General features: G+C 68.9%; 58 protein-coding genes and 1 tRNA gene (1 of these 59 running past the window's edge). 34 read left to right on the top strand and 25 right to left on the bottom strand.

The window, feature by feature from the left end:
* Both VB738_RS08995 and VB738_RS08990 read left to right on the top strand, forming a co-directional pair.
* Positions 1-199, top strand: partial view of a UvrD-helicase domain-containing protein gene (locus tag VB738_RS08995; protein WP_323305420.1) — the final stretch only. The gene continues 2,195 nt to the left of window position 1, outside the view; 199 of the gene's 2,394 nt are visible here — the last part of the coding sequence; its start codon lies off the left edge, out of view; the stop codon is at positions 197-199.
* Positions 196-1,059 carry a glycosyltransferase family 2 protein gene (locus VB738_RS08990; protein WP_323305419.1) on the top strand — a complete coding sequence of 288 codons (864 nt, stop codon included), beginning with the start codon at positions 196-198 and terminating at the stop codon, positions 1,057-1,059. Before VB738_RS08995 ends, VB738_RS08990 begins: the two co-directional genes overlap by 4 nt.
* Here VB738_RS08990 and VB738_RS08985 read toward each other — a convergent pair.
* Positions 1,043-2,002, bottom strand: coding sequence for a glycosyltransferase family 2 protein (locus tag VB738_RS08985; RefSeq protein WP_323305418.1), 960 nt, complete (start codon positions 2,000-2,002; stop codon positions 1,043-1,045). The genes VB738_RS08990 and VB738_RS08985 overlap by 17 nt on opposite strands.
* Before the next feature lie 36 nt (positions 2,003-2,038).
* Positions 2,039-3,229 carry a hypothetical protein gene (locus VB738_RS08980; RefSeq protein ID WP_323305417.1) on the bottom strand — a complete coding sequence of 397 codons (1,191 nt, stop codon included), beginning with the start codon at positions 3,227-3,229 and terminating at the stop codon, positions 2,039-2,041.
* A gap of 303 nt (positions 3,230-3,532) precedes the next feature.
* Between VB738_RS08980 and VB738_RS08975 the strand changes: the two genes are divergently transcribed.
* Both VB738_RS08975 and VB738_RS08970 read left to right on the top strand, forming a co-directional pair.
* Positions 3,533-4,810 carry a CCA tRNA nucleotidyltransferase gene (locus VB738_RS08975; RefSeq protein ID WP_323305416.1) on the top strand — a complete coding sequence of 426 codons (1,278 nt, stop codon included), beginning with the start codon at positions 3,533-3,535 and terminating at the stop codon, positions 4,808-4,810.
* A 69-nt stretch (positions 4,811-4,879) separates the two neighbouring features.
* Positions 4,880-6,844: a hypothetical protein gene (locus VB738_RS08970; RefSeq protein WP_323305415.1), complete on the top strand. Its 1,965-nt coding sequence runs from the start codon at positions 4,880-4,882 to the stop codon at positions 6,842-6,844.
* On the opposite strand, the gene galE is transcribed toward VB738_RS08970, so the two are convergent.
* Positions 6,819-7,961, bottom strand: coding sequence for a UDP-glucose 4-epimerase GalE (galE, locus tag VB738_RS08965; protein ID WP_323305414.1), 1,143 nt, complete (start codon positions 7,959-7,961; stop codon positions 6,819-6,821). The two genes, VB738_RS08970 and galE, sit on opposite strands and share 26 nt — an antisense overlap.
* 145 nt (positions 7,962-8,106) lie before the next feature.
* Here galE and VB738_RS08960 point away from each other — a divergent pair, with 145 nt between their 5' ends.
* The 5 genes from VB738_RS08960 (at position 8,107) to VB738_RS08940 (ending at position 13,848) form a co-directional block, all read left to right on the top strand.
* Complete coding sequence (locus tag VB738_RS08960; RefSeq protein ID WP_323305413.1) at positions 8,107-9,519, top strand: nucleotide sugar dehydrogenase; 1,413 nt, start codon at positions 8,107-8,109, stop codon at positions 9,517-9,519.
* Entirely contained in the window at positions 9,520-10,461 is a 942-nt protein-coding gene (locus VB738_RS08955) for a UDP-glucuronic acid decarboxylase family protein (RefSeq protein WP_323305412.1), read from the top strand.
* Complete coding sequence (locus VB738_RS08950; protein WP_323305411.1) at positions 10,458-11,486, top strand: NAD-dependent epimerase; 1,029 nt, start codon at positions 10,458-10,460, stop codon at positions 11,484-11,486. The genes VB738_RS08955 and VB738_RS08950 overlap by 4 nt, the downstream gene beginning before the upstream one ends.
* 45 nt (positions 11,487-11,531) lie before the next feature.
* Positions 11,532-12,833: a histidine--tRNA ligase gene (hisS, locus tag VB738_RS08945; protein WP_323305410.1), complete on the top strand. Its 1,302-nt coding sequence runs from the start codon at positions 11,532-11,534 to the stop codon at positions 12,831-12,833.
* A gap of 94 nt (positions 12,834-12,927) precedes the next feature.
* On the top strand, positions 12,928-13,848 hold the full coding sequence (locus VB738_RS08940) for a hypothetical protein (RefSeq protein ID WP_323305409.1): 921 nt from the start codon (positions 12,928-12,930) through the stop codon (positions 13,846-13,848).
* A gap of 14 nt (positions 13,849-13,862) precedes the next feature.
* On the opposite strand, the gene VB738_RS08935 is transcribed toward VB738_RS08940, so the two are convergent.
* The 7 genes from VB738_RS08935 to VB738_RS08905 form a co-directional block, all read right to left on the bottom strand.
* Positions 13,863-14,789, bottom strand: a complete 927-nt coding sequence (locus VB738_RS08935) for a DUF6473 family protein (RefSeq protein WP_323305408.1) — start codon at positions 14,787-14,789, stop codon at positions 13,863-13,865.
* Between the two features lie 171 nt (positions 14,790-14,960).
* Positions 14,961-15,161, bottom strand: coding sequence for a photosystem II reaction center protein J (locus tag VB738_RS08930; protein WP_015109703.1), 201 nt, complete (start codon positions 15,159-15,161; stop codon positions 14,961-14,963).
* Between the two features lie 17 nt (positions 15,162-15,178).
* Positions 15,179-15,298 (bottom strand): photosystem II reaction center protein L, encoded by a 120-nt coding sequence (locus VB738_RS08925; protein ID WP_015109702.1) that lies wholly within the window; start codon positions 15,296-15,298, stop codon positions 15,179-15,181.
* Positions 15,299-15,305: 7 nt separating this feature from the next.
* A complete protein-coding gene (gene psbF / locus VB738_RS08920) occupies positions 15,306-15,443 on the bottom strand; it encodes a cytochrome b559 subunit beta (RefSeq protein ID WP_015109701.1) in 138 nt (45 codons plus the stop codon).
* Positions 15,440-15,694: a cytochrome b559 subunit alpha gene (gene psbE, locus VB738_RS08915; RefSeq protein WP_015109700.1), complete on the bottom strand. Its 255-nt coding sequence runs from the start codon at positions 15,692-15,694 to the stop codon at positions 15,440-15,442. The genes psbF and psbE overlap by 4 nt, the downstream gene beginning before the upstream one ends.
* 87 nt (positions 15,695-15,781) lie before the next feature.
* Positions 15,782-16,822 carry a photosynthesis system II assembly factor Ycf48 gene (locus tag VB738_RS08910; RefSeq protein ID WP_323305407.1) on the bottom strand — a complete coding sequence of 347 codons (1,041 nt, stop codon included), beginning with the start codon at positions 16,820-16,822 and terminating at the stop codon, positions 15,782-15,784.
* A complete protein-coding gene (locus VB738_RS08905) occupies positions 16,822-17,232 on the bottom strand; it encodes a rubredoxin (RefSeq protein WP_323305406.1) in 411 nt (136 codons plus the stop codon). The genes VB738_RS08910 and VB738_RS08905 overlap by 1 nt, the downstream gene beginning before the upstream one ends.
* A 143-nt stretch (positions 17,233-17,375) precedes the next feature.
* On the opposite strand from VB738_RS08905, the gene ndhC reads away from it, so the two are divergent.
* Genes ndhC through VB738_RS08890 form a run of 3 tightly spaced genes read left to right on the top strand, consistent with a single transcriptional unit; the run spans position 17,376 to position 19,099 of the window.
* Complete coding sequence (gene ndhC, locus VB738_RS08900; RefSeq protein WP_015109697.1) at positions 17,376-17,738, top strand: photosynthetic/respiratory NAD(P)H-quinone oxidoreductase subunit C; 363 nt, start codon at positions 17,376-17,378, stop codon at positions 17,736-17,738.
* Positions 17,739-17,751: 13 nt separating this feature from the next.
* Positions 17,752-18,504 (top strand): NADH-quinone oxidoreductase subunit NuoB, encoded by a 753-nt coding sequence (gene nuoB, locus VB738_RS08895; protein WP_323305405.1) that lies wholly within the window; start codon positions 17,752-17,754, stop codon positions 18,502-18,504.
* Positions 18,497-19,099 carry an NAD(P)H-quinone oxidoreductase subunit J gene (locus VB738_RS08890; protein ID WP_323305404.1) on the top strand — a complete coding sequence of 201 codons (603 nt, stop codon included), beginning with the start codon at positions 18,497-18,499 and terminating at the stop codon, positions 19,097-19,099. The genes nuoB and VB738_RS08890 overlap by 8 nt, the downstream gene beginning before the upstream one ends.
* A 6-nt stretch (positions 19,100-19,105) precedes the next feature.
* Here the strand turns inward: VB738_RS08890 and VB738_RS08885 are convergent, their stop codons facing one another.
* The 3 genes from VB738_RS08885 to VB738_RS08875 form a co-directional block, all read right to left on the bottom strand.
* A complete protein-coding gene (locus VB738_RS08885; protein ID WP_323305403.1) occupies positions 19,106-20,206 on the bottom strand; it encodes a glycoside hydrolase family 99-like domain-containing protein in 1,101 nt (366 codons plus the stop codon).
* Positions 20,207-20,277: 71 nt separating this feature from the next.
* A complete protein-coding gene (locus tag VB738_RS08880; protein ID WP_323305402.1) occupies positions 20,278-21,774 on the bottom strand; it encodes a polysaccharide pyruvyl transferase family protein in 1,497 nt (498 codons plus the stop codon).
* A 183-nt stretch (positions 21,775-21,957) separates the two neighbouring features.
* Complete coding sequence (locus VB738_RS08875; protein WP_323305441.1) at positions 21,958-23,274, bottom strand: gluconeogenesis factor YvcK family protein; 1,317 nt, start codon at positions 23,272-23,274, stop codon at positions 21,958-21,960.
* Between the two features lie 271 nt (positions 23,275-23,545).
* On the opposite strand from VB738_RS08875, the gene VB738_RS08870 reads away from it, so the two are divergent.
* On the top strand, positions 23,546-24,304 hold the full coding sequence (locus VB738_RS08870; protein ID WP_323305401.1) for an ABC transporter ATP-binding protein: 759 nt from the start codon (positions 23,546-23,548) through the stop codon (positions 24,302-24,304).
* A 4-nt stretch (positions 24,305-24,308) separates the two neighbouring features.
* The gene (locus VB738_RS08865; RefSeq protein ID WP_323305400.1) at positions 24,309-25,331 is read left to right on the top strand and encodes an MlaD family protein; all 1,023 of its coding nucleotides are present in this window, start codon (positions 24,309-24,311) and stop codon (positions 25,329-25,331) included.
* On the opposite strand, the gene bchD is transcribed toward VB738_RS08865, so the two are convergent.
* Complete coding sequence (gene bchD / locus VB738_RS08860; RefSeq protein WP_323305399.1) at positions 25,318-27,429, bottom strand: magnesium chelatase ATPase subunit D; 2,112 nt, start codon at positions 27,427-27,429, stop codon at positions 25,318-25,320. The genes VB738_RS08865 and bchD overlap by 14 nt on opposite strands.
* A 106-nt stretch (positions 27,430-27,535) precedes the next feature.
* On the opposite strand from bchD, the gene VB738_RS08855 reads away from it, so the two are divergent.
* Genes VB738_RS08855 through VB738_RS08840 form a run of 4 tightly spaced genes read left to right on the top strand, consistent with a single transcriptional unit; the run spans position 27,536 to position 30,608 of the window.
* The gene (locus VB738_RS08855) at positions 27,536-27,883 is read left to right on the top strand and encodes a DOPA 4,5-dioxygenase family protein (RefSeq protein ID WP_323305398.1); all 348 of its coding nucleotides are present in this window, start codon (positions 27,536-27,538) and stop codon (positions 27,881-27,883) included.
* A gap of 4 nt (positions 27,884-27,887) precedes the next feature.
* Positions 27,888-28,493, top strand: a complete 606-nt coding sequence (gene folK, locus VB738_RS08850; RefSeq protein WP_323305397.1) for a 2-amino-4-hydroxy-6-hydroxymethyldihydropteridine diphosphokinase — start codon at positions 27,888-27,890, stop codon at positions 28,491-28,493.
* 52 nt (positions 28,494-28,545) lie between these two features.
* The gene (locus tag VB738_RS08845) at positions 28,546-29,106 is read left to right on the top strand and encodes an NUDIX hydrolase (protein ID WP_323305396.1); all 561 of its coding nucleotides are present in this window, start codon (positions 28,546-28,548) and stop codon (positions 29,104-29,106) included.
* On the top strand, positions 29,106-30,608 hold the full coding sequence (locus VB738_RS08840) for an FAD-binding domain-containing protein (RefSeq protein ID WP_323305395.1): 1,503 nt from the start codon (positions 29,106-29,108) through the stop codon (positions 30,606-30,608). The genes VB738_RS08845 and VB738_RS08840 overlap by 1 nt, the downstream gene beginning before the upstream one ends.
* A 23-nt stretch (positions 30,609-30,631) precedes the next feature.
* Here VB738_RS08840 and VB738_RS08835 read toward each other — a convergent pair whose 3' ends face one another.
* On the bottom strand, positions 30,632-31,834 hold the full coding sequence (locus tag VB738_RS08835; RefSeq protein ID WP_323305394.1) for a DegT/DnrJ/EryC1/StrS family aminotransferase: 1,203 nt from the start codon (positions 31,832-31,834) through the stop codon (positions 30,632-30,634).
* Positions 31,835-31,888: 54 nt separating this feature from the next.
* Positions 31,889-32,473 carry a thioredoxin family protein gene (locus tag VB738_RS08830; RefSeq protein WP_323305393.1) on the bottom strand — a complete coding sequence of 195 codons (585 nt, stop codon included), beginning with the start codon at positions 32,471-32,473 and terminating at the stop codon, positions 31,889-31,891.
* Here VB738_RS08830 and VB738_RS08825 point away from each other — a divergent pair.
* Complete coding sequence (locus tag VB738_RS08825) at positions 32,472-33,119, top strand: hypothetical protein (RefSeq protein WP_323305392.1); 648 nt, start codon at positions 32,472-32,474, stop codon at positions 33,117-33,119. The two genes, VB738_RS08830 and VB738_RS08825, sit on opposite strands and share 2 nt — an antisense overlap.
* Before the next feature lie 19 nt (positions 33,120-33,138).
* Here VB738_RS08825 and VB738_RS08820 read toward each other — a convergent pair whose 3' ends face one another.
* Positions 33,139-33,837 carry a 4'-phosphopantetheinyl transferase family protein gene (locus tag VB738_RS08820; RefSeq protein WP_323305391.1) on the bottom strand — a complete coding sequence of 233 codons (699 nt, stop codon included), beginning with the start codon at positions 33,835-33,837 and terminating at the stop codon, positions 33,139-33,141.
* 105 nt (positions 33,838-33,942) lie between these two features.
* Here VB738_RS08820 and fabI point away from each other — a divergent pair, with 105 nt between their 5' ends.
* The 3 genes from fabI (at position 33,943) to VB738_RS08805 (ending at position 36,953) form a co-directional block, all read left to right on the top strand.
* Positions 33,943-34,725 carry an enoyl-ACP reductase FabI gene (gene fabI, locus VB738_RS08815; protein ID WP_323305390.1) on the top strand — a complete coding sequence of 261 codons (783 nt, stop codon included), beginning with the start codon at positions 33,943-33,945 and terminating at the stop codon, positions 34,723-34,725.
* Positions 34,726-35,188: 463 nt separating this feature from the next.
* Entirely contained in the window at positions 35,189-35,740 is a 552-nt protein-coding gene (locus tag VB738_RS08810; RefSeq protein WP_323305389.1) for a hypothetical protein, read from the top strand.
* 52 nt (positions 35,741-35,792) lie between these two features.
* Entirely contained in the window at positions 35,793-36,953 is a 1,161-nt protein-coding gene (locus tag VB738_RS08805) for a glycosyltransferase (RefSeq protein ID WP_323305388.1), read from the top strand.
* On the opposite strand, the gene VB738_RS08800 is transcribed toward VB738_RS08805, so the two are convergent.
* On the bottom strand, positions 36,944-37,546 hold the full coding sequence (locus tag VB738_RS08800; RefSeq protein WP_323305387.1) for a carbonic anhydrase: 603 nt from the start codon (positions 37,544-37,546) through the stop codon (positions 36,944-36,946). The two genes, VB738_RS08805 and VB738_RS08800, sit on opposite strands and share 10 nt — an antisense overlap.
* Positions 37,547-37,659: 113 nt before the next feature.
* Here VB738_RS08800 and hisB point away from each other — a divergent pair, with 113 nt between their 5' ends.
* The 3 genes from hisB to VB738_RS08785 all read left to right on the top strand — a co-directional run bounded on the left by hisB (position 37,660) and on the right by VB738_RS08785 (position 40,101).
* Positions 37,660-38,334 (top strand): imidazoleglycerol-phosphate dehydratase HisB, encoded by a 675-nt coding sequence (hisB, locus tag VB738_RS08795; protein WP_323305386.1) that lies wholly within the window; start codon positions 37,660-37,662, stop codon positions 38,332-38,334.
* 42 nt (positions 38,335-38,376) lie between these two features.
* A complete protein-coding gene (locus VB738_RS08790; protein WP_323305385.1) occupies positions 38,377-38,535 on the top strand; it encodes a hypothetical protein in 159 nt (52 codons plus the stop codon).
* Between the two features lie 84 nt (positions 38,536-38,619).
* Positions 38,620-40,101 (top strand): carotenoid oxygenase family protein, encoded by a 1,482-nt coding sequence (locus VB738_RS08785; protein ID WP_323305384.1) that lies wholly within the window; start codon positions 38,620-38,622, stop codon positions 40,099-40,101.
* Between the two features lie 39 nt (positions 40,102-40,140).
* Here VB738_RS08785 and VB738_RS08780 read toward each other — a convergent pair whose 3' ends face one another.
* Together VB738_RS08780 and VB738_RS08775 are read right to left on the bottom strand one after the other, a co-directional pair.
* Complete coding sequence (locus VB738_RS08780) at positions 40,141-40,905, bottom strand: glycosyltransferase family 32 protein (RefSeq protein ID WP_323305383.1); 765 nt, start codon at positions 40,903-40,905, stop codon at positions 40,141-40,143.
* Between the two features lie 173 nt (positions 40,906-41,078).
* Positions 41,079-41,243: a Nif11-like leader peptide family natural product precursor gene (locus VB738_RS08775; protein ID WP_323305382.1), complete on the bottom strand. Its 165-nt coding sequence runs from the start codon at positions 41,241-41,243 to the stop codon at positions 41,079-41,081.
* Positions 41,244-41,323: 80 nt separating this feature from the next.
* On the opposite strand from VB738_RS08775, the gene VB738_RS08770 reads away from it, so the two are divergent.
* Positions 41,324-41,620 carry a YciI family protein gene (locus VB738_RS08770; protein WP_323305381.1) on the top strand — a complete coding sequence of 99 codons (297 nt, stop codon included), beginning with the start codon at positions 41,324-41,326 and terminating at the stop codon, positions 41,618-41,620.
* Positions 41,620-42,873 carry a glycosyltransferase family 4 protein gene (locus VB738_RS08765; RefSeq protein WP_323305380.1) on the top strand — a complete coding sequence of 418 codons (1,254 nt, stop codon included), beginning with the start codon at positions 41,620-41,622 and terminating at the stop codon, positions 42,871-42,873. Before VB738_RS08770 ends, VB738_RS08765 begins: the two co-directional genes overlap by 1 nt.
* Here the strand turns inward: VB738_RS08765 and VB738_RS08760 are convergent.
* Positions 42,846-43,460 carry a glycosyltransferase gene (locus VB738_RS08760; protein WP_323305379.1) on the bottom strand — a complete coding sequence of 205 codons (615 nt, stop codon included), beginning with the start codon at positions 43,458-43,460 and terminating at the stop codon, positions 42,846-42,848. The two genes, VB738_RS08765 and VB738_RS08760, sit on opposite strands and share 28 nt — an antisense overlap.
* Before the next feature lie 138 nt (positions 43,461-43,598).
* Between VB738_RS08760 and VB738_RS08755 the strand changes: the two genes are divergently transcribed.
* Both VB738_RS08755 and VB738_RS08750 read left to right on the top strand, forming a co-directional pair.
* Positions 43,599-43,919, top strand: a complete 321-nt coding sequence (locus VB738_RS08755) for a hypothetical protein (RefSeq protein ID WP_323305378.1) — start codon at positions 43,599-43,601, stop codon at positions 43,917-43,919.
* A gap of 217 nt (positions 43,920-44,136) precedes the next feature.
* Positions 44,137-45,300 (top strand): hypothetical protein, encoded by a 1,164-nt coding sequence (locus VB738_RS08750; RefSeq protein WP_323305377.1) that lies wholly within the window; start codon positions 44,137-44,139, stop codon positions 45,298-45,300.
* Here the strand turns inward: VB738_RS08750 and rdgB are convergent.
* Together rdgB and VB738_RS08740 are read right to left on the bottom strand one after the other, a co-directional pair.
* Positions 45,297-45,959, bottom strand: coding sequence for an RdgB/HAM1 family non-canonical purine NTP pyrophosphatase (gene rdgB, locus VB738_RS08745; protein WP_323305376.1), 663 nt, complete (start codon positions 45,957-45,959; stop codon positions 45,297-45,299). The genes VB738_RS08750 and rdgB overlap by 4 nt on opposite strands.
* Positions 45,959-47,428, bottom strand: coding sequence for a phosphoglucomutase/phosphomannomutase family protein (locus tag VB738_RS08740; RefSeq protein ID WP_323305375.1), 1,470 nt, complete (start codon positions 47,426-47,428; stop codon positions 45,959-45,961). Before VB738_RS08740 ends, rdgB begins: the two co-directional genes overlap by 1 nt.
* A gap of 114 nt (positions 47,429-47,542) precedes the next feature.
* Here VB738_RS08740 and VB738_RS08735 point away from each other — a divergent pair, with 114 nt between their 5' ends.
* The gene (locus VB738_RS08735) at positions 47,543-49,087 is read left to right on the top strand and encodes a TM0106 family RecB-like putative nuclease (protein ID WP_323305374.1); all 1,545 of its coding nucleotides are present in this window, start codon (positions 47,543-47,545) and stop codon (positions 49,085-49,087) included.
* Here VB738_RS08735 and VB738_RS08730 read toward each other — a convergent pair.
* Both VB738_RS08730 and pyrE read right to left on the bottom strand, forming a co-directional pair.
* Complete coding sequence (locus VB738_RS08730) at positions 49,045-50,025, bottom strand: folate-binding protein (RefSeq protein ID WP_323305373.1); 981 nt, start codon at positions 50,023-50,025, stop codon at positions 49,045-49,047. The genes VB738_RS08735 and VB738_RS08730 overlap by 43 nt on opposite strands.
* A 37-nt stretch (positions 50,026-50,062) precedes the next feature.
* Entirely contained in the window at positions 50,063-50,656 is a 594-nt protein-coding gene (pyrE, locus tag VB738_RS08725) for an orotate phosphoribosyltransferase (protein ID WP_323305372.1), read from the bottom strand.
* A gap of 130 nt (positions 50,657-50,786) precedes the next feature.
* On the opposite strand from pyrE, the gene VB738_RS08720 reads away from it, so the two are divergent.
* The 4 genes from VB738_RS08720 to VB738_RS08705 all read left to right on the top strand — a co-directional run bounded on the left by VB738_RS08720 (position 50,787) and on the right by VB738_RS08705 (position 53,905).
* A complete protein-coding gene (locus VB738_RS08720) occupies positions 50,787-51,350 on the top strand; it encodes an Occludin/ELL family protein (protein WP_323305371.1) in 564 nt (187 codons plus the stop codon).
* Positions 51,351-51,380: 30 nt separating this feature from the next.
* Positions 51,381-51,453, top strand: a tRNA-Ile gene (locus VB738_RS08715).
* A gap of 149 nt (positions 51,454-51,602) precedes the next feature.
* Positions 51,603-52,877: a hemolysin family protein gene (locus VB738_RS08710; RefSeq protein WP_323305370.1), complete on the top strand. Its 1,275-nt coding sequence runs from the start codon at positions 51,603-51,605 to the stop codon at positions 52,875-52,877.
* A 35-nt stretch (positions 52,878-52,912) separates the two neighbouring features.
* Positions 52,913-53,905 carry a Gfo/Idh/MocA family oxidoreductase gene (locus VB738_RS08705; protein WP_323305369.1) on the top strand — a complete coding sequence of 331 codons (993 nt, stop codon included), beginning with the start codon at positions 52,913-52,915 and terminating at the stop codon, positions 53,903-53,905.
* Positions 53,906-54,010: the final 105 nt, after the last annotated feature.

The raw sequence follows: 54,010 nt of genomic DNA, 5'->3' as shown, positions 1-54,010 counted from the left end.
CGTTCCCGCCAATGCGGTGCGCCGCCGCAGCGCCCCTCGCACCTGGGCGGTGGGGGATCGGGTGCGCCACAGCAGCTTCGGTGAGGGTCAGGTCACCCATCTGTTCGGCAGCGGCGAGAAGACCTCCATTGCCGTGAAGTTCGAAGGCATGGGGCCGAAGATCCTCGATCCGCGCCTGGCCCCGATCGAACCGGCATGACCCCGCCGCTGGTCACCGCCGTGGTGCCCACCCGCAACCGCCGCGAGACCACCCTGCGCTTCCTGGACGCCATGGCCGGCCAGACCCACGGCGCCCTGCGGGTCGTGGTGGTCGATGCCAACTCCAGCGACGGCACCGTGGCGGCGATCCGCCGGCAGCACCCCAAGGTGACGGTGGTGGCCGCCGACGACCGGGATTTCTGGGCCGGTGCCACCAACCGGGGCGTCCGCCGGGCCCTGGCGGCCGGCACCGACTACGTGCTCACCATCAACGATGACGCCGTCGTCTCCGCCGATTACGTGGCGCGGATGGTGGCCCTGGCCCAGCGCCACGGCTGCGGGATCCTCGGTAGCCGCATCGACCTGCTGGCCGAGCCCGGGCGCATCTGGGCCCTGGGCACCCGCACCGACTGGGGCACGGACCGCTTCCTGCGCCTCTCCCACCACGACGAGCTGGCCAGCCAGCTGGATCCGGCGCTGGCGGCTGCCGAGGTGCTCCCTGCTGAGGCGATGCCCGGCAACGGGGTGCTGATCCGTCAGGAGGTCTTCCGCCGCGTCGGCCTCTACGACGCCCGCTGGCTGCCCCACTACCACGCCGATTCCGAGTGGGTGATGCGGGCGGTCCGCCGGGGCGTCGAGGCCTGCGTGACCCCGGGGGTCGTGGTCCTCAACGACTTCGGCGACGAGCAGAAACGGCTGCCCCTTGGCAGCCTGAGGGGGCTGTTGTTCACCTTCTTCCACCCCAAGTCCCACCTCTACCTGCCGGCTGTGGCCGCCATCCTGTGGCGCTACTGCCCCCCGACCCAGCGCTGGCCCACCCTGCGGGGCCTGGTGGGCCGTTTCCTCAGGATGAAACGGTGAAGGAGGTGCGCGGGTGGGGCGGATCCGGCCGGCGCAGGAGCCGCCACCAGCACCAGCGCAGGTAATCCCCCAGCCCCCACCAGCGGCCCCGGGCCCGCTCCGGGTCGGAGAGGCAGAAGCTCAGGGGGCGGACGGCGTAATAGAGCAGGTTGAGCAGCAGGGCCAGGGGTGTGGCGTGGCGATGCAGGAAGTAGAGCTTGCTGAAGGTGGCGTGCTGGTATTTGGCCCGGGGGGCCCGCTGGGTGATGGCCGATACCTGGTGCTCCACCAGCACGGCCTGGGTGACCCGCAGCCGGTAGCCCAACCGATGATGGCGCTCGGAGATATCGGCGTCCTCGTAGTCGAGGAAGTAGCGGGGGTCGAACTGGGGGCAGTCCCGCAGCACCCCCAGCCGGAAGATCATGCTGCAGCCGGAGATCCAGCGGGTCGGCCAGGTGCGGACCGGGAGGGGGCGGCAGTCGTCGCCGGGGAAGCGATGGCCCAGCTGGCCGGTCCAGCGGTTGAAACTGCCGTGGCTGAACCAGACAGTCCCCCGTGGGTCCCGGATCCGGGTGCCGAGCAGGGCGATTAGATCGTCGTCGCGCAGGCACTGCCTGACGTAGGTGATCGCCCCTTCATCGAGGCGCGCATCAGGGTTGATCAGCCAGGCCACCGCCTGTCTGTCGGTCTGCCACACATGGCGGAGCCCCAGATTGCAACCGCTGCCGAAGCCGAGGTTGGCCCCCGCCTCGATCAGACGCACCGGCAGGGGCAGGCTGCTGGTGTCGATCCACTCCCGCAGGCTCCGGTCGGCAGGGGAATTGTTGACGACGACGAACCGCAGGGATTCCGGGTCGTCGGCGCTGCTGCCGATCGCCTCGATCAGGCCACGGATGAAATCCCCACAGTGATAGTTCACCGTGATGAAGTGAATGGGCAGGCGGGCTGCGGATGTCCTGCCCATCAACAGAACAGCGCGGCGCCGTGCTCGGAGTGGTGGTCACTCATAGGTGGAGGGGTAGATGAAGGTTCCCGTGATCCCTTTGATCGCTGCTTCCCGCAGGCGGTTGTTGTAGCTGAGCGGCACACCACGGCGGTACATGAGATCCCTGAACTCTTCGACATACGGTTCAACATCTCCGCTCGGGAGCGATTGCTTCACCACCTCCCTGAACAGGCTGATCGCCTGGGCCATGGTGTAGCTGCCTGCGGTGCAGAGATCGTGCTTCACGAAGGGGCAGTGCAGGTAGAAGGGGTAGAGAAAGGCGGCAATGTGGCTGGGATTGCCATTCTCGATCAGATCAGCGATGCTGTAGAGCTGTGCGCCAGATAGTCTTTCATGCTGATCACTCTGCAGCATCAGCTGCTGCAGGGAGTAGCCGATCTTGCGCCGCTGGGATGTGCGTGCGGGAGAAGGCATCAGCCGGAAGACCTCTTCGGCAGGCACGCCACCCTCGTCGCGGAAATGGCTTTCGAGGGCCTCCTGGAGCTTGTCACTTGTATAGAGGGTGTCGACAGCGCCAAATCGTCGGTAAACGTCCTGGGAAAGGGCGATCTCTCCGTTGTAGATGCAATGCCCCCGGTGGGAGAGTGGTGTGTAGTTCGTCCAGAACTGGAGAAAGGCCCTGGAGCGGAAGATCTCGGGCTTGAGAACCTGGAAATAGGATTGGTAGTGGGTCTGGATCTGATGGCTGATGTGGCTGAACAGGGCCTGCTTCTCCGAGGCCACAAAGGCCTTCAGAGCGGCAATGAGTGCCTGGGCGTTGCGGCCCGGAATGAACTGCATCGAGTCATTGGCGATGCACAGAACCCGGCAGCGATCGAGATGCCCTTCTTGATGCAGCAGCAACACCCCATCCCTGAAGCCGCCGAAGTCCCTGCCGATGTTTTGGTGGTCATAGGCACGCCAGCAGAGGAACTGAAGGGCAGCCGCAGCGTCCGGATCGGTGCGCTCGTTGTTGATGTAGACCACCGCGAAGCCCGCCTCTTTGAGGGCTTCGATGTAGGCCCGGTTGGAGAGGGTCAGGCGGCTGGAATAGGCAATGAAGAGCGCGATGCGATCGGGGGTGTCCTCGGTAGAACCGGAAGGTCTGGAGGCCATGCTGCTTGCTGAACCCCAATCCCGGGAGAGCGGCAGGAACCGCCGTTCCGGTGGACAGCGAAGGCCGTGGGGACCCAGCCAGTAATCCACCAGGGCCAGGACATAGTCCGTGAGGATGAAGACCTTGATCTTGATCTTTTTCCACAGCCCCAGGGGGGCCTTGAGGACCTTCTTGAAGCTGTCAGTCATTCCGTGCGACCCTGGCGACCTGGGTCTGATTCCACGGGCTCCGGCTCAGGCAGGGGGTGTCAGTCATGGGCGTCAGTCATCGACGTCAATCATGGAAAGTCAGAGTGCCTACGTCACCATGATTCCCCTATCGACACCAGGCACGATCTCGTTCGCCCGAGTGTACCGTGCGCCTTCTGGACAGCGCTCCATGGGCCTGAAGCGATGACGGCCTCCGCGATCGACCCGGGGGATCTCTCCCTGCCGCCCCGTCTGCTGGGCGCCTTCCGCCGGTCGGCGGACTGTGCCGTGCTGGCCGTCGTGGGCGGGGCCGTGCGGGATCTGCTGCTGCACCGGGTGCACCGCGATCCCCTCCGGGGCCTGCCGGATCTCGACCTGGTGGTGGAGCTGGCCCCGGGGGGCGATCCGGCCGATCCGCGCCCGGCGGCCCATCGCCTGGCCGAGAGGCTGCTGCAGGACACTCCGGCCGCGGCGGTGGGCTACTGCCAGTTTCACCGGGCCTTCGGCACCGTTGAGCTGGAACTGGACGGGACCCTGCTCGACCTGGCCAGCGCCCGCCGCGAGACCTACCCGGCCCCTGGGGAGAACCCCGTGGTGACCGACGGCTCCCTCGAGGAGGATCTCGCCCGCCGCGACTTCAGCATCAATGCGATGGCCCTGGTGTTCGCCAGCTCCGGCACCGGCCTGCGCCTGCTCGATCCCCATGGCGGCTGGGCCGACCTGGGCCACCGACAGCTGCGCCTGCTACACCCCAGAAGTCTGGAGGACGACCCCACCCGGATCGTGCGGGCCGCCCGCTATGCCGCCCGGCTGGGGTTCAGCCTGGCCCCCGCCAGCCTGGAGCAGTTGCACACCACCCTGGCCCGCTGGCCTTGGGGAGAGCAGAGCCGCGGCGCCGGCACCGGTGGCGGACGGGTGCCGCCGGCCCTGGGCACGCGGCTGCGGATGGAACTGGAGCTGTTGCTGGAGCGGGAACCCTGGGAGGCGGCCCTGGGCTGTCTGCAGGCGTGGGGCGCCCTGGTGCTGGTGGATCCGGCGCTGCAGGACGACAGCGGCTGGCCCCGCCGCCTCCACTGGGCCCGCCGCTGCGGCTTGCCGCCCCTGGCCGCCCTGCTGGCCGGCAGCGACTCAGCGCCGGCTGTGGCGATGCGGCTGCAGCTCCCCCACGGCCAGCAGCGTCTCCTGGCCCAGCTGGCCCTGCTGCGGCAGAGCTGGCAGGCCCTGGAGACGGCGCCGTCCACAGCCCTGGCCTGGACCAGCTTCCTGGAGCACCCGGGCTGGTCCGCCGAGGCCGTGGCCCTGGCGCTGGTGAGCGGAGCCCTGCCGCGGCGGCCCCTGCTGCGTTGGTGGTGCCGCTGGCGCCACCTCCCCTCCCCGGTGTCGGCGGCCGAGCTGATCGCCGCCGGCCTGCGGCCGGGACCGGCCCTGGGGGAGCGCCTGCGTGAACTCCGGGGGGAGCGGCTGCGGGACGAGCGGCTCTGAGCCGTTGTCGGAAAAGGCAGTCCAGACAGGTCCCCTAGGGTCTCGGTGCAGCGGCTTCCCCTGCGCCGAATGACAGCGCTGACCGAACCCTTCCTCCCGCTGCTGCTGGCCGTCGCGGCACCACTGCTGTGGGGGTGGCGCTGGCGCCGGCCCAGCTGGCAGATGCTGCTGCTGGGGGTGGGCTCCTGGGCCGCCATCGGCTGGCTGTCTCTGCTGCCGGCGGGGCCCACGTTGCGGCAGTCCTATGGCCTGCTGGTCGTGCTCGACCTGCTGGTGGTGGCGGCGGCCCTGGCCGTCCGGCCGTTGCTCTGGCGTCAGCGGCTGGCCGACCCGGCCCTGGTCCGGCCGTTGCTGGCGGTGCTGGCTCCCGCCCTGACCTGTGCGCTGGCGCTCGGTCTGCGGGGGGTCGTCATGGAGTTCCCCTCCGATGGCTTCGTCTACTACACGACCTACTTCGGCAGCGATCTGATCGACACGGTGCGCCTCGACCCGTTGCGTTACCGCTCGCCTGCCAACTGGTTCTTCACCGCGGCCAGCTTCCTGTTCGGCTTCCCCGACGCCCTTGTCCCTTGGCGGGCCAGCCTGCTGGCCGGGCTGAACACCTTCCTGGTGCTGGCCGCCAGCTGCCAGCTCAGCCTGCGCCTTACAGGTCGGGTGGCCCTCGGCTGGCTCACGGCCCTGCTCTTCCTGCTGGGGATGGGGCACCAGAACTTCTCGTTCTTCCATCAGATCGCCCTCAACGGCACCCTGCCCGGGCTGGCCCTGGTGCTGGCTGCCGCCACGCCGCTGCTGGGGCTGCTGCAGCGGCCGTGCTGGCCCGGCGCACGCTCCCTGGCTGCGGCGCTGGGGTTGCTCCTGGGGGCCGCCTACCTTGCCTATCACGCCCATGGGGTGACGGGCTTTTTGACGGTCAACCTCCTGGTGACCACCACGGTCGCCTGCCTGGTGGTCTGGCCCTCACGGCGGCGCCTGCTGGCTGCCGCCGCCGCAGCCGGACTCCTGCTCGCGGCCCTCCAGCGCCTGCCCTGGCACCCGAGGCTCGAATCCTTCTACGCCTGGCCGGAGACGATGCGCTTCGTCCACGACTACCGGGTTCTGGGCCACCGTTTCTTCTACTTCTGGCCCAGCCTGCCGGTGGCGACCTGGGAGCCGGTGTTCCTGGCGGCGCTGGGGCTGTCGCTGGTCTGTGCCGTGGTCTGGCGGGTCCGGCGCCAGGCCCCCGGTGCCGTGCTGGCCCTGGCGCTGCTGGCGCCGCTGGTGCTGCTGGAGTGGTGGGCCCCTTTCATCAGCGATCTGGTCTTCAAGCTCATCGAGCCGGACAGCGCCTATCGGCTGGTGTGGACCAGCCTGTTCTGGCTCAGCATCCCGGCGATGGCCCAGGCCCTTGACCCCGGCGGGCGCCGGGACCGCTCCAGGGGGTGGTCCCGGGAGCGAGGGATCCTGATGGCGATGCTGGCCGGACTGATCACCGTGCTGACGGTCCCGATCGGGATGCGGGGCCGCTCCAATGTCTTCGTCTCCAAGGTGCCTCACCTGCTCACCCCACTGGAGGAGGTGCGGCCGGCGGATGGCACCACCATCGAACCGATCCTCGGGCCCCTGCGCGAGCTGTGTGGGCGGGAACCGCGGCTGCAGGGCCGCTCCCTGCTGAGTGATCCCTACGTCGGCGCGGTGCTGGGCACGCGCCAGTGCCTGGCTCCGGTGGCGGCCAGGGACATCACCAAACTGGCGGCATCCACGGTGGAGACGGGGCAGTATCCGGGGCTGCTCAGCGCCCTGGTCTCCACCGCTGCGCTGCGGGCCTGGCTCGACGAGCGCCGGGTGGACGTGGTGGTGCTCCGCGATGCCTACACGCCCTACGAGAGCCGGATCGCCCGGGCCAGCAACCATTGGCAGCCGGATCTGCTCAGCCGTTACGGCGATCTCTCCCTCAACCGTCTCTCCACGGCCCAGCTCGCCCGGGTCGGATTCCAGCTGGTGAGACACCAGCACGGAATGAGGGTGTACCTCAGGACACCGGCTGCGCCTGGATGAGGGCCCTGCCGGGCTGCTCTTCGGTGCTGCGGTAGCCCTCGGGATTGGCGCTCTGCCAGGCCCAGCCATCGCGGCAGATGTCCGCCAGGGAGCGTCGGGTCCGCCAGCCCATGCGCCGCTCCGCCTCGCGGGGATCCGCAACGCTGATGGCGGAATCCCCCGGCCGCCGATCCACCACCACGTAGGGCAGGGTGAGGCCGTTGGTGGTCTCGAAGCTGCGCACCAGGTCGAGCACCGAGTGGCCGCAGCCGCTGCCGAGATTGAGGGTGAGCAGCTGGGGCGGCTCCGTCTCGAGCACTTCAAGGGCCCGGCCGTGGCCCTCGACCAGATCCATCACGTGCAGGTAGTCGCGGACGCCGGTGCCGTCCGGGGTGGGCCAGTCGCCGCCGAACACCTCCAACCGCTGGCGGCGCCCCGCCGCCACCTGGCACAGGTAGGGAAAGAGATTGTTGGGGGGGCCGGAGGGGTCTTCGCCGATGCGCCCGCTCGGGTGGGCACCCACCGGATTGAAGTAACGCAGCAGGGCGATGCGCCAGCCGCAGGCGCTGGCGGCCACATCGGCGAGCATCCTTTCCACGGCGGCCTTGGTGTAGCCGTAGGGATTGATCGGCTGCAGCGGGGCCGTCTCGGGGATCGGCACCCGGTCGGTGATGCCGTAGAGGGTGGCGCTGCTGCTGAAGACGAGCGTCCGGCAGCCGTGGCGGTCCATGGCCTCCAGCAGCCGGACGGCACCGACGACATTCACGTCCCAGTAGCTCAGGGGCTGGCCCATCGACTCCCCCACCGCCTTGAGGCCGGCGAAGTGGAGCACGGCGCCGATGCCCCCGCCTCCGGTCTCCTCCCCGACCCCGAAGGCCCGATCGAGATCCCGGGGGGAGCGCACATCCCCCTTCAACAGGGTGAACCGGGCCGAGGGCCCGTCTCCTGCGGCCCACCGCTCCGGCGACAGCTGCCGCCAGCCCCCCAGCCCGGCCAGCGCGCTGACGCGGCGCAGGGCTTCGGGACTGCCGTTGCTGAAGTCATCGATCACCACCAGCCGGTGGCCGGCCTCCAGCAGGGCCAGACAGGTGTGACTGCCGATGAATCCGGCTCCTCCCGTGAGCAGCACCTTGGTCAAGGACCGGCCCCCGTCAGGCTCTCAATCACAACTTACCTGTTCTTAACCTCCGACACCCTCCGGAACCGCCACCGCCATCACCCGGCCATCGCCACGGCCAAAGCCAGGCAATGGCGGTAATGTCCCCGCAGCACTGCCATCCCCCATGGACCCGGCCCATCCGCCGATTCGCACCATCTGTTGCATCGGAGCGGGTTATGTGGGGGGGCCGACGATGGCGGTGATCGCCGATCGTTGCCCCGGCATTCAGGTCACGGTGGTCGATCTCAATGCCGAGCGGATCGCGGCCTGGAATGACCCGGATCTGGGCCGGCTGCCGGTGTACGAACCCGGCCTCGATGCCGTGGTGGGCAGGGCCAGGGGACGCAACCTCCACTTCAGCACCGAAGTCGATGCCGCCATCGCCGCGGCTGACATGGTGTTCCTTTCGGTGAACACCCCCACCAAGACCAAGGGGGTGGGGGCTGGCCAGGCCAGCGACCTGCGCTGGATCGAGGCCTCGGCCCGCCAGGTGGCCGCCTCCGCCCGGGGCCACACGATCGTGGTGGAAAAGAGCACCCTGCCGGTGCGCACCGCCGAGACGGTGAAGGCGATTCTGGGGGCTGCCCAGCAGAACCGCCCGGAGGGCGATCGCAGGCAAGCCAAGACCTTCGCCGTCCTCTCCAATCCCGAATTCCTGGCCGAGGGCACGGCGATCGCCGACCTTGAGGCCCCCGACCGGGTGCTGATCGGCGGCGAGGACCCAGCGGCGATCGAATCCCTGGCCGGGATCTACGGCACCTGGGTGCCCCAGGATCGGATCCTGCGCACCAATCTCTGGAGCAGTGAGCTCTCCAAGCTCACCGCCAACGCCTATCTGGCCCAGAGGATCTCCTCGATCAACAGCATCGCAGCCCTGTGTGAGGCCACCGGGGCCGATGTGCGAGAGGTGGGTCGTGCCATCGGCACCGACTCCAGAATCGGTTCCAAGTTCCTGCAGGCCGGTCCCGGCTTCGGCGGCAGCTGCTTCCAGAAGGACATCCTCAACCTGGTGTACCTCTGCCGCCACTACGGGCTGGAGGAGGTGGCGGGCTACTGGGAGCAGGTGGTGACCCTCAACACCTGGCAGCAGGACCGCATCGCCCGGCTGGTGGTCCAGCGCCTGTTCGGCACCGTCACCGGCAAGCGGCTGGCGGTGCTGGGCTTCGCTTTCAAGGCGGACACCAACGACACCCGGGAGGCCCCGGCCATCCGCATCTGCCAGGACCTGATCGAGGAGGGGGCCCGCCTGGTGATCGTGGATCCCAAGGTGTCCGCCGCCCAGATCGCCGAGGACCTCGGCCAGCCCTCTTCGCCGGCCGACGGCGGCTGGCAGACGGCGGGATCGCCCCTGGAGGCGGCCTCCGGCGCCGATGCCATCCTGATCCTCACCGAATGGCGCGACTACGCCCGGCTCGACTGGGGGGCGATCGCGGCCCAGATGCGCCGTCCGGCCTGGCTGTTCGACGCCAGGGCCATCGCCGATGCCGCTGCCGCCAGGGCGGCGGGTCTTAACGTCTGGCGGGTGGGCGAGGGCTGAGTGACACGGCGCAATCTGATCACGGGCGGGGCCGGCTTCCTCGGTTCCCATCTGGTCGACCGGCTGATGGAGGCCGGTGAGGAGGTCATCTGCCTCGACAACTTCTACACCGGTCGCAAGGACAACATCCGCCACTGGCTGGGTCACCCCAGCTTCGAGCTGATCCGGCACGACGTCACCGAGCCGATCCGCCTGGAGATCGACCGGATCTGGCATCTGGCCTGCCCGGCCTCGCCGGTGCACTACCAGTCGAACCCGATCAAGACCGCCAAGACCAGCTTCCTCGGCACGTACAACATGCTCGGCCTGGCCCGACGGGTCGGCGCCCGGCTGCTGCTGGCCAGCACCAGTGAGGTCTACGGCGATCCCGAGGTCCATCCCCAGCCCGAGAGCTACCGGGGCTGCGTCAACACCATCGGCATCCGCTCCTGCTACGACGAAGGCAAGCGGATCGCCGAGACGCTCTGCTTCGACTACCAGCGCATGCACGGCACCGAGATCCGTGTCATGAGGATTTTCAACACCTACGGGCCCCGCATGCTTCCCGATGACGGTCGGGTGGTGAGCAACTTCATCGTCCAGGCCCTGCAGGGTCTGCCGCTCACCCTCTACGGCGATGGCAGCCAGACCCGTTCCTTCTGCTATGTCGACGATCTGATCGAAGGCATGATCCGGCTGATGAACGGCGAGCACACCGGCCCGATCAACATCGGCAACCCCGGCGAGTTCACCATCCGCCAGCTGGCCGAGAAGGTCCGCGAGCGGATTCAGCCCTCTCTGCAGCTCACCACCCAGCCCCTGCCCCAGGACGACCCCCTGCAGCGTCAGCCGGTGATCGACCTGGCCCGTGAGCTGCTCGGCTGGGAACCGAAGGTGAGCCTGGACGAGGGACTGGAGCCCACCATCGCCTACTTCCGGGAACGGATGCGGGCAGTCCGTTGACGGCGAAGGGCCCGATCCTCGTCACCGGGGTCGCCGGCTTCATCGGGGCCGCGGCGGCCGAGCGCCTGCTGGCCCGGGGCGAGCGGGTGGTGGGGCTCGACAATCTCAACGCCTACTACGACCCGGCCCTGAAGCGGGCCCGGCTGGAGCGGCTGGAGGCCCTGGCTCCGGCCGGGGCCTTCGCTTTCCATCGCCTCGATCTGGTGGAGGCTGAAGCGGTGGCGGCCCTGTTCGCCGCCGAGCGTCCATCCCGGGTGCTGCATCTGGCCGCCCAGGCCGGGGTGCGGCACTCGATCGACAACCCGGCCCTCTACATCCAGAGCAATCTGGTGGGGTTCGGCACGGTGCTCGAAGGCTGTCGCCACGCGGGCGTTGAGCACCTGGTGTATGCCTCCAGCAGCTCGATCTACGGCGGCAACCGCCACATGCCCTTCCGCGAGCAGGACCCGGTGAACCATCCGGTGAGCCTCTACGCGGCCACCAAGAAGGCCAATGAGCTGATGGCCCACACCTACAGCCATCTCTACGGCCTGCCGGCCACCGGCCTGCGCTTCTTCACCGTCTATGGCCCCTGGGGCCGGCCCGACATGGCGCCGATGCTGTTCGCCCGCGCGATCCTGGCCGGCGAACCGATCCGGGTGTTCAACCACGGCCGCATGGAGCGGGATTTCACCTACATCGACGACATCGTCGAAGGGGTGATCCGCTGCCTCGACAAGCCCGCCACGGCGGATCCGGCCTTCGATCCGCTGCACCCCGATCCCGCCACGGCCGCCGCCCCCCACCGGGTCTTCAACATCGGCAATGCCCGGCCCGTGCCCCTGCTGCGGTTCATCGACTTGCTCGAGCAGGCCCTTGGGCGTCCGGCGATCCGGGATCTCCAGCCCATGCAGCCCGGGGATGTGCCGGCCACCGCCGCCGACACCACCGCCCTTGAGTCCTGGGTGGGATTCCGCCCCTCCACGACGATCGAGACCGGGATCGGGCACTTCGCCGCCTGGTACCGCGCCTTCCATGGCGTCTGAGCCAACCCCTTCGGGCACAATGGTTCGCTGCCGATCCGCACCGTCTTGAAACCGCTCCAGAGCCTGCGGGGCATGGTCGACCTGCTGCCCGGTCAGACCCCCTTCTGGCAGCGGATCGAGGCCACCGCCAGGGATCACTTCCGCCGGGCCGCCGTCGAGGAGATCCGCACGCCCCTGCTCGAGGTGACCGAGCTGTTCGCCCGGGGCATCGGCGAGACCACCGACGTGGTGGGCAAGGAGATGTACAGCTTCGAGGATCGCGGCGCCCGCCGCTGCACCCTGCGGCCCGAGGGCACCGCCTCGGTGGTGCGCGCCGCCATCCAGCATGGCCTGGTGGCCCAGGGACCCCAGCGGCTCTGGTATGGCGGGCCGATGTTCCGCTACGAGCGGCCCCAGGCCGGTCGGCAGCGGCAGTTCCATCAGATCGGCCTGGAGTTTCTCGGCCATGCCGATCCCCGCAGCGACGTCGAGGCCATCGCCATCGCCTGGGATCTGCTGATGGATCTGGGGGTGGGCGGCCTCTCCCTGGAGCTCAACTCCCTGGGCAGTCCCGAGGACCGGCAGCGCTACCGGGCCGAACTGGTGGCCTGGCTGGAGGCCCATCGGGAGCGTCTGGATCCCGATTCGCAGCAGCGGATCGCCACCAACCCCCTGCGGGTGCTCGATTCCAAGAACCCCGATACCCAGGCCCTGCTGGCTGGAGCCCCCACCCTGGCCGATGCCCTCAGCGGCGAGAGCCATGAACGCTTTCTGCGGGTGCGCCAGGGTCTGGAGGCCCTCGCCATCCCGTTCGAGCTCAACCCGCGCCTGGTGCGGGGGCTCGACTACTACGGCCACACCGCCTTCGAGATCACCAGCAGCCAGCTGGGGGCCCAGGCGACGGTGTGCGGCGGCGGTCGCTACGACGGCCTGGTGGAGCAGCTGGGCGGCCCCCCCACCCCCGCCATCGGCTGGGCCCTGGGCATGGAGCGGCTGGTGCTGCTGCTCAGCCAGGCCATGGAGGCGGGCACCCAGGCTCCCGTGACGGCGGCCCAACCCGATATCTACCTGGTGAACCGCGGGGACCTGGGAGAGGCCTGCGCCCTGGAGCTGGCCCGGTGCTGCCGCCAGCGGCCCGGGGTGCCGCTGGCGGTGCAGCTGGATCTCAGCGGCGCCGGTTTCGACAAGCAGCTCAAGCGCGCCCGCCGGAGCGGCGCCCGCTGGGCCCTGCTGCTGGGTGATGAGGAAGCCGGGGCCGGCCAGGTGCGGTTGCTGCCCCTGGATGCCGAGGCTGGATCGGGGGATCGGACTCTGAGCCGGGAGGCGTTTCTGGCGCTGCCGCTGGAAGAGCTGCGGCGCCACGGGTGAACCGCCGGCCATCGGGTGCCATGACAGGCTGAGACGGCTTTATGAATGGCTCAGCGAGCCAAGGCCATCGATGCGCAGGGGACCGGCCAATTTCGTGATCTTCTTTGATGAGAAGGAGGGCACCACGGCCCTGATGTCGCTGCTCGACAAGCTCCCTGGGATCACGATCCTGAGGATGGAACGAGGTCCTGGACGCACCAGCGCTGAACCCTTTGATCTCCACACCTCTGGACACATGTCCAAGGCTGATCTGAAATTCTGTCTTGATGGCCTTCTGGGCTCGCGACCTGTCGATCCTGAGGCCATCCAGACGCGGTATGGGCGAACGGCCAAAGGCCGTCTAGCCGGGATCAGCCATCAGGGAGTAACGGGCCTCAAGATGCGATTCAGGGTCTTGACACTGCCGTGGTATCCCGATCGCCTTCCACGACTGCATGGTGTCTTGTCGAAAGCCCTGCCGCGGGTCAGCAGGAAGCTGCAAGATCTTTCTCTGAGAATCAACTTCAGGGACTACAAGAAGTTGATGATCAATATGCTGAAGCGGAGTCGTCCCGTTGTCTTTCTGGCTGTGCGGCAGGACGTTTTTCGATGGGCCCTCTCCAAGTACCATGGCGATGGGACGGGCAAGCCTGGCCATCTGCAGTTCAAGCTGGCGAAAGGTGAACTTCAGAGACGCGATATTGGGAAGATCTATGTTGAGCCTGAGCATTTCAAGACCATCGTTGCCAGCTGCGAAGCCATCCATGAACGAAAGCGGGAACTCATGCAGGAACTCCTGAGGGCGGGACTGGAGGTCCATCCCATCTGCTATGAGGACTTCTTGGCGAGTGAGCACGAGACGCTGGCGCGTATCTGTCGGTTGATTCGGCTGGATGTCCCCGAGGATGATCTCCGCAGGGCTGTTGCTGAGGGCGCCGACTTTCAAAAGGTTCATTCCGAGGATATATCCGAATTCGTGGAAAATCACCAACAGATGATCGAACTGTTTGGCGACCGCTTCGTTCCATGGCAATGATGGCGATGCCACCATCAATCTGAGCTCGAGTCCAGCAGCGCCCTGCAGATGGGAAGCAGCTTGTCTGCCGCCTGTCGATGCATTTCGGGCGATGGATAGTATCGGTTGTAGTTGACTGTGACGCCTTGGGAGTTCTGCAATGGCTGTGGCAGGCCTGTCTGGCTGCTGCAAGCCACAAAGGCGTCGGCGAAGGGGCGAATCATCTCCAGCATGGGCTCCGTGACGAGATGGGGGAACTTGCCAAGGAGCGAGGGTTTTGGGCTGCGGTCCCACATCCCTAGCTTGTAGAGAACTTTGGCGTACAACCGGCCCCGCATCGTGCGAGAAAATCGCAGCTCTTCCAGTCGTTGCTGGCTGGGAAACCGGTAGTCATCTGGTGCGCGTTCGGAAAACCAGAAGAGGATTGTTGGAACTGAGATCTTGTTCAGGAGCTGAACCATTTTCTCAACATACGCTCTGGAATTTTCTTCGATGAGCCTCCGTAGGAAACCGGGATCATCCCCGCGTCGATCTTCCCCAAGGAAAAGATCGCTCCAGACCTGCTCGGATCTCATTGGCAGGCCATCCGGAAGCCGATGACCTTTTGATGCACCTGAACCGCAGAAAAAGACGGAATTGTTGATGCTTCTTCCCGACATGACCTGGACAACGACCAGTCGTGCCCGGTTGGCGATACCCAGCAGCGTCTGCGAATCCTGGGAAGTGAGATAGTAGTCAGGTCCCGCTCCGCCTCTGCCGAGATTGATGGTGCCGATGCCCAGCGTTCTGCCGATGAGGGTGGGGAAAGGCTCTGCGCAGTACGTGCCGAAGGTCTGGGCCGCCCCAAGGTAGGCGATGAAGTCGGAGTCGCTGCACCGGGGGCCTCGTAAGGTGAGCCCATCCAGCTCATACAGCTGATAATCGATGAATTCCCTGTCTCGGGCCTGGTAGAACTTGCCCATGCCAGCACTGGAAGCCGTGTGACCTGCTGGAGTTTAGGTATGGGGCCCGATACCGCAGGGCTCTGTGACCCGGCCTCGGCTATCCGTCGCTCGCCTTGGACGGTTGCCAAAAAAAAGCGGATCCGTTGGGATCCGCTGCAAGATTCGATGGATAGGGATCGACGGATCGAATCAGGCCGAACCCACACCCACATAGGAGCCGTAGAAGAACAGGCCGACCACGAAGATCACGGCCATGCCACCGGCGGTGGCGACCATCCAGAGCGGCAGGACCCCTTCGGTCCACCGGCTCTTCCAGGCCACGGCCGGACGGCCGTCCGGAAGGCGGTCGGGGATCCGGCCGTCAGGAAGTGAGGATTTCTTGCCGCTCATGGATGGGTGCCTCCCGATCAGTTGAAGAAGTAGCTGGAGAAGAGGATGCCAATGACGAACACGAACAGCAGGCCCAGATAGAGGCTCGTGCGGTTCAGCTCGACCGGCAGGTTGTTGGGGTTGGGATTGCGCTGCATGGGTGTCTCAGCGACGGACGAACTGCATGGCCGCCAGGGCACCCAGGAAGAAGACCGTGGGAATGCCGAGGGCATGAACGGAAAGCCAGCGCACCGTGAAGATCGGGTAGTTGCGCGGCGTGGTGGGGGCGGTGGACTGGGTCATGGTTCCTGCAGACGCAGATCAAGGCTGCTCTTGCCCTCGTAACGCTGACTCACGACAGGAGCCTTCGTTTCCTGGGCCTGGAAGTAGGCATCCGGACGGGGCGTGCCGAAGGCGTCGTAGGCCAGGCCAGTGGACACGAACAGGAAGCCCGCCAGGAAGATGGCCGGCAGGGTCACCGCATGGATGACCCAGTAGCGGATGCTTGTGATGATCTCGAAGAACGGGCGTTCCCCTGTGGAGCCGGCAGCCATAGCAACAAGCGTTCAGCCCGGCAATCCTAGGGGTCGGCCAGCGGCTGGCGGGAGCGGGTCGGGGGGTTGGTTACACAGGGATGCAGTTCAGCCCAGCCAGCGCAGCAGCACGCCCCGCTCCCCGAGGACGAAGCCCTTGCCATCGGGGGCGAAGACGATCCGGGAGAAGTTGGTGGGCTGCTCGCTGCCCACCGGATCCCGCTGCCAGCTGGCGCCGCCATCGTGGCTCACCAGCAAGGTGCCGTTGCCACCGCCGGTCCAGACGGCGCCTTCGGGATCCCAGGCCATGTCGAGGTAGCCGTAGCCGTTGGTGATCGGGATCACGGGCTTGCTCCAGTCGCCGCTCTCGGTGCTTTCGGCGGTGCTCGGGTCACCGTCGAAGCGCAGCTGGGCGCCGCGGGCCACCATCCAGAGATGGCCGTCGGGCTGGAAGCCCATCGACTGCAGCCGCTGGCTGCTGACCCGCTGGTGCACCTGCCAGGCGGGAAGGCCGGGTTCCCAGGTGGCGAAGAAGTTGCCCAGGCTGCTGACACTGACGTAGTCGCCGTCGGCGCTGCGGCGCAGGTCGCGGATGGCGCCGGCGGCATCGCCCACCAGGGCCTGCCAGCTGGAGCCGGCATCGGTGGTGCGGTAGACGGCGCCGACGTTGGTGGCCAGCTCGGCGGTCTTCGGCCCCAGGGCCGTGACCAGATAGGGCTCGCCGGGCAGCTTGGTGTCGAGGAGCAGCCGGCTCCAGCTGCTGCCGGCGTCGTCGCTGTGCAGCAGCAGACCGGGCTGGCCCACGATCCAGCCCTCACGGCCGCGGAAGTCGATGCTGATCAGCCGGAAGTTCTCCTCCTCCGGCAGGTCGAGGGCCCGCTCCTGCCAGCTGGCGCCGCCGTCGTCGGTTTCCATGATCAGCCGGTTGCTGCCCACCAGGAACCCGTGGTCGGGGCTGCTGAAGGCGACGTCAAGGGGGTTGGAGCGGGTGCCCAGGGGGACCGGCTTCCAGGGGCTGGCGGCGGCGGTGGGCAGTCCGGTGGTGACGCAGCCCGTGAGGCCGAGGACCAGCACGAGCGAGAGGGCCAGGCTGAGCAGGGGCCGCAGCGGGCGAAGGACGGCCGGCAGGGCGGGAAGGGGCGCGGACATCAACGCAGGGAATAGAGGGAGAGGAAGAAAGCGAAGGCCAGGGCGAACCCCCCGAAGATCAGCACGTTCTTCTGGCCGGGAGTGAGGCGGTTCACCCCGAGGCCGAAGTTGAGGTTCTCCTCGAAGCCACTGGGCTTGTTGCGCGGGCCGATGTCCTTGAAGGCCCCCACCCGGCTGCGACACACCGGGCAGCGGAATCCGACCGGGTCGAGGTCGAGGAAGGAGGTGCCGGCGGGGATCCCCAGCTTCTTCACACCCTCGGCCGGGTCATAGACGAAGCCGCAGCTGCGGCACTCGAAGCGGTGGCTGGAGGGATCCTCGACGACGGCTTCGGCCGCCCCGCCGGTGGTCTCGGCGGGTCCGGTGGGGAGCTCTTCGGTGGGTGTCTCCGTCGGTGGTTCCGTGCTCATCCCATACCTGGCCTTACCAGGGGACTCTATCGAGGGCGGCCCCGGGTCCCGGGGGCTCTCCGGCCGGCTGGGCGGGCCGGTCGCCCCGGCGACCACCGCCCCCGGAGGCAGGTGGCAGAATGCGCGCCAGGTTGGGTCTGCCGATGTTCGTGCTCTCCGGCTACGACGCCTTTCTGGGCTTCCTGCTGATTTCGGCGGCAGTTCCGGTGCTGGCGCTGGTGGCCAACAAGCTGCTGGCGCCCAAGAGCCGCCAGGGGGAGCGCCAGCTCACCTACGAATCGGGCATGGAACCGATCGGCGGGGCCTGGATTCAGTTCAATATCCGCTACTACATGTTCGCCCTGGTCTTCGTCATCTTCGATGTCGAGACCGTCTTCCTCTATCCCTGGGCGGTGGCCTTCCACCGTCTCGGTCTGCTGGCCTTCATCGAAGCTCTGATCTTCATTTCCATCCTGGTGCTGGCCTTGGCGTATGCCTGGCGCAAGGGCGCCCTCGAGTGGAGCTGAGCTCCTCCCCACCATGACCCTCACACCCCCTGCCGGCTCCCTGTCCGCCAATGCCCTGCGCGATCTGCGCGAGGCCAGCTGCGGTCCCGTGGGCGCCCCTGGCGTCACCGCCGACCTCTCCGAGAACATCATTCTCACCAGCCTCGACGACCTCCACAACTGGGCCCGGCTCAGCAGCCTCTGGCCGCTGCTCTATGGCACGGCCTGCTGCTTCATCGAGTTCGCGGCCCTGATCGGTTCCCGCTTCGACTTCGACCGCTTCGGCCTGGTGCCCCGCTCCAGCCCGCGCCAGGCCGATCTGCTCATCGTGGCGGGCACCGTGACGATGAAGATGGGGCCGGCGCTGGTGCGGCTTTATGAGCAGATGCCGGAGCCCAAATATGTGATCGCCATGGGCGCCTGCACGATCACCGGCGGCATGTTCTCCGCCGACTCCACCACGGCGGTGCGCGGTGTCGACAAGCTGATTCCCGTCGATCTCTACCTGCCGGGCTGTCCTCCCCGGCCTGAGGCGATCTTCGATGCGGTGATCAAGCTGCGCAAAAAGGTGGGCAACGAGGCCCTGGCCGAGCGCGGCAACCTGCGTCCCACCCACCGCTACTGCACGATCCCCCACCAGATGAAGCGGATCGACCCGATCGTCACCGGGGCCTACCTGCGGGCCGAAACCCAGCAGGCCGCCTTGGCCGCCGCCGCCGGTCTGCCAATGGGCACCGCCGCGGACACCGTCCCCGCCACCACCACCACCCCCACCACCGATGCCTGAGGAGTCCCCCGTCACCCCTGGCGCCGCGGACGCCACCGGTTCCGAAGCCGGTGCCCTTCAGGCCGCCGACCCCGGACCCGTGGCCACCTGGCTGAGCGGCCAGGGTTTCGATGCCACCACCCTCGGCCCGGACCATTCCGGCGTCGAACTGCTCGGGGTGGAGCCCGCGGCCCTGCCGTTGGTGGCCACGGCCCTGAAAGCCGCCGGGTACGACTATCTCCAGTGCCAGGGGGGCTACGACGAAGGCCCGGGTGGCCGGCTGGTGAGCTTCTATCACCTGGTCAAGTTGGCCTCCATGGTTGGTCAGTTTTCGGCCATGGCCGATGGCAACGGTCCCCTGCCGGCCGAGGCGCGTCCGGAGGAAGTGCGTCTCAAGGTGTTCCTGCCCCGGGACGGTGCTCTTTCGATCCCCAGCCTCTACGGCCTGTTCCGCGGAGCCGATTGGCAGGAGCGTGAGACCTTCGACATGTTCGGCATCTCCTATGAGGGCCATCCCCACCCGAAACGCTTGCTGATGCCCGAGGACTGGAAGGGCTATCCTCTGCGCAAGGATTACGTGCAGCCTGATTTCTATGAGATGCAAGATGCCTATTGATGGCTCCTATGGCAGATCTGAATCGCTGAGGGCTGCGAGCGTTTCCTGGAGGTAGCGGCTCCCCCAGCGTTGGTCGGGTTCGAGGTGGTTGCCTTCGGCCCACTCGTTCCAGGCGTTGATGAACACGATCGGTTCAGGCAGACCGCAGGAGGGGAGGCGTGCCACGGTCTGCCTGAGCCATTGGCCGTAGCGCTCCGGCGTCGCATCCTGGAGGATGATGCCTCCCCAGCGGCGCCGGGCGGTGTTGTCCCAGGACGGGGTGACGCAGGGGAAGCGGGGATAGGGGGGTACTGGCCTGGAAAGGGCGGCCTGGCAGATCTTGTCGTAGTCGACAACCCGGTGGATGCTTTTCCCCGGTGACTCCTTCTTGATCAAGCCCTTGACCCTTTCCCGCAGGCTGGGGGTCTGGTGGGGGAGCGATCCGAGCATCGGCCAGCAGGGCTGAAACTCCACCGCGGCATCAAAGCCGAAGTCCTGGGGGTCCCTGATCTCACCCTCCTTCGACTCAACGGAAACGAGATACAGATCTCCCAGGCCATGGTCATGGGCGATCGAACGCCAGATCTCTGCCGTTCGTGCCGGATGGGGCAGGGCGCTGGTGCGATAGACGAGAAACAGAGGTTTACCCTCGATCCTGATGTAGCGAGGATCCCTGAAAGCCGTCAAAAGGGACAACAGGTGGTCGCGGTCGTCCTGTTCGCTGTAGATCTGCTCCAGGAGAATCTCATCATCGGATCCGTCCCAGCGCCGGGTCCAGTTTTCATTGGCCCAGCAGAGACAGAAGGGGAAGTCAGGCTCCCCGGAAGCCAGCACGTCTTCGAAGGGCCGTTGCAGGACCCTGCGGCCATTGAACCAGTAGTGGTAGTAGCAGAAGCCATGAAGGCCGAAGGCCTGTGCCAGCTCCGCCTGGGCCTGGCGGACTTCCGGAAGCCGCAGGTCGTAGAAGCCCAGATCGGCGGGAAGGTGGGGCTGGTAGTGGCGGGGGTAGAGAGCCCGTGCCCTGGTGACGTTTCGCCATTCCGTGAATCCCTTGCCCCACCACGCATCATTCTCCGGTATCGGGTGATATTGGGGAAGGTAGAAGGCAATGGCTTTGGCTGAATTCACGGGGAATGAAGGCCTGGCGGAACGGACGTGTATCCGGTGGGGCAAAATCTCAGGGTTCAACCCAACTCACTTTAGGGTCCCATGCGTTGCACCACCCTCCCATTGTTGATTGGGTGATGTGGATCACCACTGGCCACTGATCCTTCAGAGTGTTCCTGTGCGCGCTGCTCGACCAGGCTGGAGCTGGGGGAACCCCACGGGTGTTTGCGTCGGCAGGACACCAGCAGCAGATGCAGCAGTCGTCTCAACAATCGTGCTTTAGAGGTGAGCACAACGTTCTGGGCCCTGATGATTTCAGCCTGTGCCTTGATGGACATCTCTCGCTCGTCCAGGCAACGGACCATGGAGGTGATCCAGACGTCAGGGGCCGGAGAGGAGGGTTGTGCCGCGACGACCCTCAGTCGAGGCCGCTCGGAGTTGGGCGCAGCTGCCTTGATGATCCCCGTGATGGCCTCAATCCTGTCGTCGATTAGTCTCAGATCCTTCGCTTGGGCACTCTCGTCCACTGGCCTGATTGAATCGATCAAAGAGTTGATCACGGTCGCCAATGTGTCAGGCTCAACGCCGTAAGGGAAGTTGCCGTCATTACTTTCTGCCCAGCAGTTGACCTTGTGCACATTCATGGTTATACGCGGTACACCATAGGATCGGGCGACGATGCGGTAATGGAGACTGGTGGAGACGATCGCCGCGGCGTTGGCTATCTGATGGCAGATGGTGAAGATATCAACCGATGGCAGAACCTCAATTGCAATGGAGGATTCAGCGGCCAGTCGCTTAAATCTGTAGAAATCATCCAGTGAGTCGTGATAGTTGGCCGTGCCTGCAAGGCCGATCTTCAAACCGCCCTCGAATCTGGGGGCAATCTGTGATAGCGCGTGAATCAGTGCCGCAGCGTTTCTTCGCAGATACTCGCCATTGAAATGCATAAGAAGGTAGCGAGCCTGTCCTGGCTGGTGGGCGACGGGCATCAATCGGCTGATGGACAGCACGATGTCAGGGGAAAAAATCGCATGATCAACCCCCAGGCTTCTGGCATTTCGTAGAGAGTGGGCGTCTCTGAAGCTGATGAGCGTGGCCGCCGCAAATGTCTGTCTTAGGCTTTCGTGGTGCACAGAATCGTCTGTGAGCCGAGTCAGGCCGATGCCGTAGAAGAGTCTGTTCCCCCAAGTATTCAACTGTTCGTGGATCCGTTCGTATTGGGGTGTTAGGTAAGGGAACGTCCGGTCTGTCCCAAGTCGTTGATGGACCTCAGAGCTGACGACGTCTTTGTACTGGTAAGGCAGAGGTGCTGGAGAGTCGCAGGCGAGTGCATCATTGAAGGTGCAGGAGGCTGATTCTCCACCGACGTGCAGAATCGGGATGTCTCGATCTAGTCCGCTGGCCAGGAGATGAAATATGGAGTGCACTCTGGCGCCGCCACAATCCGTCAGATCATTTTCAAGAATGCTGGCATGAATAGTATTGATCCCTTTCTGTTTGAGGAGCTTCTCAAAGGCAAAGCCCATGAGAAGATCTCCGAAGTTATGCCTTTCAAAGGCGCCGAACAGAATGGCATCGGGATTCATTCGCTATCGGCGCCTGTCGGGTTGTGGTTCTATCAGAGGGTGTGGAGCCAGCCGGTTGATGGCCCAAAGAAGGCTCAATCCGTCAGGAGGCTCCAGGTTCACGGCCTGGGTGTATCCGTCGACGAAGGGTTCGCTCACTCCGGTGCATCCAAGCCGCCGCGACAGCGACGGGAGTCTATGGCTTCAATCTCTCCTGTGCTTCCGGTAGAACCGGATCACCTCCTTGGCCACGCTGCGCGGTTCGTGCCGCAGGGTGGCACTGGGGCGGGCCCCCTGCAGTGGCGCCAGGATCACTTCGTAGCCCTGCTCCTTGAGGACGGAGGCCTGGCAGGTCACCGGTTCGGCGCCCCGCAGTCGGTAGACGTCAAGCAGGCTGGAGTCGTCCAGTTCCTCCTGGGCCAGCACGGCTGTGAACAGCCGCTGCTCCACCCCCAGGCTCGCCAGCTGGGCTTCGATCGCCCGCAGGTGGCCGCCGACGTCCAGGCCGTCGGTCTCGCCGGGCTGGGTCATCAGGTTGCAGATGTACAGCCGCGGCGCCTTGCTGGCGCTGATGGCACTCACCAGTTCCGGCACCAGCAGGTTGGGCAGCAGCGAGGTGTAGAGGCTCCCCGGTCCCAGCACGATCAGCTCGGCGTTGGCGATCGCCTCCAGGGCCCGCGGCAGGGCTGGCGGCCGTTCCGGGGTGCAGCCCAGCCGCACGATCGGACAGGGAGCATGCCCGATCTGGGATTCCCCCTCGATCCGCTCGCCGTTCTCCAGTTCCGCCCACAGGCGCACGTCGGCGTTGGTGGCCGGCACCACCTGGCCCTGCACCGCCAGCACCCTGCTGCTGGCGATGATCGCCGATTCCAGGCTGCCCGTGATCGCCGTCAGGGCACTCAGGAACAGGTTGCCGAAACTGTGGCCCTCCAGGCCGCTGCCGGCCTTGAAGCGGTACTGGAACAGGCGGGTGAGCAGGGGTTCCTCCCGTGCCAGGGCCGCCAGGCAGTTGCGGATGTCGCCGGGGGGTTGCACCCCCAGCTCACGCCGCAGCACGCCGCTGCTGCCGCCGTCGTCGGCCACCGTGACGATCGCCGTGAGGTTGCTGCTGTAGCGCTTCAGGCCGCTCAGCAGGGTGGCCAGACCGGTGCCGCCGCCGATGGCCACGATGGTGGGGCCGCGGTTCAGCCGCCGCTGGGCCAGCAGGGCATCCACCAGCAGGGTGTCCTTTTCTGGGGCCAGGGCCTGCTGGATGGCCCCGAAGCTGCGGCTCTGGCCGAGCCAGATCAGGGCACCGCCGATGAGGAGCACCAATGGGCCGGTGATGCCCCGCGGCATCACCTGGGTGATGCGGTTCAGGCCCCAGCGGATCGTCTCGAGGGTCCAGTAGATGGGCTGCAGGTCGGCCCACACCGCCGCCCCCAGCAGGGCGATCACCAGGCCCAGGCCCGAGGTGATCATCCAGCGCTTCACCACCAGCCCCGGCTGCAGCCAGCGGGCCGCCCGGCGCGAGCGGCTCATCAGGTCCTGCTGGCGCAGGTCACCGCGGCCCACCCAGCGGGGGCGCCCCGGGCGGGAGCCGCCCCGGCGCCGCCGGGCGTTCGCAGCGGGGCCTCGAACCGTCAAGGGCAGGGCGTGGCGACGCGGCACAGACCACCGGAACTGTACGGATGAAAAGCCCGTCCTGAACCGGCAGGATGGGAGTCGGGTCCCCGGGGGCCATCGCCGTGGTTCCTTGGCCCTCAGTCAACTCGCGCTGAAAGTACCCCCGGCCATCCCTCCGGTGGCCCAGATGGAGAACCTCAGCATGCGCTGGGGATCCAACATGGTCCTCGACAGCGTCGACCTGAGCCTCACGCCGGGGGAGCGCCTCGTGGTGGTGGGGCCTTCGGGCTCCGGCAAGTCCACCCTGCTGCGGCTGCTGGCGGGCCTGCAGCTGCCCACCTCCGGCCTGCTGCGCATCCACGGCGAACCCCAGACCTACCTGCGCCTGGACCAGCGCCACCCCCCGGATGTGCGCCTGGTCTTCCAGAACCCCGCCCTGCTGGCTTCGCTGTCGGTGCGCGAGAACGTCGGCTTCCTGCTGTATCGCTTCAGCCGCCTGGGCGTCAAGGAGATCGCCGAACGGGTGGACCAGGCCCTGCAGGCCGTGGGGCTGGCGGGCATCGCCGACCGCATGCCTGGGGAGCTCAGCGGTGGCATGCAGAAGCGGGTGAGCTTTGCCCGTGCCCTGATCGACGACCCCACCCTGGCCTCGGCCCGCACCCCCCTGCTGTTGTTCGACGAGCCCACCGCCGGTCTCGACCCGGTGGCCTGCACCCGCATCGAGGACCTGATCGTGCGCACCTCCCGCATCGTCCACGCCTCCACCCTGGTGGTGAGCCACGTGATGAGCACGATCGACCGCTGCGCCGAGCGCGTCGCCCTCCTCTACGACGGCCGTTTCCGCTGGACCGGCTCCGTAGAGGACTTCCGCGTCAGCACCAATCCCTATGTGGTGCAGTTTCGTAGCGGTAGTCTGCACGGACCGATGCAGCCGGCCGAGAACTGAGCCCATGCGCCGGAGTGTCCGTGAAGCCCTGGTTGGATTTTCCCTGCTGGCGGCCATCGCCAGTGGGCTGGGTCTGTGGTTCTGGCTGCGGGGGGTCTCCCTGAGAGGCAACACCTGGACGATCCGCGCCAGCTTCGCCGATGCCGCCGGTCTGGCCGACCGTTCGCCGGTCACCTTCCGCGGGGTGCTGGTCGGCAGCGTGCGCCGGGTCACCGTCACCGATGCGGCCGTGGTGGCTGACCTGGAGATCACCGACCCGCGCCTGCGTCTGGCCCGTCCCCTGGTGGCTCGTGTCGGCAATGCCTCCCTGCTCGGGGGAGACGCCCAGGTGTCCTTGCTGGCGGGAGGCCCGCCCCTGCCGGCCGGCCTGCCGGGGCCCCGGGAGCGGGGCTGCAACAACAACCGCATGGTTTGCAACGGCGGCCAGGTGAAAGGAATTGCGGCGGCCAGCCTCGACACCGTCACCGAGTCGGTCCAGGGCCTTCTCGACCAGGCGGAGAAGGAACAGCTCGTTCAGCAGATGGTGGCGGCCACCGCCGCCTTCTCCAAGACCGCCAAGGAGACCGAACTGCTCACCAAGAGCGGCCAGGTCTTCCTGAGGGACGCCCAGGTGCTGGTCACCCAGCTGAACCGTTCGGCGGGCAAGGTGGATCCGATCCTGAGCAATCTCAACCTCGCCAGTGCCGATGCCGCCCGGGCCAGCAAGCACGTCGGCAACCTGGCGGCGGCGCTGGACAACCCCAAGACCGTGGCCGATCTGCAGGCCACCCTCACCAACGCCAAGCAGCTCACCGACCGCTGGTCGGCCGTCGGCGGCGACGTGAGCAAGCTCACGGGTGATCCCAAGTTCCTCGACGGCATCCGCAGCGTCTCGATCGGCCTGGGTCGTTTCTTCGAGGAGCTCTACCCCGCCGAGGTGGATGCGGCGCGCGACCGCAAAGCTCGCCAGGACGCCCGCCAGCAGGAGGCGAAGGCCGCCCGCCAGGCCGCCCAGGACCGGCTCGCCCCCACGGTCAGAAACCGTTGATCGCCTCCAGGGCGATGGCGGCGATCGCCTGGTCGCTCGCCTTGGGCAGCTGCACGTAGCGACCGCCGGCCGACTCGGCCAGCTCCTTGCCCATGCCGCTGCCGATGAACTTGCGCTCGGTGTCGATCACCAGCAGCCGCAGGCCCAGGCTGCGGTAACGACTCGCCACCTGCCGCAGCTCCTCCTTGAGGTCCACCGGTTCCTCCCCCTCCAGCGCCGGCTGGCCAAGGGAACGGCTCAGGGGCACGTTGCCGCGGCCATCGGTGATGGCCACCACCACCACCTGGCCCAGGTCGCCGGTGGCCAGGGCGTTCGCCCCCACCCGGGCCGCCTGGGCAAGGCCATGGGCCAGGGGTGAGCCGCCGCCGCAGGGCATCGACTCCAGCCGCCGGCGGGCGGCGGTGATCGAGCGGGTGGGCGGCAGCAGCACCTCCGCCTGCTCGCCGCGGAAGGTGATCAGGGCCACTTCATCGCGGTTCTCGTAGGCCTCGGTGAGCAGGCGGATCACGGCCCCCTTGGCGCTCTGCATGCGGTTGAGGGCCATCGAGCCGCTGGCATCCACCAGGAAGATCACCAGGGCGCCGGCCTTGCGCTGCAGCTGCTTGGCCCGCAGGTCCCCCTCCTCCACGATCACCTTGCGGTGGGGCTCCCGGGCGCGGCGGGCCTTCTGGTACGGCGCCGCGGCCCGCAGGGTGGCGTCGATGGCGATGCGGCGCACGGGGCCCCGGGGCAGCATCGGCTTCACGTAGCGGCCGCGGCTGTCGCTGAACACCACCGCCCGGCTGCCGCTGCCGCCGCTCTTGGCCTTTGCCGAGGCGAACACCAGCAGGTCGGGGTCGATGGCGGTGGCCTCCGGATCGAGCAGGAATTCCTCGGGGATCTGGGGTGGGGCCTGGTCCTGGGGGCTGTCGTCCTGGTCGTCGTCCTCCTGATCCTCAGGCGCGTCGGTGTCGGGCTCCTCCTGGGGCGGCTCCGGCTCCTCGGGGGGCTGCTCCCCCTGGGGCGGCGGTGGCGGCGGCGGCTCCATGGGCTGGTCGGGATCCGGGGGCGGCAGTTGCAGGGCCCGCGGGGCGATCACCAGGCGCACCGCCACCTGCAGATCGTCCGCGTCCACCCGGTCGCGGCCGGAGAGGGCCGCATGGGCCCGGGCCACCCGCACCGCGTAGAGCTCGGCCCGGTGGCCCTCCACCCCCCCGCGGATGGCCTCGGTGACCAGGTAGCGGATCTGCTCCCGGTCGATGGCCACGTCCGGCAACCACTGGCGGGCCAGCAGCAGCTGGGTGGCGAGGGCTTCGGTCTCCTCCTGCCAGCGGGCGCCGAAGGCGGCGCTGGAGGCCCCGTGGTCGAGGGCCGAGCGGGTGATCGCCACCCGCTGGTCGGTGTCGAGCAGCTGGTTGGCCGACAGGGCGATGGCGAAGCGGTCGAGCAGGTGGTCGCGCACCGCCCCCTCCTCCGGGTTGTAGGTGGCGATCAGCATGCAGCGGCAGGGGTGCGACAGGCTCAGCCCCTCCCGCTCGATGCGGTTCTCGCCGGAGCCCACCGCCGCCAGCAGCAGGTTGGTGATGCCGTCATCGAGCAGGTTGAGCTCGTCGACGTAGAGCACCCCGCGGTGGGCCTCCGCCAGCAGCCCGGGCTGGAACACCGGCGCCCCGGCGGTCAGGGAGGCGGCCACGTCCACCGAGCCGATCAGCCGGTCTTCGGTGACGCCCAGGGGCACCTGGATGAACGGGGCCGGAATCACCCGGGTGGGCAGCAGGGCCTCCGGATCGGAGCCGCTGGCATCGCCGCCCAGTTCGGTGATGCGCTGCCGGGTGGCCCCGTCCCACTCGTCGGGCCGGGAGGGATCGGCCTGCCGCAGCCCCGGACCATCGGCCAGATCGATGACATCGATCGGCGGCAGCAGGGCATGGAGCCCCCGGGCCAGCACCGATTTGCCGGTGCCGCGGCCGCCGGCGATCACCACGCCGCCCAGGCCGGGGTCCACCGCCGCCAGCAGCAGGGCCAGCTTCAGGGTGCCGTGGCCGGTGATGGCGGCCAGCGGAAAGCTGCCGGTGGGGGCGGCACCGGCGGGCGCGGCAGGGGACCCGCTGACGACCATGGGGCAGTGGCTGGGTGGGGTGGCCAGTCTCGCCGACCGGGTGGCGGCGGGGGCGGCCCGCTGGCCCCGATACCCTGCCTGGACGTCAGGCCCCGGTCGGCCGCCGATGACCCGCCGCCCCTCCAACGTTCACGAGCGCTATCACGCCCACGTCTATTTCAGCGCCGCTGAGGCGGCGCAGGCCGCTGACCTCTGCACCGGCGCCGGGGCCCGCTTCGGCCTGCCGGTGGGTCGGGTGCACCTAGATCCAGTGGGACCCCATCCGGTTGGGAGCTGCCAGATCAGCTTCGGCCAGGCGGACTTCGAGGCCCTGATCCCCTGGCTCGAGACCCACCGCGGCGGCCTCACGGTGCTGGTGCATGGCCTCACCGGCCAGGATCTGGCCGACCACACCGAACATGCCGCCTGGCTGGGGGAGCCCGCCCCCCTCAACCTGGCGGTCTTCGGCGGCTGAGCCGATGCCTCCCACCCCGGCTCGCCCCTCTCCGTCCAGCCTGGCCATCGCCCTCGGGGCCAACCTCGGTGACCCCGTCGCCACCTTCGCGGCCGTGCGACCGCGGCTGGAGGAGGAGCTGGGCGCCTGGGCGGCGGCTCCCCTGCAGCTGAGCTGGTCGCCCCGGTTCCGCACCCAGCCGGTGGGGGGGCCGCCAGGCCAGCCGCCTTACCTCAACGCCGTCCTGCTGGCCTGGAAGGGCTCCGCCCACGGGCCCGACGGGGCCTGGCCCGATCCGTTGCTGCTGCTGGTGCGGCTTCTGGCGTTGGAGGCGACGTTCGGCCGCGAACGCCGCGAGCGCTGGGGACCCCGCCGTCTCGATCTCGACCTGCTCTGGTGCGGGGCGATGGCCAGCCGTGGCCCACAGCTGGTGCTGCCCCACCCGCGCCTGGGGGAACGGGCCTTCGTGCTGGCCCCGCTGGCGGCGATCGATCCGGACCTTCCCCTTCCCCTGGCGGCCGCCCTCACCCCCCGCACGGCCGCCGCCGGGCTGGCGGCCCTGCCGCGGGCCGCCCTGGAGCCGCCTCCCCTGGCCCTGGCGGGGGAGCCGGGCTGGCCGGAAGGGCCCTGAACCGCGCCCCCCGGCCCCTGCCCGTCACACTGGGGGCCCAATGGCCTGCCCCATGGCTCCCCTGCCGCCCCCCGAGCCCAGCACCCATCTGGAGACCACCGCCGCCCTGCAGGCCCGCAAGGTGCGCTTCGAGCTCAACCGGGTGGTGCTGCCGATCGGCATCGAGGGCACCTACGGCGTGATCCGCCATCCGGGCGCCTCCCTGGCGGTGCCCGTGCTTGAGGACGGCCGGGTGGTGATCCTGCGCCAGTACCGCTTCGCCGTTGCCGGGAGGCTGCTGGAGTTCCCGGCCGGAACCCTGGAGGAAGGGGAGGAGCCCCTGGGCTCGATGCGGCGGGAGCTGGAGGAGGAGACCGGCTACAGCGCCAGCCGCTGGGATCCCCTGGGCGCCATGCACCCCTGCCCCGGCTACTCCGATGAGGTGATCCACCTCTTCCTGGCCCGGGATCTCACCCTGCTGCAGGATCGCCCCCCCGGCGACGACGACGAGGACATGGAGGTGCTGCTGCTGCAGCCGGCCGAGCTGGATGCGCTCCTGGCCAGTGGTGACGAGGCCCTGGATGGCAAGACCGTGACCGCCTGGTACCGCGCCCGCCAGCTGCTCGGATTCTGATGGCCCCGGAGCGCTGGCTGTTCTGGCACCGCCGCGACCTTCGCCTGGCCGACAACCTGGGCCTGGCGGCGGCGGCCGCCGCAACCCCGGCGGTCACGGGCCTCTACGTGCTGGATCCGGCGATCGTGGCCGACCCGCTGATGGCGCCGGCCCGGGCCTGGTTCCTGTGCGAGAGCCTGCGCGAGCTGGCGGCCCGCTGGCGGGCGGCGGGCAGCCGGCTGCTGATCCTGCGGGGCGACCCGGCTGCCCTGGTGCCCCTGGCGGCCCAGGCGGCGGGGGCCGCGGTGGTGGCCTGGAACCGGGAGGTGGAGCCCTACGGCCGCGAGCGCGACCGGCAGGTGGCGGCCGCGCTGCGGGGCCAGGGCACCCGGGTGCTGGTGGACTGGGACCAGCTCCTGGTGGCGCCGGAGGCGATCCGCACCGGCGCCGGGGAGCCCTACCGGGTCTATGGCCCCTTCCTGCGCAACTGGCGCGGCCAGGTGGAGGGACGGGCTGCACGCGGCGCCGGATCGGCCGGCAGTCTGGAGCCGGTGGCGGCGCCGAGCGGTCTGCTGGACCTTGATCCCGGCGCCCTGCAGGGGGAGCGTGCTTCCTTGTGGGAGGCCCTGCCCCGGCTGGACGCCATGCCCAGCGCCGAGGAGCTGGGCTTCTCCTTCAGCGGCGCCGATCTCTGCCCCTGTCGCCCCGGGGAGGCGGCGGCGCTGTCCCAGCTGCAGGCCTTCGCCGACGGCGGCGTCAACGGCGGGCCCCTGACCGCCTACGAGCCCGGTCGCAACCTGCCGGGGGAGGCCGGCACCTCCGGGTTGTCCGCCGCCCTCAGCTTCGGCACCCTCAGCCCCCGCCAGGCCTGGGCCGCCGCCCGGGAGGCTCGCGCCCTCGCCCGCAGCACCGAGGCCCTCACCTCCATCGGCGTCTGGGAGCAGGAGCTGGCCTGGCGCGAGTTCTACCAGCAGGCCCTGTTCCATTTCCCCGAGCTGGCCGACGGCCCCTATCGCCCCCAGTGGCGCCACTTCCCCTGGGAGGACGACCCGGTACGGCTGCGGGCCTGGGAGGAGGGGCTCACCGGCTTGCCGATCATCGATGCCGCCATGCGCCAGCTGAACGAGAGCGGCTGGATGCACAACCGCTGCCGCATGATCGTGGCGTCCTACCTCGTCAAGGACCTGATCATCGACTGGCGCCACGGCGAACGGGCCTTCATGGTCCGCCTCGTGGACGGCGATCTGGCGGCCAACAACGGCGGCTGGCAGTGGAGCGCCAGCAGTGGCATGGATCCCCGGCCCCTGCGCATCTTCAATCCCTCCACCCAGGCCGCCAAGTTCGATCCGGAGGCCACCTACATCCGCCGCTGGCTGCCGGAGCTGGCCCATGTGGCCACCGCCGACCTGATCAGCGGCGACATCGCACCGCTGGAGCGGCGCGGCCACCCGGCGCCGATCGTCAGCCACAAGATCCAGCAGGCCCGCTTCAAGGCCCTCTACGCCGCCCTGCCCCGGGGCTAGGCGGCCCGGGGCAGAGCCTGGCCTCAGGCGACGACGGCTTCGGCTCCCACCAGGCTGCGCACCGCGGCGATGACGCTGTCCTGCTGCGCGGCGCTGAGTTCGGGGAAGATCGGCAGGCTGAGCACCTCGGCGCAGAGCCGTTCGGTGATCGGCAGGCTGCCGGGTCCATAGCCGAGGGACGCGTAGGCCGGCTGCCGGTGGATGGGAATCGGGTAATAGATGATCGTCGTCACGCCCGCCTCCTGGAGCTGCTGCTTGAGCCAGTCGCGGCAGCAGGCCTCGGGCAGCCCGTAGCTGGCGCTGTCGGCCGCGGGGGTGCAGCGCCCCCCGCAGGCGCTCGTGGCGGCCGGGCAGCGGGGCACCCGCACCACGAACTGGTTCCAGCTGTGGCCCTCGGGCCCGGGGGCCGCGGGAACGAGCCCGGGCAGACCCGCCAGTTCCCGCTGGTAGCGCTCGGCGATGGCCCGGCGCCGCTCCACCCAGCCGGCCAGGTGGGGCAGCTTGACCATCAGGACGGCGGCCTGCATGGCATCGAGGCGGCTATTGTAGCCCAGATCGGTGTGCAGGTAACGGCGGGGCATGCCGTGGACCGCCAGCTCCCGGATCCGCTGGGCCAGCCCGGCGTCTGCGCAGACCACCATGCCACCGTCGCCCGCGGCGCCCAGGTTCTTGGTGGGAAAGAAGCTGAAACAGCCGGCATCGCCCCAGCCGCCCACCGGCCGACCGGCCCAGCTGGCGCCGCTGGCCTGGGCGCAGTCCTCGATCACCCGCAGGCCATGGGCGGAGGCGATGGCATTGATCCGCTCCATGTCCACCGGCCGGCCGAACAGGTGCACCGGCATCAGGGCCCGGGTCGCGGGGGTGATGGCGGCCTCGATCCCCTCCGGATCGATCAGGTAGGTGTCCGGGTCCACGTCGACGAAGACCGGTGTGGCCCCCACGGCGCTGATCGCCTCGGCGGTGGCGAAGAAGCTGAAGGAGCTGGTGATCACCTCGTCACCGGCGCCGATCCCCAGGGCCCGCAGGGCCAGAACCAGGGCATCGGTGCCGCTGTTGCAGCCGATGGCGTGGGGGACCCCGCAGGCCTCGGCGAAGGCGGCCTCGAAGCCGCTGATGGTGCTCCCCCCGATGTACTGGCCACTGCGCAGGACCTCCAGGACGGCCTGATCGAGGGCGTCTCCCAGCTGCTGCAGTTGCTCGCTGAGACTGAAGGGGGGCACATGCATGGCGGCAACATTAAGCCTGCGGATCCGACCGCCGCCGCCGGCCCACTGGAAGATTCAGCCGCCGAACCAGGGGGGCTCGGCACCGGCCCGCCACTTGATGTTGCAGCCGATCGCCGGCCGCTGCGGTTCCGGCACCGGCCGCCCCTCCAGCAGGGCCGCCAGGGCCGCCCGCAGATCCCGGCCGTCGCAGGGCTCGCCGCCGGGGCGGCTGCCATCCAGCTGGCCCCGGTACGCGAGCCGGTGGGCCCGATCGAAGAGAAAGACGTCCGGTGTGCAGGCGGCCCGGAAGGCACGGGCTACGCCCTGGTCGGGGTCCTGCAGGTAGGGGAAAGTCCAGCCGCAGGCAGCGGCCTGGGCCGCCATCCCCGCCGGGCCGTCCTGGGGATGGCTGGCGGTGCTGTTGCTGCAGAGGCCGATCAGTCCCGCCTGCCCCTCCAGGTCGCCCTGCAGCCGGGTGAGTTCCGCTTCCACATGCTTCACGAATGGGCAGTGCGGGCAGAGGAACAGCACCAGCACGGGGCTCCCGGCCGGGGCGGCGGCTGCGAGGGGGCCGCCGCTGACGGGCCGCAGAGCGGCCCGCATGGCGTCCAGCGGCAGAGGTGTGCCGAGGGGCAGCATGGTGGAGCTCGTGAGGACCATGGCTGTGCTGCCGCCCTTGCTGCCGAGCGGATGGGGGAGGCCGGGCAAGGATCATCGCCGCCATCGAGCCTTCCCCGCCGTGCCGCCACCGTGCCGTCTGCTGGTGCTGCCGCTTCTGGCGGCCGTGCTCGCCGGCTGTGTGCCCGCCGATCAGCGCCCCAGCGGACGGGTGTACCCCCTGCCGAGACACCAGCCCAACGACGGGCTCGCCGTGGTGAGCCGGCCCGGCGGCGAAGGCCTGCACATCTGGATCGAGACCGACACCGCGCGCCCCGGTGTCTGCCGGCCGCGCTGGCTTCCGGACGCCGCCCGGCTGCGGGGTGGCAACGGCCCCCAGCCCACCAGCTTCGGGCTGGCGCCGCGGCAGGAGTTCTTCCAGGTCCTGGAGCGGGGGACGGTGCGGCTGGCCCTGCGCCGCCAGATGGAGGCGCTCTGCCGCCAGCGGGCCCCCGGCAGCACCTTCCTGTGGGAGCCGCCGCCGCGGACCGCGGCCGAGCACCGGCCGCCGGTCCTGCCCCTGCTGGAGGAACCCGACCTGCTCAGCGATCCCCGGGCGATCCGGCGGGCCGAAAAGCAGTTGCTGGGGTTGCCCCTCACCCCCGACGACCGCGAGGAGCCCGAGGAGACGGGCCACGGGGGCTGGTGACGACCGCTGCCCGAGCGGCTCAGGCCAGGGCGGCGGCGCCCACGTACCCCTCCGGCAGCAGCAGGGGCCAGGTTTTCGGTTCCGGATCCCTCGGGGCCGGCGACGGGCCGAACAGACCCCTTCCCCTGGCCTTGAGGCGCGCCTCCAGCCGGCACCAGGCGGCCAGGAAGGCCTGCTCCCGCTCCTCCTGCGGCAGGGTGGCGATGGCGTCCCATTCTCCCGGCGGCAGGCAGCGGCGGGCGATGCCCTGCCACTCCGGCACCGGTCGCCGCTGCTCCAGATCCACCCCCACCGGCCGGCGGGGGTGAAAGCCCAGCAGGATCAGGTCGCCGGAATGGGAGACGTTGAAGCGGAGGGTCGGCTCCGCCCCGCCCCGGCCTGAGGGCGGCGGGCCAAGCAGTTCCGGCTTGCCATGGGGGCCCGCCCCCAGCACGAGGTCGGCGGGGTCGCACCCCAGCCAGCTGCCCAGGATCAGTCGCAGGGCGCCGCGACCGAGCAGGAAGCGCTCGCCATCCCCCTCGCCCCGAAGCCGCTCCAGGCGTTGCCGCTCGCCTGAATCCAGCAGTTCCCCCAGGGGGGTGAGCAGCGCCCGGACGTGGGGATCGCGGCGGTCGATCAGCAGCAGCAGGGGAAGCCCATCGGGCCCGGCAGGGGGCCAGGGCGGCGGGGCCGGGTCCGTCCGGGAGGGCCAGCGCCGGGGCAGGAGCTCCTTCGGCATCACCGCCGGCCGCCGTCAGGGCCAGGCCGGTGCAGGGAACGGGCCCCCGCGGGTGGGGGAGAATCGCCGGACTGCATTCCTTCGCCCTCCGGCGCTCCGTTCCCCATGCTCCTAGATCTGCGCGGCAAGAAGGCTCTCGTCACTGGCATCGCCAACAACCGCTCGATCGCCTGGGGCATCGCCCAGCAGCTGGCGGCGGCGGGCTGCGAGCTGGGCATCACCTACCTCCCCGACGACCGGGGTCGCTTCGAGGGCAAGGTGCGGGAGCTCACCGCCCCCCTGAACCCGAGCCTTTTCGAGCCCCTCGACGTCCAGAACCCGGCCCAGATCGAGGCCCTGTTCCAGCGCATCGCTGAGCAGTGGGGCAGGCTGGATGTGCTGATCCACTGCCTGGCCTTCGCCGGCAAGGACGAGCTGGTGGGAGATTTCAGCGCCATCTCTCCGGAGGGCTTCGCCCGGGCGCTGGAGGTGAGCGCCTATTCCCTGGCGCCGCTGTGCCGCCATGCCAAACCCCTGTTCAGTCCGGGGGCCAGCGTGATCACCCTGAGCTATCTGGGCGCCGAGCGGGCGATCCCGAACTACAACGTGATGGGCGTGGCCAAGGCGGCCCTGGAAGCCTCGGTGCGCTACCTGGCGGCGGAGCTCGGCCCCGAGCAGCAGGTGCGGGTGAACGCCATCAGCGCCGGCCCGATCCGCACCCTGGCCAGCTCGGCGATCGGCGGCATCCTGGACATGATCCACAACGTTGAGGAGAAGGCCCCCCTGCGCCGCACCGTGACCCAGGACGAGGTGGGCGCCACCGCCGCCTTCCTGGCCAGCCCCCTGGCCAGCGGCATCACCGGCCAGGTGATCTACGTGGATGCGGGGTACTGCATCACCGGGATGTGAACCAGCCCTGGCTTCTGTCGGCCGAGGGATGGATGGCATTGGAGAGTGCTTGAGCGATCCTATGCGCCGAACCATTGTTGATAAGGGCATCGCTGGACTTGGTAATCGCCTACAGGTCCTGGGCCATTGCTGTGATCTCTCCAGGCGATGGAACGCCGTTCTGTGTGTTGACTGGACCCATAATTCATGGGGTGATTCTTTCGAGAACTACTTTTCGCTGGCATGTCCTTCAGAGCCAGCTTTTCGGCGGTCTGATGGTGATTTTGGCCTTGTGCTTCCAGCGCGTTATGCAAGCTGTATCACGCAAGACCCCGTGAAATGTGATTCCTTGCCGGATGGGGCATTTCTGACTGTTCAGGAAGCAGCCCTGAGTGGTCCCTGGGACACCATGGTCGTTTGCCGATATCTGGCTCGGTACTCCAATCGGATGTTTCGGATTCTTCGGTTGCATCGAGAACTCAGAATGGCGGTTGTTGATCGAATGGGCGATTTTGATCTGTCGCCGGGCAAGTATGACTGCTGGCATATTCGTCACACCGATGCCTCGGGCGGAAGCCCTCTCGACATTCTGAAGGCCATTGCTCGCTACTCAGGCAGCGGCAAGAAAGTTGTGATCACAGACAGTGTAGAGGTCGTCGACTTGTGTGTTTCCTATGGAATCATCTGCCCGTCCATCATTCCTGCGCTCAAGCGTGGAAGCCGGCACGGCGTCCATCATCTCAGGGAGGCACAGCTTGGCCAGCAGGGGTTGACCAAGCAGGAGGTCAATCGTTCGGCCGTGGTTGACCTGATGATCGCCGGTCTGGCGCGTCAATTCTGGGGGACATGTCAGCGATCGACCTTCAGCGAATTCATTTATCGTGGCAGACTTGTTTCTTGGTTTGATTCTGCGATTTGCGACAAAAGATTGAACCTGCTCTGCTGGTCCAATGCCGTCATCGCCAGCTTCCTCCTGCGTTGCTATCTTAGCTACAAGATACGCTTGGGCCGGCGTTTGGGATGGATGCTCGAATGATTCTGCGACGAATGAATTTCCCTCGTTGTCACGGTGATTCGTTGTCCCAATGATGCCCAGTCGAACCGGCGCCGATTCCGTTCCCCAGCATCTGTCCCATGTGCTGCTCTTCTGGTTCGGCGATGACTGGGGTGTTTACGGCCGCACCTATGAGCAGATCGCCACGACGCTGAGCCGTTGCCACCATGTCCAGCAGGTTCTGGTCGTTCTGCCCTCCTCCAAGGGGGAGACGCTGACCACGTCCCTGCAGATCGTCTCCGACAGACTCGCCGTTGCCCGTCTCTACTGGAGGCCGGGTGGGATCAGCCCCTTGCGGCTGAGAAGTCTCGGTTCGCTGCTGAAGCTGCAACGGGAGCGCTTCGCCCTGCGACGACAGATTCGATCCCTGGGGTTCCGGGAGCGGAACACCCTGCTGTGGTTGTTCCCGCCCCATCCGGTCCTGGATGAGCTGGTGCGCCAGGTGCCTGCTGCAGCCAGAATCATCCAGATCGTCGATGATTTCACCCTGGTCGACAAGACCGACTGGTACTACCCCTTTGCGGTGGATCAGTATCCGCGCCTCGGATCCATCGCCGACCTGATCGCCGTCACCTCGAAGGCGAACGAACAGAAGTTTTCGTCCCAGGCTGCCTGTGTCCGCATCGATCAGGCCGTGAGCTCGGCGTTCCTGGCGGAGCCCACCGACTTCCAGCCCGCCGGGGCTCAGCCGGTCCTGGGCTATGTGGGCACGTTCTGGGATCGCACCGACGTCGAACTGCTCCGGAGAATCGCCCTGGAGCGGCCCCACTGCCGGCTCCTGCTGGTGGGTCCCGAACTCAACCGGCGCCTGTCGGACTCCGGCCTTCTCGGGCTCGGCAATGTGGAGTGGCTGGGGAGCCTGCCCAACGATCAGGTGCCGATGCAGCTGAAGCGGATGAATCTCTGCCTGATCCCCCATCTCGATACGCCCTTCTCGCGGTCGATGAGTCCGCTGAAACTCTTTCAATACATCGCCAGTGGCAAGCCGGTGGTTTCTTCCGCCGTGGAAGGGTTGGAGCTGGCCGGTGATCTGATCCGGATCGAAAAGGATCCCGCCCGTTTTCTGCAGGCCATCGATGAGGAACTGGCCTCCGACAGCCCGGAGAAGTTCCGTGCACGGGTGGCCTTCGCCGCCGCCCAGACCTGGGAGAGCCGGGTGGAGCGGATCCTGGCGGCCCTGCCGGTTCAGCCCTGAGGCATCGGCATCACCGCCCCCATCCATTCGATGCTGGTGGTGTGCAGGTTGTAGTACGCCGCCTCCACCTGCAGCCGTCCCGAGCGGAGCCTGTCGGTGAGCATCACGCTGGAATCGACGAGGTTGCGGGCGGCGTTGAGGGTGTGATGCCGGCAGGCTTCCTCCAGGTTGTGTTCGCCGCCGAGGCTGAACAGTTCCATGCGCAGCTGGCCCACCACCTGGGACAGGCTCGGCGTCAGGTTGAGTTCCCGGTCGAAGGCGGCCGCCACCGCACCGCAGGCGGCGTGGCCGAGCACCACGATCACCGGCACCTCCAGGTGGCTGACGGCGTACTCGAGCGAGGCAATCGCGGCCACGGTGCTCATCGTGCCGGCATTGCGCACCACGAACAGATCGCCGAAGCCCGTGTCGAACAGCAGTTCCACCGGCACCCGCGAATCGGCACAGCCCAGGACCGCCGCCACGGGAGTCTGGCCTGCTTCCACCTCCAGCATCCGCAGGCGATCGCTGTGGGGGTGCTGCACCCGGCCGTCGAGAAAGCGCTGGTGCCCGGCGCGCAGCTGATCGAGGACGGCACCCGGACGTTCATCCATGGCACTCACCCCACCACCCCTGGCGGCCCGGCGCCGTAGCGCTTCACACCATGGGCCCACCAGTCCCGTGAGCGGCCATCGCGTCGCCGGAGCAGGGCCCTGGGGGCTTTGGCATGATTCAGGTCCGGCCCGTCGCCTCCGCCCGCGTGTCCATCAGCTCTTCGCGAACCGGCCCTGCACGCACCGGCGACGTGCATCGCGTCACCGGTGAAACCGACGTGCATGTGGCCCTCGACCTCGATGGCACCGGCCGCTGCCAGGTGGCGACCGGCGTGCCGTTCCTCGACCACATGCTCCACCAGATCGCCAGCCACGGCCTGCTGGACCTGGAGATCACCGCCCGGGGCGACACCCACATCGACGACCACCACACCAACGAGGACGTGGGCATCGCCCTGGGCCAGGCCCTGGCCCAGGCCCTGGCCGATCGCCGCGGCATCCGCCGCTTCGGCCACTTCCTGGCCCCCCTCGATGAGGCCCTGGTGCAGGTGGCCCTCGACTGCTCCGGTCGGCCCCACCTCAGCTACGACCTGGCCATCCCGGCCCAGCGCATCGGCACCTACGACACCGAACTGGTGCGCGAGTTCTTCGTGGCGGTGGCCAACAACGCCGGCCTCACCCTGCACATCCGCCAGCTGGCGGGGGTGAATTCCCATCACATCGTCGAGGCCGGTTTCAAGGCGTTCGCCCGCGCCCTTGACCAGGCGGTGGAGATCGATCCCCGCCGCGGCGGGGCCGTTCCCAGCAGCAAGGGGGTGCTGGAGCGCGCCGGCCACGCCGGTGCCTGACCGGTACGCCGCCACTAGCATCAGGTGATCTGCGTACGCGCCATGCGTCCTCTCCTTCTGCTGGTGGCGGGTTTCACGGCCGCCCTCGCCGTGGCGGCCCCGGCCCGTGCCGCCGACTGCCTGCCGGGCCAGGTCGAGGCCGCCCCCTGTGCCGTGGCCCAGCCCCCTTGTCCTGTGGTGGAGCTGCCCTGCGAGGGCTGAGGGTGATCCGCGCCCACACCTTCACACTCCGTTACGTGATAATCGGTTCAGCGCCCTGCGCTGTACTTCCCGTGGGCTGACCCGATGACCGTTGCCTCCCCCGCCGCCGCGGCCACCCCTGCCTACGACCGCGCCGACTGGGCCAGCTCCTTTCGCAATGTCAGCGTCGAGCTCAGCGACGAGCCCCTCGTCGCCGCCCGTGGTGCCATCCCGGCGGATCTGAGCGGCACCCTCTACCGCAACGGCCCGGGCCGGCTCGAGCGTGGTGGCCACTGGGTCCATCACCCCTTCGACGGCGACGGGATGATCACGGCCCTGCGCTTCGCGGATGGTGGGGCCCGCCTCAGCAACCGCTTCGTGCGCACCGAGGGCTGGCTGGCCGAGGAGAAGGCCGGCACGGTGCTCTACCGGGGCGTGTTCGGCACCCCCAAGCCCGGAGGCCCGCTGGCCAACGCCTTCGACCTGCGGCTCAAGAACATCGCCAATACCCATGTGGTGCGACTCGGCGACCAGCTGCTCGCCCTCTGGGAGGCCAGCTCCCCCCATGCCCTCGATCCCCTCAGCCTCGAGACCCGCGGTCTGACCCTCCTGGACGGGGTGCTCAAGCCGGGCGAGGCCTTCAGCGCCCATCCCCGCTTCGATCCCGGCCACCACGGCGCCCCCCGCATGGTCACCTTCGGGGTGAAGGCCGGCCCGCGCAGCACCGTGCGCCTGATGGAATTCGCCGCCGATGGCCCCGGGGCCGGCACCCTGTTGGCCGACTCCAGCCACAGCTTCGGCGGCTTCGCCTTCCTGCACGATTTCGCCATCACCCCCAACTGGGCGGTGTTCCTGCAGAACGCCATCGACTTCAACCCCCTCCCCTATGTGCTCGGCCGCAAAGGGGCGGCCCAGTGCCTGAAGTCCCGGGCCGGTGCCCGTGGCCAGTTCTGGCTGATCCCCCGCCAGGACGGCGCCTTCGCCGGCCAGGAGCCGCGGGTGCTGGAGGCGCCGGAAGGTTTCGTGTTCCACCACCTCAACGCCTGGGAGGACGGCGATGCGGTGGTGGTCGACAGCATCTTCTACGCCGATTTCCCCTCCATCGGCCCCGACCAGGACTACAAGGAGGTCGACTTCGACCGCATTCCCGAGGGTCTTCTGGAGCGCTGCCGTCTCGATCTGGCCAGCGGCACGGTCACGGCCACGCGGCTGAGCGAGCGCACCTGTGAATTCGCCATGGTGGCTCCGGCCCGGGTGGGGCTCGAGAGCCGCTACGGCTGGATGGCGGTGGCCGAGCGGGAGCGCGGCAACGACCCCCTCCAGGCCCTGATGAAGCTCGATCTCGCCACCGGCGAGTCCCGGGTCTGGAGTGCGGCGCCCCGCGGCTTCGTCAGTGAGCCGATCATGGTGCCCCGTACCGGCGCCACGGCCGAGGATGACGGCTGGGTGCTCGGCCTGGTCTGGAACGGCGCCCGCAGCGCCAGCGATCTGGTGATTCTGGATGCCGCCTCAATGGCCGAGGTGGCCGTGCTCGAACTTCCCCTGGCCATCCCCCATGGGCTGCATGGCAGCTGGGTGGCGGCCTGAGGCCACGCCCTGCTTCGGTCGGGTCGCTGGGGTGGGGGATCAGCGCCGCAGCAGCCCTCGGGCGCGGCGCGCCAGCTTCCGGGCCAGGTTGAGCAGGGGCCAGAGCAGGGAGAGGGGAAAGGGCTGGCGGATCAGCGGGGCTTCGGCTTTGCGGTAATCCTTGTAGAGCCGCCGGTGGGCGTCTGGATCGGCCGAGCCATCGAAGAGGCTGTAGTGCAGGCCGATCTCCTCGCTGCCGCCCAGCCGCCGGTGGGGATGGGCCGCCAGGATCCGCTGGATGCTCTGCGTGTAGACGACCGGGCCGGTGGTGCAGATCACCGCCTCCCAGGGATGGGGGAAGGCGAAGGGATTGAAGCGATCGATGTTGCTGAGCACCGCGGCGATCACGGCGGCCAGATAGGGGTGGCCAGGGGAGGCGATGACGTGCCACTGCTGGAATTCACCACCCGGGACGGCGGCCAGTCGCCGGTGGGTGCCCCAGCCGGCATGGGGGCTGCCCGGCGAATGGTCCCACTGGCTCAGCAGGAAGGCGTCATCGTCACGCAGCCCCTCGGAGAGTGGCCGGGTGACGCCGACCTTGACGTCCAGGTAGACACCACCGCAGTGGTAGATGCACAGATAGCGAAACAGATCGGCCCGGGCGGCACCGTAGGCGGGATCGATGCGCAGATAGCGGGCCAGGATCGCCTCGCCGTAGGTGTCGCCGATGAAGCGTTCACGATCGCGATCCTCGTAGAAGCGATAGGTGAAGTCCGGGTTGAGGGCTTCGATCGCGCGGCAGTTCTCCTCCAGCACGGCCGGCATCCGACTCCTGGTGCTGAACGTCTGGTGGATGATCCTGGGGATGCCGCGGCTGGCCGGAGGATGGGAGGCCAGGGACGCCCCAGAAAGCAACCATGGGCTGGCCCGGTTCAACCCGCTCCGCTCCTGCATCGTTTCTCCTTCATCGTCCAGCCGTGACAGGCCCGGGGCAGGCCTCAGCCTCGCGAGAAGCGACTGAAGGTGGCGGGGGAGAAGGTATGACCTTCGGAGAGGGCGATGGCCACCACGGCATCGGTGTCGGCGGCCGCATCCACACGGGCCTTGAGAGCAGGATCGGCCGCCACCTTGGCGAGGAAGGCGGTGAGCTGGGATTTCGACATGGGACCATCGGCTACGGAATCTCCGTCCTACTCCCTTCCGGAGCGTGGCCCGGAGCCCGATCCGGTGTTCCGCTCCCGCCATGGCCTGGTTCATCAAGACCGAGACCTTCCGGCTTCCCCATGACGCGGTGATTCCCCACCTGCAGGAGCATCGCCGCTGGGTGGAGCGGCTGCGCCGGGAGGGCCGCAGGATCAGCAGCGGCTATCTGGTGGACGATCAGGGGCGGCCCGGCGGCGGAGGTCTGCTGCTGCTCGAGGCTCCCGACCATGACGCCGCCCTCGCCCTGGTGCTGCAGGATCCGATGGTGATCGCGGGGTGTGTGCACTGGCAGCTGCAGGGGTGGCGGCCGGCGGTGGGGGACCTGGCGGTGTCGTGATGACGGATCGACGTGTCCTGGTCATCTCGAGGATCGGCGTCGGCCCGCCCTACGCCGGCAACCGAAGCCGCATGGCCGCGTTGCTCGACGACCTGCGGGCCCTGGGCTTCGAGCTCCATTTCGCCGGCGTCGAGCTCTCCGCCGAGGAGAAACGGGAGACCCGCAAGGCTGTCGACCACTGGATCCACGACTTCGTCTGGCCCGAAGGTGGCCGGCGGCCGCTGGCCTCCCGGATCCGACAGCGACTTGTCGGGGCCTGGCAGCGGCTGCGTCGTCGCGGCGGGCCGGGGCAGGACCAGGGCCTCCCCATCGGCAACCGCCCCCTGGACGACTGGTTTCATCCGAGCTGGCTCGTGCAGGCGCGCCGCCTGCAACAGGTCGGCAACTACAGGCGCGTGCTGGTGTCCTATGTGATCCATTCCGCCTTCTTTGAGGCCTTCGACTCCAGCTGTCTGAAGATTCTGGATTGTCACGATGTCTTCACGGATCGGAATGCCATGCTCCAAAAGGCGCAGCTGGATCCTCAGGACTTCTGGATTTCATTGAACGCTGGCGATGAGCGCAGAGGATTACGGCGGTCCGATGTGATCCTCGGCATCCAGGAGCGGGAATCCAGCTATTTCCAGCACCTGACCCATGGCCGGCGTGTCGTCAGGACCGTCGGGCACATCATTGCATCCGATCCTTTGCCCTTCCCCGAAGTTCAGGCGTCCTCCGAAGCTGAGACTTTCGTCGTGGGTTATCTGGCCTCGGCCAATCCCCTCAATCGGGTGGGGCTGCGCTGGTTTCTCGAGGAGGTATGGCCGCTGGTCATGGACAGGGGTGGCCGCGGCCGGCTGGTGGTCGCCGGTGGGATCTGTGAGGCGATGGCCTTGCCTGAGGAGGTTGAGCTCCTAGGGATCGTTCCATCGCCCAGCGAGATCTATCGGTTGTCGCTGTTCATGATCAACCCCATGCGTTCCGGCACCGGCTTGAAGATCAAGACGATCGAAGCCATGGCCCATGGCCGGGCGATTGTGACCACGCCAGCGGGTGTGGAGGGGATGGCCCTGGCTCCGGGCGTTGCGGTGGCTGGAACGGCTGACGACTTCGCGGCGGCCATGCTCGCCTATCTCCGCGATCCTGCGGAGGCCCGAGTCGCCGGCGCCGCTGCCGCGGAGCACCTCGGCGGCCTGAGGCAGCAGGTGCGGAGCTCCCTGCTGGAGGCCCTCGACACCCCTCCGGTTCAACGGTTTCGGACGGTCTTCCGGTAGGCCGTGGCGATCGGCTGTGCCATGGCCTCCCAGGTCAGGGAACGGCCGAGGCGGCTGTTGTGGGCCCGCATCCCGCCGAGGTTGCGGGTCTCGATCCTGGCCAGGGCCTCCGGCAACAGGCCGGGGGCGAAGTATTCGGCCCCGGCATCACCCGGCAGGTCGTAGACCCTGGCGGCCTCCGGGAGCACCATGGGACAACCGAAGGTGAGCCCGAGCGAGACCACCCCCGAGGTGAGCGTGGCGGTGTAGGGCGCCACCAGCACATCCGCGAGGGAAAAGAGTGCGGACACATCCACGTCCGACACGTAGCCGATGCGCAGGCGAATGCGTGGGTCGCTCGCTGAGGCTTCGTTGAGCCAGTCCGTTGAGACTCCCGGGATGGGGGCCCCTGCGACCAGGAGCCTGTAGTGGGAGCCCGGCCGATGACGGAAGGCCTCCACAAGTGACTCGAGGCCTTTGTAACGACGGATGTTGCCGAAGAACAGAAAGGTGAAGTCGGCGTCGCTGATTTCGGTCTCCCTGGCCAGGGCTTCTGATCTTGATGGGTTGGCTGGGTAGTCCTCCGGGTAGCCGGCATGGGCCGCCACGATCGCTTTGCTCTGGAGCGAAACGCCGTATTCCTCTTCAGCTCGGTGAATCGATGATGCGCTGTGAAAATGAATGCCGTTGGCAAACCTGATGATCAGCCTTCGAATCGTTAACTCCCTGCCAGGGTCCGGGCATTCATGGCTAATCAGGTTGTGCACCGTCCAGAACAGTCTGCCTCCCCGGAGCCTGAACAATCCCAGGTCGAACAACATCAGAACGTACCAGGTCAGGAATCGGATCCTGGAGTGGGCGTAGATGGCTTGATCTGTCAGGCCATTCAGCCAATGCAGATGAACGATTACAGTCCTGGAATACAACCGTTGTTGCCGGAGAAAAGCCCCGAAGAGTGGAGGGTGATCCTTGACGGTGACGCTGAAGCCCTGCTGGATGAGCGCTTCAGCAAGTCGCTTCTGGTAGGGGTTGAAGCGTCGCTTGTCGGGCAGGAAGACGACCCTTGATTCCTGCCGGCGCCCCCTCCTTTCTGAACCGGACATGGCTGGAGGGCAGGACGGTTTCATCCAGATCAAGGATACAGGCCCTGCCCTGCGTCGCGCCCGATCGGCAACCCACGCGCCCCATGTCGGAGGCGGCCGGTGTCTCCGACATGGGCTGGTCTCGGGGATGGCCGGGATCGGCACCTTTAGAATCAAGAATCAATGGCCTACTCGTCCTGCCGTGACTGATTCAGCCAGGACGACAGGCCAACTCCTGCGTCTGTTCGTTGTCGGTTCCGAAGAGCCCTATCACCAGGCTCTCTTTGAGGCGCTGGAGACAATCTGCACGGTGCAGACACTGGCCCCCCGGCTCAGCTGGCGGGGCTGGCTGCCCTCCTTCGGCCGGCATCGCCGGGCCTGTGACCTCCCCCGGGGTGCCTTCTCCCGTCATCGCTGGCTGGTCAGGATGCTCGCCCCCGTGGTGGAGCGGCGCCTGCTGGCGACCTACGGCAAGGCCGACGCCCTGATCATCACCGATCCCCACTCCTGGCCCTACGCGATTCATCACCGCGCCCTCGCTTCCGTCATCGCCTATCTGGTCAGCGATGACTACGCGGCTTACCCCCATGTCCGACTCGACCAGGAACACGACGTGGTCGGTCATGCGGATCTGATCCTCCCGGTGTCGCAGCGCCTGGCTGAGGTGATCCGTGCTCGCTACGGCCTGGCGCCGACCCGCTGTCACATCATTCCCAACGGCATCCCCGCCTCCTGGTTGCCGGCGGAGCCCCCCGCCGAGACCTCCGGCCCACCATCCCAGCGTCCCCCCCTGCCGGGGGATCTGGTGCCGGCCGACTTCCGGCCCCTGATCGGCATCATCGGCGTGATCGGCAGCCGCATCGACCTGCTGCCGATCGTGGCGGCCCACGATGCGTTGCCGCAGCTCCGCTGGCTGTTCGTGGGGCCGGTGCGTCGCCAGGTGAGCGGCCTCGCCCACCTCCAGAACAGCCCGCGCTGCCGCTTCCTCGGCGCCATGCCCTACGGCGAACTCCAGGCCTGTTTCGCCACCCTCGATGCGGCCGTGCTGCCCCTCACCGACGGCGACATCAACCCCTGCAGCAGCCCCGTCCGCTTCTTCTCCCAGCTGCCCACCGGCCAGCCGATCCTCTACACCGGCACCTGCGCCCAGATCGCCGAAACGCCGCGCCTGGCCTATCACTGCGCCGATGGTCAGGCCCTCACGGCCACCCTCGAGCGCCTGGCCGCCTGCGGTTTCCGGGATGGCCGTGCCGCTGAGCGCCATCGATTTGCCACCGGATGCACCTGGCAGAAGCGGGCCGAAGCGATGGCCGACGCCCTGGCGGCAACGTTGCAGGCCCGTCGCCGCACCCGACCAGACCGCTAGGGAGACGTCGGGGTGGCTCCGGTGGCGCCCAGCAGCTCCCGCAGGCCCGGCTCCAGCCGGGCGAAGGCCTGCCCCCGGTGGCCCAGCCGCCCCTTGAGGCCCTTGTCCATCTGCGCGTAGGTCAGGCCCGTCTCCGGCACGAAGAACACCGGGTCGTAGCCGAAGCCGCCGCTGCCACGCGGGGCCTCCAGGATCTCCCCGTCGCAGCGGCCCTCCACCTCCAGGCGGATCGCTCCACTGGGATCGGCCACCGCCAGGGCCGCCACGAAGGCCGCCCGCCGGTCCGGCGGGCGGCCCTGAGCGCACCGCGCCCGGTCGGCTTCTCCCAGCTCCCGCACCAGCCGGGCGATCCGGGCGGGGTCGCTGTCGGCATAGCGGGCCGAATGGACCCCGGGGGCGCCGCCCAGGGCCGCCACCTCCAGGCCGGAATCATCGGCCAAGGCCCAGTGGCCGGTCGCCCGGGCCACCGCCTCGGCCTTCAGCCGGGCATTGGCGGCGAAGCTGGTGCCCGTTTCTTCCACCTCCATGCCCTCGGGCTGGGGCCGCACCTCCAGGGGCAGGGAAGCCAGCAGGTGGGAAAGCTCTCTGATCTTGCCTGTGTTGCCGCTGGCGATCACCAGCACGGTGGGCGCCACGCCGGGCTCCGATGGGCTGACCATCAGATGCTCTCCGCCAGCTGGCGGGCCCAGGCCAGCACTGCCCGCACCCGGTCGGCGTCGGGCGCTTCGCAGTAAAGGCGCAGCAGGGGCTCGGTGCCGGAGAAGCGCAGCATCAGCCAGTGGCTGGGGCCCATCCGCAGCTTGACGCCATCGGTGCGGTTCACCTCCAGCACCGCCGCGCCGGCCACCTCCTGGGGCGGATCCTGGGCCAGCAGCGCCTCCAGCCGGCGGCGGCTGGCCATGTCCGGCAGACGCAGGTCGAGGCGGTCGTAGACGCTGGCGCCCCCGCAGCGCCCCTGCAGGGCCTCCAGCCGGGCGCCGAGGGGCAGGCCCCCCTCCACCAGCGCCTCGATCAGCAGCAGGGCCGCGAACAGGGCGTCCCGCTCCGGCAGGTGGAGGCCGAAGCCCACCCCGCCCGATTCCTCTCCGCCCACCAGCACCTCGCCGCTGAGCATCTCGGCGGCGATGTACTTGAAGCCGACGGGCATCTCGATCACCTCCCGGCCCAGGTCGGCCGCCACCAGGGCCATCAGATCGGAGCCGCTCACGGTCTTGACCACGCGACCCCCCAGTCCGCGGGCCCGGGCCAGGTGGTCGATCAGCAGGGGCATCAGCAGCTGGGTGCTGCAGAAGCGGCCCTGCTCGTCCACCGCGGCGATGCGGTCACCGTCGCCGTCGAAGACGATGCCCACCGCCGGCCGGCCGGAGGCCGTGGCCTGGCGCACCTCGGCGATCAGCCGCTCCAGGTAGGGCGCGAGCGGCTCGGGCGGGTGGCCGCCGAACAGCGGATCCCGCTCCCCCCGGATCTCCCGGATCACCCCGGCGGCCGCCCCCGCCTCCCCCAGCAGGGCCGGCAGCCCGCCGGCGGCCGAGCCGTGCATCGGGTCCACGATCACCTGCAGGCCGGTGGCGGCCAGGCCCGCCACCAGGGCCGCGGCGTCGACCTTGGCGCCGAGGCCCGCCAGGTAGGTGCCCATGGCATCGAAACGTTCGGTGGCGCCGGGAACCGGCACCGTCAGGCCTCCGGCCGCCAGGCGCTGCTCCACCCGGGCGGTGAAGTCGCCCTCCACCGAGCCGCCGAAGGGTCCCTTGATCTTCAGGCCCAGCCATTCCGGCGGGTTGTGGCTGGCGGTGATCACCAGGGCCCCCAGCGCGCCCCGCTCCACCACCGCCCAGCTGCAGGCCGGCGTGGGCACGGGGGTGGCGGCCAGCAGGGGCACCAGATCGGCCCCCCGCACGGCGGCGGCAATCGCCTCGGCCAGCTCCGGGGCCAGGAAGCGCCGGTCGTAGCCGATCACCACTTCCCGGCTGCCGAGGCCTTCCGGGGCGCTGGCGGCCAGTTCCCGGGCGGCGGCGGCCGCCACCGGCAGCAGGCGCTCCATGGTGATGTCCACCCCGAGGATGCCCCGCCAGCCATCGGTGCCGAAGTGGATCGGTCCGGCCTCGAGGGGCAGGGGGGCGGAGGCCATGGGCTGCGGGGAGGCGAGGGTGGGGCAGGCCGGTCGTAGCAGGCCAGGCCCTCCGGATGGCCGCGGCGGGTGCCGGCCTGATGGCAGGCCACCGTCCCCCCTAGCCTGCAGCCCATGCCCCAGACCCCGGACGCCGCCTCCCCCGGATCCCCCGTCCTCACCGACCGTCTGCTGCGCAGCTGGGTGCGCTGCCGGCGGCGGGCCTGGCTCGATCTCCATGGCGCCCCCCGGGAGCGGCTCTGGAGTGCCCACCGCGCCCTGGCCCTCGATGACCAGCTGCGCAGCTTCCAGAGCCTGCTGCCCCAACGCCCCGGCCACGGGGAGGGGGCTTGCCGCGAGGGGGCGCCCGGTGTGGTGGGCCTGCGGCTGACGGGAACCGGCCCCCGGGGCCTGCGCCTGGAGGCCCATCCGAGCCTGCTGGAGCGGGTCGAGGGACCCAGCCGCTGGGGCGCCCACAGCTACCGGCCGGTGCTGGCCCGCCAGGGCCGGCGCCTCACCCGGGAGCATCGCCTGCAGCTGGCCCTGTGGGGGCGGTTGCTGCAGGAGCACCAGCGGGCCCCCGTGCCCCATGGGCTGGTGGTGGCCGGCGCCGACCGGGGGCTGGAGCGGGAACGGCTCGCCCTCGGCCCCTCCCTGCAGCGCCAGCTCGACGAGAGCCTGGAGCGACTGGCGCTCGACCTGGCCCGCAGCGAGCCGCCGCCCCTGGTCAGCGACCGCAAGAAATGCACCCTCTGCAGCTGGCGCGGCGCCTGCGATCAGATCGCCACCGCGGAGGGTCACCTGAGCGAGGTGAGCGGCATCGGCGGCAAGCGCCGCGAGCTGCTGGTGGCGCTGGGCATCACCAGCCTCGACGAGCTCGCGGCGGCCGATCCGGATCGGCTGGCCGAAGACCTGGCCGTCCACAGCGAGCAGCATCGGGAGGTGGCCCCCCGGCTGGTGGCCCAGGCCAGGGTGCAGCAGGAGGGCATCCCCCGGCGCAGCGGCCAGGGGGCCGGCCCCGCCCTGCCGGAGCTCTCGGCGGCGCCCGGGGTGCTGCTCTACGACATCGAATCCGATCCCGATGCCCGCGACGACTTCCTCCATGGCCTGGTGCGGCTGGAGCGCGGTGCGGACGGCCGCTGGCCCGGGGCGCCGGGGCCGGGGGAGAGCCTGGGGAGCTACCAGCCCCTGCTCGCCCTGCAGGAGCACGGCGAAGCCCTGCTCTGGCGGCGGCTGAGCACGCTGCTGGCCCGCTACCCCGACTGGCCCGTCCTCCACTACGGCGAGACCGAGTCTGTCGCCCTGCTGCGGCTGGCCGAGCGCCAGGGGGCCAGCGAACGGGAGCGGGAGCGGTTGCGGGCCCGGCTGGTGGATGTGCACCAGCGGCTTCGGCGCCACTGGTTGCTGCCGGTCAACAGCTACGGGCTCAAGGCCGTCGCCGGCTGGCGGGGTTTCACCTGGAGCCAGAAAGGGGTCGACGGTGCCCGCTGCCTGCTCTGGTGGCGCCAGTGGCGGGAGGGCTCCGGCGGCCCGCGGCGGCCGAGCCGGCGGGCCCTGGGCCGCAAGCTGCAGCGAATCTTCCGCTACAACCAGGACGACAGCCTGGCCACCTGGGCGGTGGTCCGCTGGCTGCTCGATCAGGACGGGGCCTTGCCCCCCGGCCCCACCGGCGGCGACTGAAACGCCTCCGGCACCGAAAGGTGCAGGGCCACACCCGGGGCCGCCCCGGACAGCAGCTGGCTCTCCTGCAGCCAGGCCTTGCGCACCAGGGCCAGGCCGATCCAGCCCCCGTCTCCGGGGAGTTCCAGGCTGGAGGTGATCAGGCCGGCGCGGCCCCCGGCCCCGTCCTGCAGGGGCGTGCCCGCAGCCACGGCCCCCTCGGGGACAGCTTCGACGGGGACAGCCGTGGCCCACCAGCGGCGCAGCTGCTGCTTCACCCCGTCGTAGGTGGCCAGCTTGGCCAGGGTTTCCTGGCCCACGTAGCAGCCCTTGCTCAGGCTCACCCGCTCCGCCAGCCCCAGCTCGAAGGGGTTGATCTCCTCGTTGATCTCCCCCGGTGCCGCCGGCAGACCCTGCTGGATCCGCCAGCGTTCCGCCTCCTGGGGTTCCAGGGGGCGCCGTGCGGCCAGTACGGGGGGCAGGGGGGCCTCAGCAGGCAGCAGCAGGGCGTCCCCCAGCTGCCAGCCCGGCGAGCCCTCGAGCGGCGCCCAGGAGCCACCGGGCAGGGCCTCCGGCTCCGGTGCCCCCAACGGCTGGTGCAGGACGGCCGCCGTCACCGGACCCAGCCGCACCTTGTCGGCGGGGAACAGCACCCGGTCGAGGGCGGTGCGCACGGCCGCGGCATCCCCGTCGACGATCACCAGCCAGGCCCCGGCGTCGTCCACCAGCACCTCCGCCAGCGCCCGCAGCCGGGCCGTGGGGCTGATGCAGCAGGTGCCGAGCCACTGGCCAGGGCGGGCCCCCTCGAGGGCCTGGCTGGTCTGACCGTGCAGCACCCGCAGGGTGTCCGGGCCGTCGAGCCGCAGCAGTCCCACCGGCCGTGACCAGCGGCTCCCCTCCGGTGGTCTCCACGGCCAGGGATCGGCCGCCGTTGGCGTCGGGTTGGGGGAGGGAGCCATGGTGGAGCGGGTCGCGGGGTTCAGCCTGTCGCGGGGCTCAGCCTGCCGCGCCGTCCAGCCCGGCGGCCGTGGCGGCCACCTCCTCGAGCAGGAACAGGCTGCGCAGGTCGAGGCCCGCTTCCTCCATCGCCTCGGCCCCGCCCTCCTGGCGATCGACGATCGCCACCACCCGCTCCACGGCGTAGCCCGCCTCCTGCAGCTGGGCCACGGCCTTGAGGGCCGAGCCGCCGGTGGTGACCACGTCCTCGAGGACCGTGATCCGGCTCCCGGCCGGCGGCAGGGGTCCTTCGAGCCAGGCGCCGGTGCCATGCCCCTTGGCCTCCTTGCGCACGATCAACGCATCGAGGTCGCGGCCGGCCAGGGCGGCCTGCAGGGCCACCGCGCTCACCAGGGGATCGGCCCCCAGGGTGAGCCCCGCCACCGCGGCGGCGTCGCCCTCCACAAGCTCCAGCATCAGGCGGCCCAGCAGGGCCAGGCCGATGCCGCTGAGGCTCACCGGCTTGCAGTTGACGTAGTGCGGGCTGCGGCGGCCCGAGGCCAGGGTGAAGTCACCCAGCCGGTAGGCCCGCTCCGCCAGCAGGGCGAGCAGGGTGGAACGCTGTTGGCTGGGGCTGGAGGGCAGGGAGACCATCGACGTTGGGGAAGCGACGTTGGGGAGTGGCCTTGCGGAAGCGGCCGGTGCGGCTGGCCGGGGATGGGCGAGAGGGTCAGAGGTCGCTAACCTGTGGGCCCAACGCCCCGGAACTGGGCCCGCGGAACCCATGACAGCACCGATCCTGGCAGTGCCTGACCCCATCCCCGCCGGCCTTCGCCTCACCGCCCGCCTCGCTTCCGGTGCCACGGCCCTGCTCCCCTTGGTCGTCCTGGCCCCCGCCCTGGCCGGTCCGGTCCTCTGCACCACCACCCTCGAAGCCCCCATTCCCGGCTCGGCCGCTACGGGCCCGGTGGAGGTCACGCGCTGCGGCGTGACGCGCTCCGCTCCCGAGGTGATGCAGCAGCGCTTCTACAGCTATTCGGCCCCCTTCGCCCAGGGTGTCAACCTCCTGCACCAGATCACGGATCCCCTCGGTCTCTCGATCCCCGGCCGCGACGGCGGCAGGATCGTCGCCTTCGGTTTCCCCGACCAGAACATCGTCTGGGACGGAACCGCCATCGAGAACACGGCGTCGGTGATGCTCTCGGAGCAGAGCGGCCTGATGCCCCAGCGCACCGCTGACATCACCAACGGCTTCAGCACCAGCCTCGGGGCGGGGGCTGCCACCCCCACCTACGTCCGGCCGCCGGCCGGCACCACCTGGACTCCGCCGATCCGGGGCCTCTGGTGACGCCTTCGCCCAGGAGGTGGCTCGTCCGCCGGGGGTCTAGCAATCTGGTGAATGCAGCGAACTCATAATTCGCCTTAGGCGAGTTCGATCCTCGCGACCCCCATCCCCCCACGCGCCCCCCCATCCGAACCAGGTTGGTGTCGCTGGGGTTGAGCTGATGGAAGATCTCATCCCTCCGACCGGGAGGGCGGCCAGCACGGCGAAGACTGAGTCGGGCGGCGGGGCCTAACCTTCAGCCACGACAACCCACCGATGCGCTTCCTGGTCCTGGCGATCCTGTTGGCCCTGCTGGCCTTCTTCGCTGCCGGGGAGCTTGCGTTGATCCGTTTGCGGCCCAGCCGCGTCCAGCAGCTCGAGGAGGCGGAGGAGCCCGGAGCCCGATCCGTGGCCCGGCTCCAGCACCGGATGCGCAGCGTTCTGGTGGCCACCCAGCTGGGCCTGGTGCTGGCGCTGCTGGCCATGGGCTGGCTGGCTCGGGGGCTGGCGGAGCAGGTGGCCGGCTGGATGGGCCGGGGTGAGCAGGCCTGGATCGACGCCGGCGTCTTCCTGGTGCTGGCGTTGCTGGCGACCCTCCTGGGCGGCCTGGTGCCCAAGGCCTGGGTGCTGCACCGGCCCGAGGGTTCGGCCCTGCGGCTGGCGCCGCCGCTGGAGTCACTCACCCGCACCCTGGCGCCGTTGCTGCTGCTGATCGAGCGCTTCAGCGGCGGTCTGCTGCGGCTGCTGGGGCTGCCACGCAACTGGGATGAGCTGGTGCCGGTGCTCTCGGCCGGGGAGCTGGAGACCCTCATCGAGAGCGGCAGTGTCACCGGCCTGATGCCTGACGAGCGCAGCATCCTCGAGGGGGTGTTCTCCCTGCGGGACACGCTGGTGCGGGAGGTGATGATGCCGCGCTCCGGCATGGTCACCCTGCCGCTGGAGGTCACCTTCGCCCAGATGATGGAAGCGGTGCATGCCAGCCAGCACGCCCGCTTCCCGGTGATCGGCAGCTCCCTCGACGACGTGCGCGGCATGCTCGACCTGAGGCGGCTGGCCGAGCCGATCGCCCGGGGCCTCCTCCACCCCGACACGGCCCTGGCCCCCTGGATCGTTCCGGTGACCCAGGTGCAGGAAAGCGCCTCCCTCGCCGACCTTCTGCCGCTGATCCGCAGCGGCCAGCCCCTGCTGGTGGTGGTCGATGAACACGGCGGCACCGAGGGTCTGGTCACCGTGGCCGATCTCACCGGCGAGATTGTCGGCGAGGACGAGAACCCCCTGGAGACGGCCCAGGACCTGCTGCCCCTGGTCGATGGCACCTGGTCGGCGGCGGGGGACCTGGAAATCGTCGAGCTCAACCGCCAGCTGGGCCTGCAGCTGCCCGAGGCCGACGGCCATCACACCCTGGCGGGCTTCGTGCTGGAACGGCTGCAGCACATCCCTTCCCCCGGCGAAGGGCTGCGCTGGCAGGGCGTCCGCATTGACGTGCTCACGATGGACGGCCCCCGCATCGAGCGGGTTCAGATCACCCTCGCCAGCACGGACGGAACCTGATCATCGATAATGCGCCCATCTGCTCTGCCCCTGCCATGAACCCAGTGCTCGTGGGTGTCATCGGCATCGGCAACATGGGCTGGCACCACGCGCGGGTGCTGAGCCTCCTGCGCGATGCCGAACTGGTGGGCGTCGCCGACCCCGACGAGGCCCGCGGGCGGTTGGCGGTGGAGCAGTTCGACTGCCGCTGGTTCCCCGCCTACGAGGACCTGCTCGGCGAGGTGGAGGCCGTCTGCATCGCCGTTCCCACCCTGCTGCACCACCGGGTCGGCATGGCCTGCCTGCAGGCGGGGGTGCACGTGCTGATCGAGAAGCCGATCGCCGCCACCCAGGAAGAGGCAGCCGACCTGATCGGCGCGGCCGAGGCGGCCGGACGCCTGCTGCAGGTGGGCCACATCGAGCGTTTCAATCCCGCCTTCCGGGAGCTGCTGCGGGTGGTGGCCAACGAGGAGGTGGTGGTGCTTGAGGCACGGCGCCACAGCCCCAACGCCGACCGGGCCAACGACGTGTCGGTGGTGCTCGATCTGATGATCCACGACATCGATCTGGTGCTCGAACTGGCCGCCTCCCCGGTCGTGCGGCTGGCGGCGGCCGGCGGCCGCAGCTCCGATGGTCCGATCGACTATGTCAACGCCACCCTCGGCTTCGCCAACGGTGTGGTGGCCAGCCTCACGGCCAGCAAGATGGCCCACCGCAAGATCCGCAGCCTCAGTGCCCACTGCCGCAGCAGCCTGATGGAGACGGATTTCCTCAACCGCAACCTGCGCATCCACCGGCGTTCCCACGAATCGGTCAGTGCCGACCACGGCGAGCTGCTCTACCGCAACGATGGCTTCATCGAAGAGGTGAGCACCACCTCGATCGAACCCCTCTACGCCGAACTTGAGCACTTCCTTCAGTGCGTGCGTGGCCGGGAAACCCCGGCCGTGGATGGCCTGCAGGCCTCCCGGGCCCTGCAGCTGGCCGACCTGATCGAGCAATGCGTCGAGCAGCCCAACCTGTGCATGGCCCTCGAGGCGCCGATCTAGGGCCCTCCACTGGCGTCAGCCCGGAAGAGACGGCCTCACGGACAGGGGAGCCCGCTCCAGCTCGGTCAGCTCCTGCAGGGCCAGCAGCTGCCAGCGGCGGCAATC

The organism is Cyanobium gracile UHCC 0139 (assembly GCF_034931325.1).
GTDB classification, from domain to species: Bacteria; Cyanobacteriota; Cyanobacteriia; order PCC-6307; family Cyanobiaceae; genus Cyanobium; species Cyanobium gracile_B.
Note: the sequence above shows the minus strand (reverse complement) of the source record. Positions and strands in the feature narration are given on the sequence as shown.

Coding starts and splice junctions, on each gene's coding strand:
- VB738_RS08990 (WP_323305419.1), top strand. CDS start 196: ATGACCCCGCCGCTGGTCACCGCCGTGGTGCCCACCCGCAACCGCCGC.
- VB738_RS08985 (WP_323305418.1), bottom strand. CDS start 2,002: ATGGGCAGGACATCCGCAGCCCGCCTGCCCATTCACTTCATCACGGTG.
- VB738_RS08975 (WP_323305416.1), top strand. CDS start 3,533: ATGACGGCCTCCGCGATCGACCCGGGGGATCTCTCCCTGCCGCCCCGT.
- VB738_RS08970 (WP_323305415.1), top strand. CDS start 4,880: ATGACAGCGCTGACCGAACCCTTCCTCCCGCTGCTGCTGGCCGTCGCG.
- VB738_RS08960 (WP_323305413.1), top strand. CDS start 8,107: ATGGACCCGGCCCATCCGCCGATTCGCACCATCTGTTGCATCGGAGCG.
- VB738_RS08935 (WP_323305408.1), bottom strand. CDS start 14,789: ATGGGCAAGTTCTACCAGGCCCGAGACAGGGAATTCATCGATTATCAG.
- VB738_RS08930 (WP_015109703.1), bottom strand. CDS start 15,161: ATGAGCGGCAAGAAATCCTCACTTCCTGACGGCCGGATCCCCGACCGC.
- VB738_RS08925 (WP_015109702.1), bottom strand. CDS start 15,298: ATGCAGCGCAATCCCAACCCCAACAACCTGCCGGTCGAGCTGAACCGC.
- psbF (WP_015109701.1), bottom strand. CDS start 15,443: ATGACCCAGTCCACCGCCCCCACCACGCCGCGCAACTACCCGATCTTC.
- psbE (WP_015109700.1), bottom strand. CDS start 15,694: ATGGCTGCCGGCTCCACAGGGGAACGCCCGTTCTTCGAGATCATCACA.
- VB738_RS08910 (WP_323305407.1), bottom strand. CDS start 16,822: ATGTCCGCGCCCCTTCCCGCCCTGCCGGCCGTCCTTCGCCCGCTGCGG.
- VB738_RS08905 (WP_323305406.1), bottom strand. CDS start 17,232: ATGAGCACGGAACCACCGACGGAGACACCCACCGAAGAGCTCCCCACC.
- ndhC (WP_015109697.1), top strand. CDS start 17,376: ATGTTCGTGCTCTCCGGCTACGACGCCTTTCTGGGCTTCCTGCTGATT.
- nuoB (WP_323305405.1), top strand. CDS start 17,752: ATGACCCTCACACCCCCTGCCGGCTCCCTGTCCGCCAATGCCCTGCGC.
- VB738_RS08890 (WP_323305404.1), top strand. CDS start 18,497: ATGCCTGAGGAGTCCCCCGTCACCCCTGGCGCCGCGGACGCCACCGGT.
- VB738_RS08880 (WP_323305402.1), bottom strand. CDS start 21,774: ATGAATCCCGATGCCATTCTGTTCGGCGCCTTTGAAAGGCATAACTTC.
- VB738_RS08875 (WP_323305441.1), bottom strand. CDS start 23,274: ATGAGCCGCTCGCGCCGGGCGGCCCGCTGGCTGCAGCCGGGGCTGGTG.
- VB738_RS08870 (WP_323305401.1), top strand. CDS start 23,546: ATGGAGAACCTCAGCATGCGCTGGGGATCCAACATGGTCCTCGACAGC.
- VB738_RS08865 (WP_323305400.1), top strand. CDS start 24,309: ATGCGCCGGAGTGTCCGTGAAGCCCTGGTTGGATTTTCCCTGCTGGCG.
- bchD (WP_323305399.1), bottom strand. CDS start 27,429: ATGGTCGTCAGCGGGTCCCCTGCCGCGCCCGCCGGTGCCGCCCCCACC.
- VB738_RS08855 (WP_323305398.1), top strand. CDS start 27,536: ATGACCCGCCGCCCCTCCAACGTTCACGAGCGCTATCACGCCCACGTC.
- folK (WP_323305397.1), top strand. CDS start 27,888: ATGCCTCCCACCCCGGCTCGCCCCTCTCCGTCCAGCCTGGCCATCGCC.
- VB738_RS08845 (WP_323305396.1), top strand. CDS start 28,546: ATGGCTCCCCTGCCGCCCCCCGAGCCCAGCACCCATCTGGAGACCACC.
- VB738_RS08840 (WP_323305395.1), top strand. CDS start 29,106: ATGGCCCCGGAGCGCTGGCTGTTCTGGCACCGCCGCGACCTTCGCCTG.
- VB738_RS08835 (WP_323305394.1), bottom strand. CDS start 31,834: ATGCATGTGCCCCCCTTCAGTCTCAGCGAGCAACTGCAGCAGCTGGGA.
- VB738_RS08825 (WP_323305392.1), top strand. CDS start 32,472: ATGGCTGTGCTGCCGCCCTTGCTGCCGAGCGGATGGGGGAGGCCGGGC.
- VB738_RS08830 (WP_323305393.1), bottom strand. CDS start 32,473: ATGGTCCTCACGAGCTCCACCATGCTGCCCCTCGGCACACCTCTGCCG.
- VB738_RS08820 (WP_323305391.1), bottom strand. CDS start 33,837: ATGCCGAAGGAGCTCCTGCCCCGGCGCTGGCCCTCCCGGACGGACCCG.
- fabI (WP_323305390.1), top strand. CDS start 33,943: ATGCTCCTAGATCTGCGCGGCAAGAAGGCTCTCGTCACTGGCATCGCC.
- VB738_RS08810 (WP_323305389.1), top strand. CDS start 35,189: ATGGCGGTTGTTGATCGAATGGGCGATTTTGATCTGTCGCCGGGCAAG.
- VB738_RS08805 (WP_323305388.1), top strand. CDS start 35,793: ATGCCCAGTCGAACCGGCGCCGATTCCGTTCCCCAGCATCTGTCCCAT.
- VB738_RS08800 (WP_323305387.1), bottom strand. CDS start 37,546: ATGGATGAACGTCCGGGTGCCGTCCTCGATCAGCTGCGCGCCGGGCAC.
- hisB (WP_323305386.1), top strand. CDS start 37,660: ATGATTCAGGTCCGGCCCGTCGCCTCCGCCCGCGTGTCCATCAGCTCT.
- VB738_RS08790 (WP_323305385.1), top strand. CDS start 38,377: ATGCGTCCTCTCCTTCTGCTGGTGGCGGGTTTCACGGCCGCCCTCGCC.
- VB738_RS08785 (WP_323305384.1), top strand. CDS start 38,620: ATGACCGTTGCCTCCCCCGCCGCCGCGGCCACCCCTGCCTACGACCGC.
- VB738_RS08780 (WP_323305383.1), bottom strand. CDS start 40,905: ATGCCGGCCGTGCTGGAGGAGAACTGCCGCGCGATCGAAGCCCTCAAC.
- VB738_RS08775 (WP_323305382.1), bottom strand. CDS start 41,243: ATGTCGAAATCCCAGCTCACCGCCTTCCTCGCCAAGGTGGCGGCCGAT.
- VB738_RS08770 (WP_323305381.1), top strand. CDS start 41,324: ATGGCCTGGTTCATCAAGACCGAGACCTTCCGGCTTCCCCATGACGCG.
- VB738_RS08765 (WP_323305380.1), top strand. CDS start 41,620: ATGACGGATCGACGTGTCCTGGTCATCTCGAGGATCGGCGTCGGCCCG.
- VB738_RS08755 (WP_323305378.1), top strand. CDS start 43,599: ATGGCTAATCAGGTTGTGCACCGTCCAGAACAGTCTGCCTCCCCGGAG.
- rdgB (WP_323305376.1), bottom strand. CDS start 45,959: ATGGTCAGCCCATCGGAGCCCGGCGTGGCGCCCACCGTGCTGGTGATC.
- VB738_RS08740 (WP_323305375.1), bottom strand. CDS start 47,428: ATGGCCTCCGCCCCCCTGCCCCTCGAGGCCGGACCGATCCACTTCGGC.
- VB738_RS08735 (WP_323305374.1), top strand. CDS start 47,543: ATGCCCCAGACCCCGGACGCCGCCTCCCCCGGATCCCCCGTCCTCACC.
- VB738_RS08730 (WP_323305373.1), bottom strand. CDS start 50,025: ATGGCTCCCTCCCCCAACCCGACGCCAACGGCGGCCGATCCCTGGCCG.
- pyrE (WP_323305372.1), bottom strand. CDS start 50,656: ATGGTCTCCCTGCCCTCCAGCCCCAGCCAACAGCGTTCCACCCTGCTC.
- VB738_RS08720 (WP_323305371.1), top strand. CDS start 50,787: ATGACAGCACCGATCCTGGCAGTGCCTGACCCCATCCCCGCCGGCCTT.
- VB738_RS08710 (WP_323305370.1), top strand. CDS start 51,603: ATGCGCTTCCTGGTCCTGGCGATCCTGTTGGCCCTGCTGGCCTTCTTC.
- VB738_RS08705 (WP_323305369.1), top strand. CDS start 52,913: ATGAACCCAGTGCTCGTGGGTGTCATCGGCATCGGCAACATGGGCTGG.